Here is a 57,671-nt window from a genome sequence, read left to right on the forward strand (position 1 = left end):
TCCTGTCCAACGTGACCGGCACCTGGATCACCGCCGCGGAGGCCACCGACCCGTCCTACTGGGCCAGGCACGTGCGCGAACCGGTCCGCTTCGGCGACTGCGTCTCGACGCTGCTGGCCGACGGCGAGTGGATCATGATCGAGTGCGGGCCGGGCCGGCAGCTGTGCGGCCTGGCGGGCACCCAGCTGGCCGCCGGCGCGATCGCCCCGCTGCCGTCGCTGCCCGGCCCGCGCGACCGGGCCGGTGACGTCGCGGTCTTCTCGCAGGCCGTGGGCGCGCTGTGGGTGCACGGCATCGAGCTGAACGACTTCGGCGCCCCCGGCTTCCGCGTCTCGCTGCCGGGTTACCCGTGGGAGCGGCAGCGCGCCTGGATCGACCCCGACCCGCAGGGCGCCTTCGCCGGCGGCGTCGCCCACCCGCAGCAGGCCGACGGCCCCCTGCCGCCCGAGCGGTGGTACGGCGTGCCCGTCTGGCACCAGGCGCCGGCCCGTCCGGGGACGCCGTCGCCGGTCACGCGCTGCCTGGCCTTCGTGGACGAGGACTCGGCCGCGCTGGCCGACGCGCTGCGCGCTTCCGGGGCCGAGGTGCTGGAGGTGCGGCCGGGCGCCGCGTTCGGCGCCTTCGACGGGCACTTCACGGTGCGGCCGGCCGTACGGGAGGACTACGACGCGCTGCTGGAGGCGGTCGGCGAGATCCCCGAGCGGATCGTGCACGCCTGGGCGCTGACCGGCGGCGAGCAGACGTGGGCGGCGCAGGACCGCGGCTTCTTCGGCGTCCTGGGTCTCGTGCAGGCGCTGTCGGCGGCCCAGCCGCCGGGCGGGGTGCAGCTCGACCTGGTGACCGCGGGCACGATGGACGTCGTCGGCGGCGACCTGACCAGGCCGGAGCACGCCACGCTGGCGGCCTTCGCCCGGGTCGTCCCGCTGGAGACGCCGTGGCTGCGCGTCCGCCACATCGACGCGCCGGACGGGGACGCGAACCGGCCGGCGGCGGTGCGGGGCGTCGCCGCCGAGCTGGGCCGGACGGCCGAGCCCGGCGAGGCCGGGCTGCTGGCCCCGGTCGCCCTGCGCGGCGGGAAGCGGTGGCTGCTCGGGTACGAGCAGGTGGAGGTGACCAGCGAGCCGGGCGAGCCGCGCGACGGCCAGGTGTACGTGATCACCGGCGGTCTGGGCGGCATCGGCGTCTCGCTGGCCGAGGACCTGGCGGCGCGGGCCCGCGTCGGCATCGTCCTGCTGTCCAGGAGCGGGCTGCCCGACGGCCCGCCGCGGTCGGCCCGCGAGGCGCGCGCCGCCGAGGCGATCGGCCGGATGGAGGCCGCCGGGGCGCGGGTGCTGGCCCTGGCCGCCGACGTGACCGATCCGGCGGACATGCGCCGGGTCAGGGACGAGACGCTCGCCGCCTTCGGCCGGGTGGACGTGCTCGTGCACGCGGCCGGCCTGCCCGGCGGCGGCATGGCCCAGATCAAGGAGCGGGAGGCGGCCGAGGCCGTGCTCCGGCCCAAGCTGCTCGGCACGCTGGCGCTGCAGGAGGCGTTCGGCGACCTGGAGCTGGAGGCCGTGGTGCTCTGCTCGTCGATCACCGCGGTGGCCGGCGGGTTCGGGCAGATCGACTACTGCGCGGCCAACAACTTCCTCGACGCGCACGCCCGCGCCGGACGAGGCTGGAACGCCGCCCAGATCGTCAGCGTCAACTGGGGCAGATGGCTGGAAGTCGGCATGGCGGTGGAGACCGCGGCGCCCGCCGGATTCGTCGCGTTGCAGCGCGGCGACCGGATCAAGGCGCTCGACCACCCGGTCCTCGACGCGCGGCACGCCGGCGAGATCGGCGGGCTCGACTGGTGCAGCGGCACGCTCTCGCCCGGCACGCACTGGGTGCTGGACGAGCACCGCATCGCCGACGTGCCGGTGCTGCCCGGCACCGGCCACGTCGAGCTGGCCAGGACGGCCGCCGAGGCGGTGCTGCCCGACGGCGGGCTCGTCGAGCTGCGGGACGTGGTGTTCGTCGAACCGCTGTCGGTGGCCGACGGCGCGACCGCCGAGGTACGGGTGCTCTTCACCCCGGAGGCGGACGGCGCCGAGTTCCAGGTGCAGAGCATCATCGGCGGCTCGCACCGCACCCACGCCAGGGGCACGGCGGCCAAGGTGAGCCCGCCGCCCGCCGACCGCGTGGACCTGCGCGCCATCATGGACCGCTGCGTGTCCTCGGCGGACGAGCAGGGCGGCGTCCCGCTGTCTGGCCTGCTCACGCTGGGCGCGCACTGGCACCGGACGCTGACCGCCACGCATGTCGGCCGGCAGGAGGCGCTCGGCCTGTTCGAGGCCAACGACGCGCTGATGGCCGACCTCGACCGGTGGGGGCTGCACCCGGCCCTGCTCGACGCCGCCACCACCTTCAGCTGGGTCGCGGTCGAGGGCCACTACCTGCCGCTCGGCTACGGCCGCATCACCGTGTTCGGCAGCCTGCCCGAGGCGTTCTGGAGCCATCTGCGCATCACCAGCACCGACACCGACGAGGTGCTGGTCGTCGACGTCACGTTGATCGCGCCCGACGGCACGGTGCTGGTGCAGATCTCCGACTACGTCCTGCGCAGGATCGACACCGAGGCCGTGGTCTCCGGGGTCCGCTCCAGCGCCGGGTCCCAGGTCGCCGCCCCGGCCGCGGCCGCGTCGCCGGCCGGTGCCGACGACGCGGCCGGCATCAGGCCGGCCGAGGGGGCCCTCTCCCTGCGCAGGCTGCTCGCCGCCCCGCTCGGCCCCCAGGTCGTGGTGGCGGCCAGCACGGTGGCCGAGCTCGTCGCCGGCGTCGGCTCGCTGACCCAGGAGACCGTCGAGAGCGAGCTCGATCCGGCGGCGGTCGCCGACCGGCAGGACAAGGCGCCCGCCGAGGGCTACGTCGCGCCGCGCAACGACGCCGAGGCCACGATCGCCCGCCTGTGGGGCGAGGTGCTCGGCGGCGACCACATCGGCGTCGACGACGACTTCTTCGAGCTGGGCGGCAACTCGCTCATCGCGGTCCAGCTGATCGCCCTGATCCGCAAGGAGCTCGGGGTCCGGCTGCCGATGCGCAATCTCTTCGAGGAGCCGACCGTGGCCGGGGTCGCGGCCCTGATCGACGCCGCCACGGCCGCCGCCCCCGAGCCCGCCACCCAGACCATCCCCCGCCTCCCCCGGAGTTCCGCATGAGCGCAGAGACCAGCACAGAGACCAGCACGGACACCAAGGTCGTGCGCAACGACGAGGAGCAGTACTCCATCTGGCCGGCCGGCCGGGACAACCCCTCCGGCTGGTACGACGCCGGTTTCTCCGGCACCAAGGACGCCTGTCTGGCGCACATCGAGCAGGTGTGGACCGACATGCGGCCGAAGAGTCTGCGAGAGGCCATGGACAGTGAGTGATGCCTTCCCCGCATCCTCCGGCCAGGAGCGGATGTGGTTCCTTTCGCGCTTCGAGCCCGATCTGGCCGTCTACAACATCGGCATGGTCATGCCGATGGCGGCCAGGCAGCCGGTGGACCCCCGCCGGCTGGAGCGGGCGATCGATCTGGTCGTGCGGCGTCATGAGGCGCTGCGCACCACGTTCGACTTCCGGGACGGGCAGGTCGTGCAGATCGTCCACCCCGGCGCGCCGCCCACGGCGCTGACCGAGACGGACCTGAGCCACCTGCCGCGGGCCGCCGCCGAGGCGGAGCTGGCCCGCCTGGCCAGGGCGGACGCGGTGCTGCCGTTCGACATGGAACGGGCGCCGCTGTACCGCGGCCGGCACGTCAAGCTGGCCGAGGACGACCTGCGGCTGGCCGTCGTCTTCGACCACACGATCTTCGACGGCGTCTCCTCCATGGTCTTCATGGACGAGGTGGAGGAGTGCTACGACGCGCTCGGCGAGGACCGGCCGCCGAAGCTGCCCGAGCTGCCGATCCAGTTCGCCGACTTCGCCGTGTGGCAGCGCGGCAGGTTGTCCGGCGAGTTCCTGGAGACCGAGCTGGTGCACTGGCGCGAACGGCTGGCCGGGGTGCCCGCCGACCTCGCCCTGCCGGGCGACCGGCCGCGGCCGGCCCGCCGGAGCTACCGCGGCGGGATCCGGCTCGGCGCCTACTCCCCCGAACTGTCGGCGGCCGTGGAGCGGCTGGCCAAGGAGCTCAACACGACGTTGTTCACGGTGATGCTCACCGCGTACGCCGCCGTGCTGTCGCGCTGGTCGGGGATCGACGACATCGTGGTGGGCACGCCGGTCGCGGGCCGGCTGCTGCCCGAGACCGAGCCGGTCATCGGCATGTTCGTCAACGCGGTGCCGCTGCGCGTGGACCTGTCGGGCGCGCCCGGCTTCCGCGAGGCGGCCGGGCGCGTGCGGGCGACGGTGGCCGAGGCGCTGGACCATCAGGAGCTGCCGTTCGAGCGGCTGGTGGAGGATCTGCAGCCGGCCCGGGACCTGAGCGTGCCGCCGCTCTACCAGGTGATGTTCAACCTGGCGATCCGCACCAACGAAGGGCAGATCGCCAACGGCACCGCCAAGGTGGACCTCCAGCTCGACGTCAACATGCGCGACGGGGTGCTGCACACCCGGCTGGAGTACGCCACCGACCTGTTCGACCCGGAGACGATCGAACGCTTCGAGGCGAACCTGCGCACGCTGGTCGAGGCGGCCGCCGCCGACCCCGGCCGGGCGGTCCCCGAGCTCCCCGTGCTCGCCGCGGACGAGCGTGCGCGCGTGCTGGCCCTCGGGGACGGCGGGCCGCCGGCCGGGCCCGGCACCCTGCACACGTCGATCGAGGCCCGGGCCGCCGCGACCCCCGACGCCCCCGCGGTGGTCTTCGGCGACGTCACGCTCACCTACGCCGAGCTCAACGGCCGCGCCAACCGGCTGGCCCGGCGGCTGCGGCAGATCGGCGTGGAGCGCGGCCGGCCCGTCGCGGTCTGCGCGGAACGCTCGCCCGAGCTGGTCGTCGCGCTGCTCGCGGTGCTCAAGGCGGGCGGGGCGTACGTGCCGCTGGATCCGGAGTACCCGCGGGACCGGCTGGAGTTCATGCTGTCCGACTCCGGCGCGCAGGTGCTGCTCACCCAGCGCCACCTGCCGTCCTTCGGGCCGGTCGAGACGGTGCTGCTGGAGGACGACCACGACCTCGGCTCCGGCGACCTCGACCCGGTGACCGGGCCGGACGACGCCGCGTACCTGATCTACACCTCGGGCTCGACCGGCCGGCCGAAGGCCGTGGTCAACACCCATCGCGGCATCGTCAACCGGCTGGCCTGGATGCAGGAGACGTTCGGCCTGACGGCCGGCGACGTGGTGATGCAGAAGACGCCGACCAGCTTCGACGTGTCGGTGTGGGAGTTCTTCTGGCCGCTGCTGCAGGGCGCCTGCCTCGTGCCGGTGCGGCCGGGCGGCCACCGCGACCCCGCCCACCAGCGTGACCTGGTCAAGCGGCACGCGGTGACCACGATGCACTTCGTGCCGTCGATGCTCGCCCTCTTCCTGGAGGAGGCGAACATCGAGTCGTGCACGTCCCTGCGGCGCGTGGTGTGCAGCGGCGAGGAGCTGCCGCCCAGGACGGCGGCCCGCTTCTTCGAGCGTCTGCCCGGCGTGGAGCTGCACAACCTGTACGGCCCCACCGAGGCGGCCGTCGACGTCTCCTGGCACGCCTGCCGGCCGGGCGAGACGGTGATCCCCATCGGCCGCCCGATGCCCGGCTGCCGCCTGCACGTCCTCGACGAGCGTCTGGAGCCGATGCCCGTCGGCGTGCCCGGGCAGCTGCACATCGGCGGCGTCCAGGTGGCCCGCGGCTACGCGGGACGGCCGGGGCTGACGGCCGAGCGCTTCGTCCCCGACCCGTACGGCCCGCCGGGCGCGCGGCTGTACGCCACCGGCGACCTGGCCAGGCTGCGCGCGGACGGGGAGCTGGAGTTCCTCGGCCGCATCGACGACCAGGTCAAGGTGCACGGCTGGCGGGTCGAGCTGGGCGAGGTCGAGGCGGCGCTGGCCGCGGACCCGCGGGTGCGCGGGGTCGTCGTCGCCCTGCGCGACGACGCGCCGGGCGGCCGCGGGCTGGTGGCCTACGTGGACTGGACGGGCGAGCCGAGCCGGTTGTCGCACGAGCTGCGCACCGGGCCGGCCCGCACGTTGCCGGCGGCGCTGGTGCCGCAGGCGTTCGTGCAGGTCACCGAGTTCCCCCTGGGCCCGAGCGGGAAGCTCGACCGGGCCGCGCTGCCGCCGCCCACCGGGCCCGGCCGCAGCGATCTCGGCACCACCTACGTCGCGCCGGAGACGCCGCTGGAGGAGGAGCTGTGCGCGCTCTGGGGCGAGCTGCTCGGCCGTGAGCGGGTGGGCGTCGAGGACGACTTCTTCGCGCTCGGCGGGCACTCGCTGCTGGCCGTCCTGCTGATCACCCGGTATCGGGAGGCGTACGGGATCGAGATGGACCTGCGGGTCTGCTTCGAGCTCACCACGGTCGCCGAGCACGCGCTGGCCGTGCTGGAACTCCAGCTCGGCGACGTCGAGCTGGACGATCTCCTGGCGGAGGACGCGGACGGATGAGCGAGGTGAGAGGGCGGCTGGCCCGCCTCAGCCCGGAGCAGCGCGCGGCGCTGGAGCGCAGGCTCCAGCGGCAGCCGAAGGCCCGGCCCGCCGGGATCCCCCCGCGCAGCGATCCGGACGCGCCGGCGCCGCTCTCCTACGGGCAGGAGCGGCTCTGGTTCCTGCAGCGGCTCGACCCCGCCGACGCCTCCTACAACATGTACATGGTGCAGCGGCTGCGCGGCGAGCTGTCCATCCGTGACCTGGCCGGGGCGCTGGCCACCGTGGCGGCGCGGCACCCGATGCTGCGGGCCCGCTTCCCCGCGGTGGAGGGCCGCCCGGTCCAGGTCGTGGAGCCGGAGCTGAAGCTCGATCCGGTGCTGGTGGACCTCGCGGACCTGCCCGCGTCCGAACGCGAGGCCCGCGCCACGGCGATCGTGGCCGAGCTGACCAACACGCCGTTCGACCTGGCCACCGGGCCGCTGGTGCGGGTGCACCTGATCACGCTGTCGGCGACCGATCACGTGCTCTGCCTGGTCCTGCACCACCTGGTGGCCGACGGCTGGTCATTGAAGATCATCTTCTCCGAGCTGGCCGCCTGCTACGCCGGGAACGCGGCCGGGCTGGGCGTCCCGTCGATCGACTACCGCGACTTCGCGGCCTGGCAGCGCAGCCGCGAGCCGTCGCGGGAGTCGCTGGACTACTGGCGCGCCAAGCTCGACGGCGTGCAGCCGCTCGACCTGCCCACGGACCGGCCGCGGCCGGCCGTACGGGTGGCCGACGGCGACTACTGCGCGCGGCGCATCGGCCCCGAGCTGACGGCCCGGCTGGAGCAGCTGGCCAGGGACGAGCGCGGCACGCTGTTCATGGTCCTGCTGGCCGCCTACCAGCTCCTGCTGGGCGCCCACTGCGGCGCCGAGGACCTGACGGTCGGCTCGGTCATCGCCGGCCGCGACCGCCCGGAACTCCAGGACGTCGTCGGCTTCTTCCCCGAGACGCTCGTGCTGCGCGGCGACCTGTCCGGCGACCCGTCCTTCCGCACCCTGCTCGCGCGGACCAGGGCGACGGTGCTGGACGCGTTCGCGCACCAGGACATCCCCTTCGAACGCCTGCTCAACGACCTCGGCATCCGCCGCGACCTGAGCACGACGCCGCTGTTCCAGGCGATGTTCGTGATCCAGGACAAGGAGGCCGGCGCCCTGCCGCTGCCCGGCGTCGAGGCGGAGATGTTCGACCCGGGCGCGACCCAGGCGAAGTTCGACCTGATGCTGGACGTCACCCAGTTCGACGGCTCCCTCTGGGCGATGTTGTCCTACGCCCGCGACCTGTTCGAGGAGGAGACCGCGACGCGGTTGCTGCGGCGGTGGGAGCGGGTGCTGGAGGCGGTCGTGCGCGACCCGGGCACGCCGCTGTCCGCGCTGCGCGCGGCCATGCTGCTGCCCGAGGACCGGCCGCCGGTCCTCGACACCCCACAGCCCCTCGCGCGCGACGTGCTCGACCTCTTCCAGGAGCGCGTCCGGCTGGCGCCCGGCGCGACGGCGGTGAGCCACGGCGACCGCCGGGTCACCTACGCCGAGCTGGACGCCATGGCCGCCGCGCTGGCCGGACGCCTGGCCGCGGCCGGGGTCGGCCCGGACACGGTCGTGGGCCTGCGCGCCGGGCGCTCGGTGGAGCTGATCGCCGGGATGCTCGCCGTCGGCCGGGCGGGCGGCGCCTACCTGCCGCTCGACCCGGCGTACCCGCCGGAGCGGCTGCGGTGGATGGCGGCGGACGCGGGCGCGGCCCTGGTGCTGGACGAGGACGATCTCCGCGAGTCGCCGCAGGCGCCGCACGCCGAGGTCGCGGGGCCGGGCTCACTGGCCTACGTGATCTACACCTCGGGCTCGACCGGGCGTCCCAAGGGCGTGGAGGTGCCGCGCGAGGCGCTGGCGTCGCGGGTGGGCTGGATGCGCGGCCACTACGAGCTCGGGCCGGGCGACCGCGTCCTGCAGTTCGCCTCGCCGAGCTTCGACACGCACGCCGAGGAGATCTACCCGGCGCTGGCCGCCGGCGCGGAGCTCGTCCTGTGCCCGGACGAGCCGCTGCCGGACTTCCTGAAGACCCCGGAGGGCGCCGCGCTCACCGTGCTGGACCTGCCCACGTCGTACTGGCAGGAGCTGGTGGCCATGGGCGTCGAATGGCCGCCCGGCCTGCGGCTGGTCATCCTGGGCGCCGACCCGCTGCCGGGCCCCGCGCTGGCCGCCTGGTACGCGTCCGGCCCCCAGGGCGTGCGCCTGGTCAACAGCTACGGCCCCACCGAGGCCACGATCATCGCCGCCACCGCCGACATGGACCCCTCGGAGGCGCTGCGCCGCCCGGCCGTGGGCGTCGCCCTGCCCGGCACCACGCTCCAGGTGCTGGGCCCCGACGGGCTCCCGGTGCCGGCCGGTGTCGCGGGCGAGCTGCACATCGGCGGCAGCGGCCTGGCCCGCGGCTACCGGGGCGCGCCCGCCCGCACGGCCGAGCGTTTCGTCCCCGGCCCCGGCGGCTCGCGCCTCTACCGCACCGGCGACCGGGCCCGCTTCCGCCTGGACGGCGGCCTGGAGATCCTCGGCCGCCTGGACCGCCAGGTGAAGGTGCGCGGTTACCGCGTCGAGCCGGGCGAGGTGGAGTCGGCGCTGCTCGCCCACCCGTCGGTGCGGCAGGCCACGGTGGTGGTCCACGAGGACCGCCTGATCGCCTACGCCGTCCACGACGCCGGGGACGACGCGTTACGCGAGCACCTCGCCGCCGAGCTGCCCCCGCACATGGTGCCCAGCGCGATCGTCTCGCTCGACCGCATCCCGCTGACCCCCGGCGGCAAGGTCGACCGGGACGCGCTGCCCGCGCCGGGCCGGCCGCGCGGCGCCGGCTACGAGCCGCCGTCCGGCGCGGCCGAGGAGCTCGTCTGCCTGGTCTGGGCCGAGGTGCTGGGGCTGGAGCGGGTGGGCGCGCTGGACGACTTCTTCCAGCTCGGCGGCCACTCGCTGCTGGCCACCAGGACCACGGCCCGCATCGCCGCGGCCATCGAGCTGGACGTGCCGCTCAAGCTGGCCTTCACCCACCCGACGCCACGCCTGCTGGCCGCGGCCCTGGAACACCTGGCCGAGGAGGCCGACGAGCGTGGATGAACGGCAGGCGCGCGTGCAGGCCCGCTTCCGCAAGGCGATCGCGGGCCTGGGCGCCGCGGAGCAGATCCCGCGACGCGCCGAGGGCAGCGATCCGCCGCTGTCGTTCGCGCAGGAGCGGCTGTGGTTCATGGAGCAGTTCGCCCCCGGGACGAGCGCGTACGTGCTGCCCGTGTCGGCCAGGCTGCGCGGCCCGCTCGACGCCGAACGGCTGCGGCAGTCGCTGGACGCCGTGGTCGCCCGGCACGAGAGCCTGCGCATGACCTTCCCCGCCGGCCCCGACGGGCGGCCGGAGGTGCGGGTGGCGGACCGGGTGCGGGTGCCGCTGCGCGTCGTGGACGTGCCGGACGAGGCGGCGGCCAGGCAGGTGCTCAGCGCCGACGCCGCGCTCCCCTTCGAGCTGGCGGACGGCCCGCTGCTGCGCGCCACCCTGGTACGGCTCGCGCCCGACGACCACGCGCTGCTGGTGGCGGTCCATCACATCGTCGCCGACGGCTGGTCGGCCGATCTCATCCTCCGCGAGCTGCTGTCACCGCCGCAGAGCGGGCCGCGGCTGGGGTTCGGCGACTACGCGTCGTGGCAGCGGGAGCGGCTGAGCGGCGACCGGCTGGCCGGCGACCTGGCGTTCTGGCGCGCCGAGCTGGACGGGTTGCAGGTGCTCGACCTGCCCCTGGACCGGCCGCGCCCGCCCCGGCAGACCTTCCGGGGCGGCTGGCACGACGTCGGGATCGACGTGGCGGCGTTCGGCGAGTTGTGCCGGGCCGAGGGGGCGACGCTCTACATGGGGCTGCTCGCCGCCTTCCAGGTGCTGCTGGCCCGCTGGTCCGGCACGACCGGCTTCGCGGTGGGGTCGCCGGTGGCCGGACGGACCCGGCCGGAGTTCGAGGACATGGTCGGGCTGTTCGTCAACCTGCTCCCGCTTCGGGCGCGGCTGGCGGGCGACCCCGGCTTCGCCGAGCTGCTGCGCCGCACGCGGGACGGCGCGATCGAGGTCTACGGCCACCAGGAGCTGCCCTTCGAGAAGCTGGTCGCCGAGCTGGACCCCGAACGCGACGTCAGCCGCCCGCCGCTGGTCCAGGTGCTGTTCGCGCTGCAGAGCTACCGCGGCGACGGCGAGGGCTTCGAGCCGGACAGCACGACCACCCGGTTCGACCTGGAGCTCTACGCCACCGAGCGGGGCGAGCAGCTGGAGGGCCGCTTCGTCTACAACGCCGAGCTGTTCCGGCCGGAGACGATCGAGCGGCTGGCGCAGCGGTTCGCCGCGCTGTTGCGTGCGGTGGTGGCGTCCCCCGACGTGCCGGTGGGGCGTCTGGACATCCTGCCGGACGAGGAGCGGAAGCAGCTCGCGCGGTGGAACGCCACCGAGCGGGAGCATCCGGGCGGGACCCTGCACGAGCTGGTCTTCGCCCAGGCCGAGCGCACCCCCGACGCAACCGCGCTGGTCTTCGAGGGCGACCGGCTGACCTACCGCGAGCTCGCCGAACGGGCCCGCGCGCTCGCCGCCGGGCTCGACGCGCGCGTGGACCAGCCGGTCGGCGTCTGCATGGAACGCGGCCTGGACCTGCCCGTCGTACTCCTCGGCGTGATGGCGGCCGGTGGCGCCTACCTGCCGCTCGACCCGTCCCACCCGGCGGAGCGCACGCGTGGCATGCTGGCCGACGCGGGGGCCGATCTGGTGGTCACGGCGGCGGACGTACGGCCGGCTCCGGCGTCCGTGGTGCGGGTGCGTGAGGACAACCTGGCCTACGTCATCTTCACCTCCGGCTCCACCGGACGGCCCAAGGGCGTGGGCGTCTCCCACCGCGCGATCGTCAACCGGCTGCGCTGGATGCAGGACACCTTCCAGCTCACCCCACAAGACCGCGTCCTGCACAAGACACCCACCACCTTCGACGTCTCGGTCTGGGAACTGTTCTGGCCGCTCATCACCGGCGCCACCATGGTCATCGCCCGGCCCGGCGGCCACCGCGACACCGCCTACCTGCGCGACCTCATCAAGACCGAGAACATCACCACCGCCCACTTCGTCCCGTCCATGCTCCAAGCCTTCCTGGAGGAAGAGGACGTTCAGCTCCCGCCCCGGATCATCTGCTCCGGCGAAGCCCTCCCACCCGGCCACGACCTCCCAGGACTCCACAACCTCTACGGCCCCACCGAAGCAGCCGTCGACGTCTCCTGGCACCCCTGCCAACCAGGAGAAACCACCGTCCCCATCGGCAAACCCATCGACAACACCACCCTGCACGTCCTGGACGCACACCTCCAAGACGTCCCCATCGGCACACCCGGCGAGCTCTACATCGGCGGCACCCAACTCGCCCGCGGCTACCTCGGCAAACCCGCACTCACCGCCGAACGCTTCCTCCCCGCACCCGACGGACAACGCCTCTACAAAACCGGCGACCTCGCCCGCTGGCTACCCTCGGGCGAACTCGAATACCTCGGCCGCACCGACCACCAAGTCAAGATCCGCGGCATGCGCGTGGAGCTGGGCGAGATCGAGGCCGTGCTGCGGGAGCAACCCGGCGTGACTGCGGCGGCGGCCAAGCTGGTGAACGGACGCCTGGTCGGCTACGTCGTCGGCGACGTCCCCGACCTGTCCGACGCGCTGCCGGATTTCATGATCCCGACGGCGTGGGTGCGGCTGGACCGCCTGCCCGTCACCGCCAACGGCAAGCTCGACCGCGCCGCCCTCCCCGCGCCCGACCGCCCGGCCGACCTGCCGTGGGAGCCGCCGCGCGGCGCGGCGGAAACCGTCGTCGCGCAGGTCTGGCAGGAGGTGCTCGGCCTCGACCGGCCCGGCCGGCACGACACCTTCTTCGCCGTGGGCGGCGACTCCATCAGCAGTCTCAAGGTCGTGGCCCGGCTGCGCGCCGCCGGCTACGACGTGGAACTGCAGCAGCTGTTCACCCATCAGGCGGTCGCCGAACTGGCCGCCGTGCTGCGGCCGCGGCAGGCCGTACCGGAGACCACGGTGGGAGCCTTCGACCTGCTCAGCGTGGCGGACAGAGAGAGGCTCACGCGATGATCATCGACGCCTACCCGCTCAGCGCCCTCCAGGCCGGGATGTTGTACCACAGCGAGCTGGACGGCGTGACCTTCCACGACCACACCACGCTCACGCTGCGCGGCACGTTCGACGAGGCGGCCCTGGTCAGGGCGCTGGACGAGCTGTCGGCCCGGCACGAGGTGCTGCGGACGTCCTTCGACCTGACCGGGTTCAGCGAGCCCGTCCAGCTCGTGCACGACCGGGCGGAGATCCCGCTGACCGTCTCCGGCGGCGAGCCGGAGTACGGGCCGTTCGACTGGACGCGGGCTCCCCTGCTCCGCGTCCACGTGCGGCCCGAGGCCGACCGGTTCGCGCTGACCGTCTACTTCCACCACGCGATCCTCGACGGGTGGAGCGTCGCGAGGCTGGTCAGCGAGCTGCTGGAACGTTATGCGACCCCAGGGCTGCCGGTGGAGCCGCCGGCGGCGCGCTTCCGTGACCTGGTGGCGGCCGAGAAGGCGATGCTCGCCCGGCCGGAGGCGGCGGAGTTCTGGCGGGAGGCGATCGCCGAGGCGCCGGAGGGCCGGTTGCCGCGGATGCCCGGCTACCCCACCGGCGGGCCGCGCGAGGTCGCGGTGCTCGCCACGGCGCTCCCCGGCGAGCTGGCCAAGGCGCTGGCCGAGCAGGCGGCCACCGCCCGGGTGCCCCTGCGGTCGGTGGTGCTCGCGGCGCACGTGCGCGTCATGGCGCTGGTCACCGGCGATCCCGACGTCCTGACGGGGATGCTCACGCACAGCCGTCCGGAGAGCGAGGCCGGGGACGAGGTGCTCGGCCTGTTCCTCAACACCGTCCCGCTGCGGGTGCGGGCCGACGCGCCCGACCTGGTCCAGCGGGTCTTCCAGGCGGAGGTGGCGGCGCTGCCGTACCGGCACTTCCCGCTCTTCGAGATCCAGCGGGCCAGCGGTCGCGCGCGGCTGCTGGACACGCACGTGGACTTCCGCGACTTCCACGTGAACGGCGCCGCCGCCACGCCCATCGAGGGCCAGGACTTCTTCGAGCAGACCGACTTCGCCTTCAGCACGGCCTTCGTCCGGACGCCGGGCCAGGGGCTGACGCTGACCATCTCCTACGACACCACGCAGTTCCCCGCCGACCAGATCGCGGCGATCCGGGACCACTACCTCCGCGCCCTGTCCGGAGAGGCCGGCATCTCGCCGCAGGACGCGGCTCAGCTCGCGCGGTGGAACGCCACCGAGCGGCAGCATCCGGGCGGCACCCTGCACGAACTGGTCTTCGCCCAGGCCGAGCGCACCCCCGACGCGACGGCGCTGGTGTTCGAGGGCGACCGGCTGACCTACCGCGAGCTCGCCGAACGGGCCCGCGCGGTCGCCGCCGGGCTCGACGTGCGGGTGGACCAGCCGGTCGGCGTCTGCATGGAACGCGGCCTGGACCTGCCCGTCGTACTCCTCGGCGTGATGGCCGCGGGCGGCGCCTACCTGCCGCTCGACCCGGCCGATCCCGAGGAACGGCGGCGCGGCATGCTCGCCGACGCGGGAGCCGCGACCGTCCTCACCGGCGCGGGCTCCGGAGGCGGGTTCACGCCGCCGTCAGTGCGCGAGGACAACCTGGCCTACGTCATCTTCACGTCCGGCTCGACCGGACGGCCCAAGGGCGTGGGCGTCTCCCACCGCGCGATCGTCAACCGGCTGCGCTGGATGCAGGACACCTTCCAGCTCACCCCACAAGACCGCGTCCTGCACAAGACACCCACCACCTTCGACGTCTCGGTCTGGGAACTGTTCTGGCCGCTCATCACCGGCGCCACCATGGTCATCGCCCGGCCCGGCGGCCACCGCGACACCGCCTACCTGCGCGACCTCATCAAGACCGAGAACATCACCACCGCCCACTTCGTCCCGTCCATGCTCCAAGCCTTCCTGGAGGAAGAGGACGTTCAGCTCCCGCCCCGGATCATCTGCTCCGGCGAAGCCCTCCCACCCGGCCACGACCTCCCAGGACTCCACAACCTCTACGGCCCCACCGAAGCAGCCGTCGACGTCTCCTGGCACCCCTGCCAACCCGGAGAAACCACCGTCCCCATCGGCAAACCCATCGACAACACCACCCTGCACGTCCTCGACTCACACCTCCAGGACGTCCCCATCGGCACCCCAGGCGAGCTCTACATCGGCGGCACCCAACTCGCCCGCGGCTACCTCGGCAAACCCGCACTCACCGCCGAACGCTTCCTCCCCGCACCCAACGGACAACGCCTCTACAAAACCGGCGACCTCGCCCGCTGGCTACCCACGGGCGAACTCGAATACCTCGGCCGCACCGACCACCAAGTCAAGATCCGCGGCATGCGCGTCGAACCCGGGGAGATCGAGGCCGTCCTGCGCGCCCAGCCGGGGGTCCGCGACGCGGCCGTCACCGCGCACGGGCACAGCCTGGTCGGCTATGTGGTGGGCGACGTGCCCGACCTCCAGGACGTCCTGCCCGACCACCTGATCCCGCGCCGGTGGGTGAGCCTGGACGCCCTCCCCCTCACCCGCAGCGGCAAGCTCGACCGGGCCGCGCTGCCCGCGCCGGAGACGGCGAGCGGCCGGCCGTACGTGCCGCCTCGCGACGAGGTGGAGGCGCGCCTCGCCACGCTCTACGAAGAGGTGCTGCAGGTGCCCGCGGCCGGGATCCTGGACGACTTCTTCGAGCTCGGCGGCCACTCGCTGAGCGCCCTGCGGCTGGCCGCCCGCATCCGCCAGGAGCTGGGGCGTAGCCTGCCCGTGGGCACCGTGCTGACCGCGCCGACGATCAGCAAGCTGGCCAGGGTGCTCCGCCAGCCCGAGGACCTGGCGCCGCCGAGCCACGTCGTGCCGCTCAACCCGGACGGCGACCGCGTGCCGATCTTCTTCATCCACGCGCTCGGCGGCCAGGTCTTCCGCTACCACCCGCTGGCCCGCCGCCTCGGCCCCGACCAGCCGGTGTACGCCATCGCCGCGCGCGGGCTGGTGCCCGGCGAGGAGCCGCACGCCACGCTCGCCGAGATGGCCGACGCCTACGTGGCCGACCTGCTGGAGGTGCGGCCGGCGGGGCCGTACGTGCTGGGCGGGTTCTGCATCGGCGGGAACATCGCCCTGGAGGTGGCCAGGCGGCTGCGCGAGCGCGGCGAGCAGGTGCCGCTCGTCGTGCTCCTCTACGCCAACGCCGAGGAGCCCGTGGCCGAGGCGTCGCTGGAGGACGACACGGTCCTGCTGTTCCACGCGCTGGCCGGCGGCCCCGAGGAGACCCTCGGGCTGGACCCGGCCGAACTCGCCGCCCGGCCGCCGGAGGAGCAGCTCCTGACGGTCATGGGCGCCGCCTCCGCCGCCGACCGGCTGGCGCCCGACACCGCCGAGGTCGAGCAGGCGCGCCGCTACCTGGCCGTGTTCCGGGCCAACGCGCACGCGGTCGGCGGCTACCGGCACGAGCCCTACGACGGCGACGTCGCGCTCTTCGCGCCCAGGCGCGAGGACGGCAACTGGCCCTCCGTCGCCAAGGGGCGGCTCGCCCACGTCGCGATCCCCGAGGAACGCGTCCCCATCCTGTACGAACCCCTGGTCGCCGGAGCGGCCACCGAGATCAGAAGGTGGATGGATCATGGCATCCCCGACCAGTGAGCAGACGAGCCTCTGGAAGCACCCCGACTTCCTACGGCTGTGGGCGGGCCAGAGCCTGTCGCAGTTCGGCTCGGCGATCAGTCTCTTCGCGTTCCCCGTCATCGCGGTCACCGTCCTGAACGCCTCCGAGGCGGAGATGGGCGTCGTCGGCTTCCTGCTGCGGCTGCCGATGGTGTTCTTCCTGCTGTTCGGCGTGCTGGCCGACCGGGTGCGCAAGCGGCCCATCCTGATCTGGACGGACGTGGCGCGTTTCGTGCTGCTGATGCTGATCCCGGTCGCGTGGTTCGCCGACCTGCTCACGCTGACCTGGCTCTACGGCGTCATCTTCGCGCTCGGCCTGCTCAGCACGCTCTTCCAGACGGCCTACCGGAGTTACTTCCCGTTCCTGGTGCCGCGGGAGAACTTCATGGAGGGCAACTCCAAGCTGCAGCTGACCGAGTCGGCCGCCCAGACGTTCGGGCCCGGCCTGGCCGCGGCGCTGCTGAAGGTGCTCGCCGCGCCCGCGCTGCTGATCATCGACGCGGTGTCGTACCTGGCCTCCGCGATCGCGGTGTCCCTGATCAAGCGGCCGGAGGCCCGTCCGGAGCCGGACGACACCACCCCCGCGCAGGTGCACAAGGCGATCTGGCAGGGCATGGGCTGGGTGATGCGGCACCGGCTGATCCGGCCGCTGGCCGTCTCCTCGGCCGTGTACTCGCTGTTCATCCTGGGCTCGATGAACTCGATCTACGCCCTGTACGTGATCCGCGACCTGGGCGTGCCCGCGGGCTGGTTCGGCAGCATCCTGGCCGGCGGCGGCGTGGGCGCGATCATCGGGGCGCTGGTCGCCGTCAAGGTGATGCGGCGCCACGCGATCGGCAAGGTGCTGGTGTGGTCGATGGTGTACGGCAACCTGGCGCTCTTCCTCATCCCGCTGGCCGTCGGGCCGGTCTGGGTGTCGGTGGCGATGCTCGTCGTCGCGCAGCTGGTCAGCGGCGTCAGCTCGCAGATCTTCTTCGTCACCAACACCAGCCTGGTGCAGACGGTCACCCCGCCGCACCTCCAGGGCCGGGTGGTGGCCTCGATCTACTCGCTGGGCCTGATCCCCGCCCCGCTGGGCGCGCTCGGCGCCGGCCTGCTGGCCGGCGCCGTGGGCACGCGTACGACGCTGTGGGTGGTCATCGCCATCGGCGCTCTCGTGCCGATCGCGGCGATGGCCTGGTCGCCGCTGGCCAAGCTCATCGGGATGCCGGAGCCAGACTCGCAATGAGCCGCAGCTGACGGCTGCGCAGCCGCCGGGTGGGCGTGACCAGGCCGACGATCAGCGTGGTCGCGCCCGCCTCCTGGTAGGCCGCCATCCGCTCGCGCACCTTGCCCGCGGGGCCGCACATGGTCATCGCGTCCACCAGCGCGTCGGGCAGCATCGCCATGGCCTCGCCCTGCCGTCCGTCCAGGAATGCCTCCTGCATGCGGGCGGCCTCCTGCTCGAAGCCGAGCGTGGCGGCCAGGCGGTTGTAGAAGTTGGTCCGGCGCGAGCCCATGCCGCCGAGGTAGAGGGCGAGCATGGGCCGCATCATGTCGTAGGCCAGCTCCTGGTCCTCCTCGACGAGCGTGAGCACCATGGGCGCGACGTCCAGGTCGGCGCCGTTCAGGTGCTTGGCCATCCGGGCCAGGTGGTCGGGCGGGAAGTGGATGGCCAGCCAGCCGTCGGCGAGCTCGCCGGCCAGCGCGACCGTCTTCGGGCCCATCGCGGCCAGGTAGACCGGCAGCCGCTCCTGCACCGGCGCGACGGCCAGCGTCAGCTCCTTGCCCTCGCTGCCGGGCAGCGGCAGCGTCATCGTGGGGCCCTCGTGCCACACCGGCTCGCCGTCCAGCGCCTTGCGCACCACCTGGAGGTAGTCGCGGGCGCGGGCCAGCGGCCGTTCGAAGCGCTCGCCGTGCCAGCCCTCGACCACCTGCGGGCCGGACGGGCCCACGCCCAGCCGGGCGCGGCCGCCGGAGACCTGGTCGAGGGTGGCCGCCGTCATCGCGGCGACCACGGGCTTGCGTCCCGACATCTGCAGCACGCCGGTGCCGAGCGCGATGCGCTCGGTCTGCCCGGCGATCCAGGCCAGCAGGGTCGCCGGGTCGGTCCCGTAGGTCTCGGCCGCCCACACGGACGAATAGCCCAGGGCCTCCGCCTCGCGGACCAGCGCCAGGTGGTCGGCGGGGCCGAGGCCCGCGCCGCCCCAGTAGCTCATGCTGTAACCGAGGCGCATCCCATCTCCTCAACGATCGCGGCGGCCAGGGCGTCGGGGGTCTCCTCGGCCAGCCAGTGGGTGGAGTCGAGCTCCTTCAACGCGGGCCTGTGCACGCTCTGCCGCCGCCAGCCCAGGAGGCCGCCCCTGGTCAGCGAGGCGTCCCTGGCTCCGTACAGGACGGAGATCGGCACCGGCAGCGGCGGCTCCGGCCGGTGGTGGTAGCCGGCCAGCAGCCCGAAGTCGGCGCGCAGCGCCGGCTCCAGCACCGGCCAGAGCGCCTCCCGGTCGGCCAGCTCCGGCGGGACGCCGCCGAGCTCGATCAGCTGCTCCCAGAACAGCCACGACGGCAACGACGGCAGGCGGCGCAGCAGCAGGGTCACGTCCGGCGCGGCGAACGAGCCCACGACCAGCCGTTCCGGCCGCCCGCCCAGCTCGACCACGCGCCGGCAGACGAGGAAGGCCAGCAGCGCCCCGCTGCAGTAGCCGAACAGCGTGTACGGCTCCCGCCATCCGGCCAGGTCGCGCGCCAGGTCGTCGACCAGCCCGTCGAGGTCGGTCCGCGGCTCCTCGGCGAGCCTGGCCTGGCGTCCCGGCAGGTTGACCGACCACAGGCCCACCTCGGGCGGGAAGTGCCCGGCGAGCTCGCCGAGCGAGGCCGGACCGCCGCCCGCGTGCGGGAAGGCGACCAGCGCCCGCTCCCCCTCCTTGACCTGGACGTACCACGGCGTCATCGGGCTTCCCCCAGGTGCAGGGCCAGTTCGGCCGGCGTCGGATGGTCGAACACGGCCCGTACCGAGACGGCGCGGCCCGCCAGCTCCTCCAGCGGGCCGATCAGCCGGACGGCCAGCACGGAGTGGCCGCCGTTGAGGAAGAAGTTGTCGTGCGGCCCGAGCCCTGGCCGGTTCAGCGCCTCGCTCCACAGCGCCACCACCTGCTGGACCAGCCCGTCGCCCGCCTCCCGCGCCGGGGCGCGGCCCTCGTCGGGCACCTTCAGCTCGCGGTAGGCGATCTTGCCATTGGCCGTGGTGGGCAGCCTGCCGGTGACGATGTACCGGGTGGGGACGGCGTAGTCGGGCAGCCGCGTCCTGGCGAAGCGCCACAGCTCTTCCTCGGCGGTCTCGCCGGTGACCTCCAGGAAGGCGGCGAGCCGTCCGTCGGTCTGCGGGTCGCCGTCGAGGATCACCGCGGCCGTGCGCACCGCCGCGTGCTCGTGCAGCGCGGCCTCGACCTCGCCGAGCTCGATGCGGTGGCCGCGCAGCTTGATCTGCCGGTCGTCGCGGCCGAGCAGCTCCAACCCGCCGTCGTGGCGGATGCGCGCGCGGTCGCCGGTCCGGTAGAACCGGCCGTACCGGTCGTGGCGCCCGAAGCGCTGTGCCGTCAGCTCGGGCCGGTCGAGGTAGCCCGCGCTCACTCCCGCGCCGGCGACGCACAGCTCGCCCGGCACGCCCGGCGGCAGCTCGCGGCCCGCGGCGTCGGTGACGAAGATCTGGGTGTTGGCCAGCGGCTCCCCGGCGGGCACCGGGTCGAGCGGCGGCTCGCGCAGCTCGGCGGCGGTGGACCAGATGGTCGTCTCGGTCGGCCCGTAGACGTTGAACACCCGGCAGCCCAGCTCCAGCAGGTCCCTGGCCAGGACGGCGGGCATCGGCTCGCCGCCGCACAGCACCGTGCGCCCGGCCAGCTCGCGCCCGGCCTCCGGCGCGATCAGCCGCCACGCGGTGGGGGTGGCCTGCACGACCTGGACGTCGCTCCCGGCGATCAGCTCCAGGAACCTGCCCGGCTGCAGCTGGTCCTCGTCGGAGGCCACGACCACGGTGCCGCCGGAGGCCAGCGGCAGCAGCAGTTCCAGCCAGGAGATGTCGAAGGAGGTGGTGGTGGACCACAGGACGCTGGTGGGCGCGCCCAGCCGGTCGGCGAAGTCGAGCACGAGGTTCGTCAGGTTCCCGTGGGTGACCTGCACGCCCTTGGGCTGCCCGGTGGAGCCGGAGGTGTAGATGACATAGGCGATGTTCCCGGCTTCGGCGGGTCCGGGCTGCCCAGGCGTGCCGGGCATCGGCACGACCGGCGTCCCGCCCGCCCAGTGCGGATCGCCCGCCGCGACGACCAGCCGCGCCCCCGAGTCGGCCACCTGGAAGGCCAGGCGCGACTCCGGTTGCCGCACGTCCAGCGGCAGGAACGCGGCTCCCGCCTGCCACACGCCGAGGACCGCCGCCACCAGGTCCGCCGAGCGTCCCAGGGCCAGGGCGACGACGTCGCCGCCACCCACCCCTCGCTCGCGCAGCAGGTCGCGGACCGCGGCCGCGCGCCCCAGCAGCTCGTGGTAGGTGACCTCGTGGCCGCCCTCGCGCACCGCCACGGCCGGGCCCGGCACGATGCGCCCGGCCAGCGTGCCCGGCCAGGCACGGCCCGTGTCGTTGACCCGGTCGAGCAGCGCCCGGTCGGCCGGGGAGAACACGTCCGGCACGCCGCCGCGCGCCGCCTGCCGCACCACCGCGCACAGCCTGGCGGTGAACGCCGCGATCTCGTCCTCGTCGTGCACCTCGGTGCTGTGCACCATGCGGACGGTGAGCCGGTCCGGCTCCTGGATGACGTTGCACTGCATGTCCAGGCGGCTGCGGTCGATCAGGTTGTCGACGTATCCGGGCACCTCGCCCTGGATGTGCACCTTCTCGTCGCTCCAGGGCCGGTAGTTGAACATGTGCCGGAACAGCGGGACCCGCCAGTCGTCCGTGCCGTGCCCGCGGCGGGTCAGCACCGCCTCCACCGAGGCCCCGGCGTGCTCGACGCCCTCCGCGAACGCCTCCTCCACGCGCCTGGCGACCTGCTCGAAGTCGTCGTCCAGCTCGACGTGGACGCGCAGCGGCAGGGTGCTCACGGCGTAGCCGACGCGCCGGTGCTGCTCGCCCGTCTTGGTGCTGACCGGCATGCCGATCACCAGGTCCGGGCCGGCGCCGTGCCCGCGCAGCGTCAGCAGGAAGGCGGTGGCCAGCACGATGTTGCCGGTGGTGCGCAGCCTGGCGCGCAGCTCGTCCAGGGCCGCCACCGTCTCGGCGTCCACCTGCCAGGAGCAGGTGTGCCCGGCGAACGTCGGACGGCCCGGCGAGTGCCGGCTGCCCGGCAGCACCATGGCGGCGGGGTCGACGCCGTCGAGCCGGTCCAGCCAGTAGCCGATCGACTCCTCCGACGGCTCCCCCGGCTCCAGCATCGGCGCGGGCCCCGCCAGCTCCGGGGGCAGCGAGCCGTGCCCGGTCTGGCTGTCGTAGAAGCGGCCCAGCTCCTCCACCAGGAGCTGCATGGAGGTGCCGTCGATGATGATGTGGTGGCCGGCCAGGCACACCACGGTTCCCGCGCCGTCGGGCAGGGTGAAGTGTCCCACCCTGATGAGCAGGTCGCGGCCCAGGTCGAAGGGCTCGTCCAGGAAGGACCGCAGGTCCGCGACCAGCGTCTCCTCCGTCGTGGCCCGGGTCTCGACCTTCAGCTGGGCGTCCTGGGGGGCCACCAGGTGCCGGACGGGCGTCCCGTCCACCACGGGGAACCGCAGGCGCAGCGCCGGATGCCGCTTGACCAGCCGGTTCACCGCGATCTGCAGCGGCAGCCGGCGCAGCGGCGTCTCGAACCTGAGCGCCACCGCCAGGTTCGACACGCCGCTGTCCGGCGCGAGCTGTTCCAGCACCCAGAACGAGTACGGCACCGCCGACAGCGGGCGCGGCTCCTCCACGGAGGCGGGCAGCTCCGGCTGCGGCCTCGGGACGGGGACGCGTTGCAGCGGATGATCGGGGTCGAGCGCGGCCCAGTCCACCCGGCCGCCGCCCGTCCAGAACCTGGCCACGGCGGCCAGCAGCCCCGCCCGGTCGGGACCCGCCTCGACCTCGGCCCCGGCGTTCGCCCGCGTGAGGGCGGCGAGCGTGTCGTGCGGCGAGGGGTCGTCCGCGAGGGCCGCCGGGTCCGGGACGTCCGGCAGGACGCCCCAGGCGGCGAGGGTGGCCGCCAGCCCGTAGGCGGCGGTGAGGGCGGGTGACGCCTGGACGCCGCGGGCTTCGAGTACCTCTTCGCACACGTCCACGGCCTGGGTGAACACCGGCTCCACGCCGTACAGGCCGGCCGTCCCGGCGGAGAGGGTCAGGCGGACCGGCTCCCGCTCGTAGGCGTGCTCCCGGCCCAGCGCGAGGGCGGCCTCCGCGGCGCTCCGGCAGACCACCGCGCCGCGCACGGGGTGGTGGACGCGTCCCTGCTGGAGAGTGCCCGCCACGTCGGCGTAGCGGTCCTCCGGCAGCCCGGCGAAGAAGCCGGCCAGGCTGCGCCGTACCGACTCGGCCTCCTCGCGGGTGCGGCCGGACCACACCACGACCCGCGGACGGCCGTCGCCCGGCGCGTGCACCGGCGGGTAGCCCTCCTCGACCTCCAGGTCGTCGGGCCAGATCACCCGGTGCACCAGGTCGCCGTCGAGCAACGCCCGGTCGAGCAGCCGCAGGACCAGGGTGCCGCGCAGCGTTCCGGGCGGCAGCTCGCCGGCGTCGGTCACGGCGAGCTCGCACTCCCCCGCCAGCAGCGCCGCGCACGCCTTGCCCACCCCGCCGTACAGCCGGACGACCTGCGCTCCGGGATCGTGCCCGGCCTCCTCGGCCGCCCCGGCCTCCAGCGGGAAACGCCCCACCGCGATCACCGCGACGGGCTGTTCGTGCGAGGTCACCGACCTTCCTCGCGGATCCTGGCGCGCACGTCGCGGCGGCTGCCGCCCAGCGGACGGCGGCGGGCGCCGTCCTGCCTGGCCGGGGCGGGCGCCTGGCCCTTCGCGATCAGCTGCGAGAGCGCACGCAGGTTCGGGTGGGTGAACATCGCGGTGACCGGCAGCTTCAGGCCCAGCGCCTCAGTGATCTCCTCGTGCAGCTCGACCAGCGCGAGCGAGTCGAAACCGGCTTCGAAGAAGTTGAGATCGGGATCGAGGGCGCGGCCTAACCTGCGCTCCACGAGTGATGCAACCGCGTCGGCCTGGGTCATCCGGCGTCCTTCGTCTCGCCTGCGATCGGACGGGATCACCGTCCACCTCCCAGCATCCTTCCCGAGCGCCGTAATCCACCACAAGCCCGTATTTATCGGGATTTCGGTCACGCAAAAAGTCCGTGGAGCCGCCGCGCCGGTCCTGACATGGCGCTACGCGGCCGACGAGCACGCACCGAGCAGGAACGCTCGCCGACCGTACGCGCCGGAGCGGCGGCGGGCTTCGTCACCCTCCAGCAAGCTCGGCCTTGAGGCGGTCGGCGATGTCGGTCCTGAGGGCCTTCTTGTCGATCTTCCCGACCTTGGTCCAGGCCAGCTCCTCGACGACGACGAGCCGTTCGGGCAGCTTGAAGCGGGCGACCTCCGCGCTCTCCATCCGCGCCCGGATCTCCTCCAGCGTGACCGTCGCCCCGGCCCGCGGCACGACGTACACGCACACGCGCTCCCCGAGCACGGGGTCCGGCATGGCCACGGCGGCGACCTGGCTCACGGCGGGAAGCCGGTACACGAGGTTCTCGATCTCCTCGGCGGAGATCTTCTCCCCGCCCCGGTTGATCATGTCCTTGTCGCGGCCGGCCACCACGAGGTTGCCCTCGGGGGTGCGCAGGCAGATGTCACCCGTGCGGAACCAGCCGTCGCCCGTGAAGGAGCGGGCGTTGTGCTCCGCCGCCCGGTAGTACCCGCGAGGGGTGTACGGCCCGCGGGTGAGCAGCAGCCCCGGCCGGCCGTCCGGCACGTCCCGGTCCTGCTCGTCCACGATCCTGATCTCGTCGGCGGGGCACAGGGGACGGCCCTGCGTGCCGCACACCGTCTCCACGGGGTCGTCGAGGCGGGTGAAGTTCAGCAGGCCCTCCGCCATGCCGAACACCTGCTGCAACCTCGCCCCGAGCACCGGTTCGACCTGGCACGCCAGCTCGTCCGCGAGACGGGCGCCGCCGACCTGGACGACCCGCAGGGTGGCGAGCTGCCCGGCGCCGTGCTGGACGGCCCGCTCCAGCCAGCGGCCGGCGACCGCGGGCACCACTGCGGTGTGCGTGACGCCTTCCGCCTCGATCGTGGCGAAGGCCCGTGCCGGCTCGGGCGAGGGCAGCATGACCACCCGGCCCCCGGCGAGCAGGACGCCGAGGATCCCCGGGCAGGCGAGCGGGAAGTTGTGCCCGGCGGGCAGGCTGACCAGGTAGACCGAGTCCTTCGTGACCCCGGCGACCTCGGCGCTGGCCCGGGCGTTGTAGGCGTAGTCGTCGTGGGTGCGGGCGATGAGCTTGGGCAGGCCGGTCGTGCCCCCGGACAGCAGGAAGACGGCCACGTCCCGGGAGGAGGGAGCGGGCAGGTCGACGCCGGTCCGGCCGGTGGGCGGGCCGCACAGGGCCCGCAGGTCGACGCTTCCCGGCGCGATGTCGTCCCCGGCGACCAGCACCCGCCATCCGGCCCCGGTGGCGGCGCGCACGTCGGCCGCGAGGTCGTGGGCGAGCCGCTGGTGGTCGAAATCCCTGCTCCGGTCGGGGACGGCGATCGCCACCGCCTCGGCGTGCACGGCCAGATACGTCAGCTCGGCCCGGCGATGGGCGGGCAGCGCCATCACCGGCACGATGCCCGCGCGCAGGCACGCCAGCAGGAGGACGACGAACTCCCACGAGTTGCCCAGCTGCATGACGATCCGCTCGCCCGGCGCGATGCCGAGGTCGCGCAGGCGGACGGCGGCGGCGTCGGCGCGATCGGCCAGCTCGCCGTACGTGAGGCGCAGCCCCGGCCCGTCGACCAGGGCGGTGGCGTCCGGATGGCGGTCGGCGGCCTCCCGCAGCAGGGTGCCGATCGCGACCCCGGCCCAGTAGCCCTGTTCGGTGAAACGGGTGACGTCGGCGTCGGGCCAGGGCACGGTGTGCTCAGTGATCGGGGTGGGCATCGTCGGCCTTCCTGGTGAGGATGACGGCGTCAAGCGCGATCAGACCTCGCTGCGTGAGCCGGAGCGGATTGACCTCGATCTCGTCCAGGAGCGGGTTGGCGACGAGCAGGTCGCCGAGCCTGGAGACGATCGTGCCGAGGTCGTCGGGGTCGAGGACGGGGCCGCCGCGCCACCCGGCGAGCAGGGCCCGCCCGGCCAGTTCGGCCGCCATGCCGGCGGCTTCGCCGGGAGACAGCGGGGCGAGCCGGACGGCGACGTCGGCCAGGGCTTCGGCCACCGTGCCGCCCAGCCCGACGAGCACCACGGGCCCGAAGACGGGGTCGCGCCGCGCGCCGACGACCAGATCGATCCCGGCCGGCGCCATGGCCTCCACCAGGTAGCGGCGGGCGCCCGCCGCGTCCAGCGCGTCGAGCGCGGCGTCCAGGCCGGCGGAGGTGGACACGCCCAGGTGCACGCCGCCGATCTCCGTCTTGTGCAGGACGTCGGCGTCCAGCAGCTTGACGGCGACCGCCGTCCCGAGGGAGTCGAAGGCGGCGTGGGCGGCGGCCCGGTCCGCGCAGGCGTGGCGGGGCATGGTGGCCACGCCAAGCCGTCCGAGCAGGGCCTTGCCGATGTGCTCGTCGTACCGGGCGGCCGGGACGGCCGGCGCCTGCCAGGGGGCGGAGGCGGCCGGGCGGGCCGTCCGCGCGCGGGCGTCGGCCAGCAGCGCGGCGGTGGCGGCGGCGACGCCGCGGGCGTCGGCGGCCACCGGGACGCCCGACCCGCGCAGGGCCATGCGGTCCCGGACGACGTCGTCGCCCGTGCCCGCCAGCCCGAGGACGACGGGGACGCCCCCGGTCAGGCCCTCGGTGACGGCGGCGACGACGTCGACCGCGTCCGGTTCGTGCAGGACGTACCCCGCGATGACGTGGACGCCGGGGTCGGCGCCGGTGGCGGCGAGCACCGCGCCCAGCTCGGGCCCCGGACGGCCGGTGTCCACCGGGTTGCGCTGGAAGGTCAGCGGCGGCAGCAGCCGGGCCAGGGTCTCCCGGGTGCCGGAAGCGAGCTCGGGCACCCGGATCCCGCGTCCGCGCAGGTCGTCGAGGAGCAGCAGGCCCGGACCCGCCTGGGCGGTCACGACACCCACCCCCGGGTCGGCGCACGGGCGGGCCCGCGTCACCGCGAGCGCGCCGACGGCGTCGACGAGTTCGCGTTCGTCGTCCACCAGGACCGCCCCCGCCTGGGCCAGCGCGGCGCGCGTGGTGCGCCAGGAGGTCGCCAGCGCCCCCGTGTGCGAGGCGGCGAAGGCCCCGACGTCGTGCCGGCCGACGACCAGGGCGACGACCGGCCGGGTCGCGGTGAGGCGGCGCACGCTCTCGACCAGCCGGGGCCCGTCCGCCACCGACTCCAGGTGCAGCGCGACGGCGGTGGTGCGGGGGTCGCCGGCGAGGTGGTCGAGGACGTCGGGAGCGGTGACGCCCGCCGCGTTCCCGAGGCCGACGGCGAGGCTGACGCCGTGCCCCGCCTCGGTCAGCGCGAACGCCAGGGCGTGGTTGACGCCGCCGCTGGCGGCCACGACGGCGACGGCGCCCGGCCGCACCCGGTGGGCGCCGGGGACGAAGCTGGCGGTCAGCCGCGCGTGCGGGGCGAGGAAGCCGCTGGTGTTGGGGCCGAGGAGGCACAGGCCCGAGTCCCGGGCGACGGCGGCGAGCCGTCGCTGGTGCTCGATCCCGGCCCCGCCCGCCTCGGCGAACCCGCCGCCGCACACGACGGCGGCCCGCACGCCCGCCTCCGCCGCCTCGGCGAGCACGCCGGCGCAGGCCGCGGCGGGCACGCAGAGCAGCGCGAGATCGACGGGGCCCGCCGCGGCGGCGGCGCCGACGGACGGATGCATGGCGTCGTCGCGCGCGTTCACCAGTGCCAGGAACCCCCCGAAACCGGACAGCGACCGGGCCATGGCGGCCCCCAGTTTGCCCGGATCCCGGGACGCCCCGACCACCGCGACACCCCGCGGCCCGAACAACGGACCCAGATCGCCCGTGGGAGCACCCGGACCGGGTCCGAGGCCGGTCATGAGAGCGCTCCGACCAGGTCGGCGCGGCCGGAGAGCACCGTGGTCAGGGCCCGGTCGCGGTCGGGGTCCGGTTCGATCAGCAGTGCGGGCAGTCCCGCGCGCATCCGTGCCTCCTCGCACAGCCGGGTACGGGTCAGGGCCGTGCCGCCGTGCACGGCGACCAGGGTCGCCCCGGCCGCGGCGAGCCCGGACAGGTCGGGCAGCCCGTCCTCGGTGTCCGGCGCCTCCACCAGGGCGCCCCACGCGCCGGGCAACGGCGTCGCGGAGAGCGGCAGATCGTTCTTCCCCCGGACGGCGGCGGGCGCGCCGTCCGCGCCGGGCAGGACGTCGAGCAACCGGCCGGACGCCGACCACCCGGCGGCCTCGAAGCCCGTCTCCAGGGGCGCGGCGCCGTGCAGGTCCCGCCACCGGCGATGGGCCGACGCCACGAACCCCGGCGCGCGTCTGGCCAGGCGCGCGTCGGAGATGCTGCGGGACAGGAAGTGGTAGGCGAACTGCCACGGCTCCAGGGCGTCGTGGTAGCTGCCGAAGCTCTCCCACCAGGCGAGGCTGGGCCGCGCCGAGTCCTGGATGTGCCGGACCGGCGGCTGCGCGGCCCGCTCGTAGCTCGCCAGCGCGGCCGCCAGGTCGCCGGGGTGCCCGGCCAGCGCCCCCGCGAGCGCGACGGCGTCCTCCATGGCCATCTTGGTGCCCGAGCCGACGGAGAAGTGCGCGGTGTGCGCGGCGTCGCCGAGCAGCACGACGGGCCGCGGGGCCGTCGTGTGCCAGTGGCGGGTGCGGCGGGTGCGGAAACTGGCCCACCGGGAGTTGTTGGTGAGCAGCCGGCCGCCCTCGATGTGCTTGGCGAACAGCGTCTCCAGGTACGCCTTGGAGCGCAGGTCGCTCACCCCGGGCGGCCGGCTCTCGTCGAACGCGTCGAGACCGGCCCGCCGCCAGGACGCCTCGTCGGTCTCCACGATGAACGTCGACATGGCGCCGGAGATCGGATACCCGTGCACCGCGAAGACGCCGTCGGGGCCGCGTTCGTGGACGAAGGTGAGCCCGTCGAAGAGGTGGTCGGTGCCGAACCAGATGAACTTGGCCGCGGCGGTCTCCACCTGGGAGCCGAGGCCGGGGCCGAGTTCCTCGCGGATCCGCGAGGAGGCCCCGTCGGCGGCCACCACCAGGTCGTAGCCGGCCAGGTCGGCGAGCCTCACCTCGGTGGAGAACCGCAGGTCCGCGCCGACCGCGCGGGCCCGTTCCTGCAGGAGCAGCAGGAGCGTGCGCCGCACGACCGCGGCCATGCCGTTGCCGCCGCACCTGATCCGCTCGCCCTTCAGCCGGACCTCGATGTCGTCCCAGTGCCTGCCGTGCTCGGCCAGGGCCGCGCGCAGCACGGGGTCCGCCTCGTGGATCGCCTCCAGGGTCCGGTCGGAGAAGACCACCCCGAAGCCGAAGGTGTCGTCGGCGCGGTTGCGCTCGAAGACGGTCACCTCGGACGACGGGTCCGCCTGCCGGATCAGCGCGGCGAAGAACAACCCGCCGGGCCCGCCACCGGCCACCGCGATGCGCATGGCCCGCTACTCCTTGGTCGCCGGGCCGAGGATCCGGCCGAGCACGGCGCTCAGCGCCGCCTCCGGATCGTCCGCCATCGACGCGGACCGCCAGGCCACCATGTGGTCGGGACGGACCAGGAGCACCCCGTCCTCGCCGACCTCGGACAGGGCGCGGTAGTCGCCGTAGCTGTCCTCGTAGTCGCAGCCGCGGCCGATCGACCGCACCCGGACGGGCACGCCCAGCCGCTCGGAGACGCGCTCGGCCGCCTCCCGCCAGGCCGCGCCGCCGATGCCGGTGAGCAGGGTGAACCGGCCCCGCCCGCACAGGTCGAAGGTGGAGACGCGCTGCTGGTCCCTGGTCAGCCACACGTGCGGCAGGTGGCGTCCCGGACGGGTGGAGGCGAAGTAGTAGACCTCCTCGTCCCGGGGGGCGGGCTGCTCGGGCGTGCCGTCGGGCACGATCGCGCCGGAGGTGTAGTGCTGGTTGGTCTCGACGCCGTGCGTGTTGAAGCACATGATCGTGGCCTGCATCGCGGCGTCGAACGCCTGCCGCCGCTCGCCGCCCTCGGCCGTCGGCAGGAGCAGGCCGTCGAGGGCGTCGCGCAGTTCCTCCGCGCCGGAGGCGGGCGGCAGGCGCAGCGCCATGAAGATCGGCGGCATCAGCCCGTCGCTGCGCTTGGCGCGCTGGACGATCTGCCTGGCGACCGGCAGCCGCTCGTCCCGGTAGCTGTCGAGCAGCGCCGGGGCGGCCTCGCCGCGCACCACCATGGCGAGCTTCCAGCACAGGTTGTAGCTGTCCTGGATGGAGGTGTTGGAACCGAGGCCGTTCATGGGCGAGTGCCGGTGCACGGCGTCGCCGACGCAGATGACCCGGCCCGCCATGTTGTCGGTGGCGTAGACGTCGTTGACCGCCCAGGTGGAGATCGACTCGACCTTCACCGGCACCTGGTCGTCGCCGATCAGCTGGTGGGCGATGCGGACGCCGTCCTCCTCGGTGAGCGAGGGCTGACCGGCCTCGACGTCGTAGCCCCACACGCCGACCCACTTGGTCCACGGGCGCACCATGCGCAGCACGCCGATGCCGTTGCCGTCGTGGCCGACGCCCGGCTGGACGAACCAGTACATGTCGCCCGGACGGTGTTCGACGAAGCGGGTGAGGTCCGCCTCGAACACCACGTTGATCGAGCCGCCGAGCCCCATCTTGCCGACCAGCGGCAGGCCCGCCTGCGCGGCGACGGTCGAGTTGCCGCCGTCCGCGCCGATCAGGTACTTGCTGCGGATGCCGTACTCCTGGCCGGTCAGCCGGTCCTTGACCAGGGCGGTCACGCCGTCGTCGTCCTGCGTGAACGTCAGCAGCTCGGTGTTGAAGCGCACCGACGACCCGCGCGCGGCGGCCGCGTTGACCAGGATGGGCTCCAGCACGTGCTGCGGCAGGTCGCACACCGAGCAGGGGCTGGCGAGGTCGTGCTCGGCCTTGAAGTGCGGGTGGGTGTACCACGTGCGCAGGCGGCCGAGCTCCTGGCCGGCGAGGCTGGTGGCGTACACGTGCTCGCCCATCAGGTGCTGCGGGGTGGCGTTCCTGGTCACCTCGCCCTCCAGCCCGAGGTCGCGCAGCACCTCGACGCCGCGCTGGTTGGTGATGTGCGCGCGAGGCGTGTTCGAGACCCCGGCGTACTTGTTGAGCACCACGTTGGCGATGCCGTACGTCGACAGCAGCGCCGCGGCGGTGGCGCCCGCCGGGCCGGCGCCGACGATCAGCACGTCCGTCTCCACGACGGGGGTGAGGGTTTCCATGTCAATGGCTCCTAGAAGGGAGGGACGTCAGTGCCGGTGGCCCCAGAGGTCCGGGCCGGGGATCTCGGTGACCTGCCAGGTCGCGTCGTCGATGAGCACGCCACCGCTGCCGAACTCGGTGTGCACGCCCACCGGGGACTCGGCGTAGAAGGAGAACATCTGGTCGTTGCTGTGCCGGCCGAGCGTCATGGTGACCGGGACGTCGCGGTCGAGCACCAGGTCGTAGGTGCGCCCGACCTGGTCCATGTCGGGGACCTCCAGCATGAAGTGGTGCAGGAACGGCTGGTGGATGCCGAAGAACGGGCCGTCCACGAAGGCGATGCTGTGGTGGCGCGGGTTGGTGTGCAGGAACGTGGCCTGGAACGGCCTGCGCATCGTGTCGCTGATCTTGAAGCCCAGGACGTCGGTGTAGAACCGCTGCTGGGCCGCCACGTCCGGGCTGGCCAGCACCACGTGGCCGAGGCCGAGGTCGCCCGTGACGAACCGCTCGATGTCGCGCGCCGAGGTGAACTGCCCCTCGCCCGCCGAGGCCCCGTGGAACAGCTCGACCCGGTTGCCGGCGGGGTCGAGGAAGTGCGCCATGCCGGCCACGCGGCGGATCTCCAGCTCGCGCTGGGTCGCCTGGCGGGCCACGACGCCGTGGTCGCTCAGCTCGTCGAGCGCGGCGCTCAGCGCGCCGGCGTCGGCGACCTCCCAGCCGTAGTAGGCGCCGCCGTCCTGCTCGCCGGCCTCGACGGTGATGCGGTGGTGCACGTCGTCGATGCGGAAGTGGGTGGCGCCGTCCTCCCCCGCGACCCGCTGCATGCCGAGGATGTCCGTGGCGTAGGCGGTGAAGGCGTCCGGCTCGCGCGCGGACAGGCCGAGGTAGCCGAGCTGCTTGATGTCCATGCCTGATGTCTCCTGTCGTACGAGGTCAGAACGCGTCGGTGAGGAAGCCCCGCAGCAGCGCCGCGTACTCGGCGGCGCGCTCGATCTGCACCCAGTGGCCGCAGTGCGGGAAGATGTGCAGCTGCGCGTTGGGCAGGTGCTGCTGGAGGAAGACACTGGAGTCGGGGGTGACGAACCGGTCCTCGCGGCCGTGCACGACGAGGAACGGGTGCGGCATCCGGCGCAGCGCCGACGGTGGCACGGCCATCTCGGCGGGCGAGGAGGAGAAGAAGCGCTCGAAGGAACGCCGCACCTCGGGCCGCATGACCTCCTGGTAACGCGTCTCGGTGATCTCCGAGATCGACGTGCCGAGCGCGTCCTCGTCGTGGACGAACCACTTGGTGAGGTTCTCCAGGGCGCTGATCGTCGGGTCCTTGTAGAAGGACACCATCCGCATGACCTCGGGCGTCGGCTGCGAGTGCCCGCCCGCGCTGCCCATCAGGGAGATCCGGTCGAAGCGCTGCGGCGCCGTCATCACCAGGTGCATGGCCAGGGCGCCGCCCATCGAGTTGCCGACCAGGTGCGCCCGCTCGACGCCGCGGGCGTCCATCAGGGCGAGCACCTGCTCGACCCGCATGCGCATCCAGCCGGTCAGGCTGCCCGGCATGTCCTCGGGATGGTCGGTGCGGCCGTAGCCGACGAGGTCGGGAGCCAGCACGTGGTAGTCGTCGCTGAGGGCGGGCATGAAGCCGCTCCAGTTGGACACCGCGTTGGCGCCGGGGCCGCCGCCGTGCAGCAGGATCACGGTCTCGCGGTCGTCGTCGCCGCTTTCCAGAAAAAACGTGGAATAGCCGTTGGTCTCGACGGTGCGCTCGGTCACTGGAATGGGTTCCTTCCCGTGCTGTACGGGCATTGCCCGGCATGATCTGTTGATCGGGCGGACGGCTGTGATCGGCCCGCGGGGCGACGGCGGGGCTTGCCACCCGCACCCCTCGCATTGCTAACTTGTGCGCTGTCGCACCACCGTAGACGGACACCACGTTGATGCGCTTCGTACGATCTGTCGTTAGTTGTCGGCGCCGATCCGACGCTGTGTCGCAGGAGAGGAGCAACCCCGGTGAGCCTTGATGACGCCGTGCAAGATCTGGCCGATCGCCTGGGCGTGGCGCTCGTGGTGGTCGATCACGACCTGAGGATCGCGGCGTTCAGCGTCCACGACACCGACGCGCGGCTCGCCCGGCTGGCCCGGTTGCTCGCCGGCTCGACCGCCCCGCTGACGAAGCCACTGGTGGAGCAGCATCGCGTGCGCCAGGCCCGGCACGGCGTGCGGGTCCCCCAGGACGACGGCGAGCTGGTCGTGCTGCCGTTGCGTCATGAGCAGCAACTGCTCGGCTACGTCTATTACGTCGAGGACCGGGACACGCCGCGCGCCGACGACCTGGCGGTGCTGGAGTCCGCCGCGCCGGAAATGGGCGCGCTGCTGTCGCTGCGCATCTCCGACCGCCGGCACGGCACCGAGAATTCCCGGCAGCTGCTCGCGGAATTGCTCGGAGAATCGCCGGAGAAACGCGCTGAGGCGGCCGGAAAACTCGTCCGGGACAATCTCATCGACGATGTCGAGCATTATTCTGTGCTCGTTCTCCGGGCCCCCGACTCGGCGCCCAGATCCATTACCCGGCTGGCCGTCGAGGCGACTCTCGAATTCACCACGAGATCGACGACGGTGAAAATCGTCGGCGCCGTTCTGGGGGCCGAAGGAATTGTTCTCTTCCCGCGTCCGGTGAATCGCGACAGGCTCGAACGCGCGCTCGCCGGGCCGGGTCTGGAGGTGGTCGTGGCGGGCGTGGGCAGCGTGCGGCCGTCGCTGGCGCAGGCGGTCGACTCCTACCACGAGGCCCGGCTCGCCCAGCGTGCCTCGCGCCTCGATCCGCAGCGGTACGGCAAGCGCGTCTTCTGGGACGAGCTCGGCCTCGACCGCCTGTTCCTGCAGCTGCCGCTCGACCGGCTGACGCCGAGCCAGTTCCCCGACGGAGTGCGGCGCCTGCTGGACGCGCCGCACGGCGTCGAGCTCGCGGCGACGCTGGAGGGCTACCTCGACAGCGGCGGCGAGATCCAGAGCGCGGCGCGGCGGCTGCGCATCCACCGCAGCACGCTCTACTACCGGCTCGACCGCATCCGCGAGGTCATCGGCTGCGACATCACGGACGGGTCGATCCGCCTGGAGCTGCACGCCGGCCTCCGCATCGCCCGCCTGGCCGGCCTGTGGCCGCACGAGTGAGCCCGGCGGCGCGGAGGCGCCGGGCCCGCCGGGCAGGTGTTCCCGGCCCGGCTGCGCGAGCTGACCGCCGAGGCCCGGCACAGGTGAGCGGTCGGCCTCCCTTGTGAGGCTGACGTCGGGACAGCCTCAGCACAGGGACCGCTGTCGCGCGGGGCTGACCACGCGCTTGCACCGCCGGTCGGTGTCAGTCGTCGAGGGCCTGGTAGAGGGTGGTCCAGAAGTCGTTCATCAGGTGGGCCGGGTTCGGGACGGAGTAGCCGAGCTGGCAGAGCAGGATGCCGGTGAGCCCGTTGACCGGGTCGGCGTAGGCCGAGGTGCCGCTGCCGCCGTCCCAGCCGAACTGGCCGACGGGGGCGTAGTCACCGCGGTAGGTGCGCACCGCCATGCCCATGCCCCAGCCGCCCTGCTGCCCCTGGCCGAAGGAGATGTGCACGTTGTTCCTGGCCAGGGCGGTACGGGCGTCGTTCTGCTGCGGAGTTAGCCGGTTGGTGGTCATCAGCTCGACGGCGGGCCGGGACAGGACGCGGGTGCCCTGGTGGGTGCCGCCGTTGAGCAACATCCGGAAGTAGGCGTGGTAGTCGTCGGCCGTGGAGACGAGGCCGCCGCCGCCTCCCTGGAACGCCGGCGGCTTGCTCCACCGTCCGCCCTCGGGCTCGTCCCAGACGAGGAACTCGCCGGTGACCGGGTCGGGGGCGTACAGGGCGGGCAGCCGGTCGATCTGGTCGGCGGGCACATGGAAGCCGGTGTCGGTCATGCCGAGCGGTTCGAAGACGCGCTCGCGCAGGAACTCCTCGAACGGCCGGCCGGTGACCCGGGAGACGAGCACGCCGACCAGGTCGCTGCTGATCTGGTACTGCCACTGCTCGCCCGGCTGGTACATCAGCGGCAGCTCGCCCAGTCGGCGCATCCACTCGTCCGGCTCGGGCATCTCGACCGGCAGGTTCGGGGTGAGGCCGCGCTCGAAGATCGCGTTCATGATCGGCTTGCCCAGCGCGGTGAAGTCCATGCCGAGCCCGAAGGTGGAGGTCAGCACGTCCCGCACGGTGATCGGCCGGTGGGCCGGGACGGTGTCGTCCAGCGGCGCGCCGGGGCTGGTGAGCACGCGCCGGTCGGCCAGCTCGGGCAGCCACGGGTCGACCACGTCGTCCAGCCGCAGCCGGCACTCGTCCACCAGCACCATGGCCGCCGCGATCGAGACGGGCTTGGACGTGGAGGCCATCCGGAAGACGGTGTCGCGGCGCATGGGCGCGCCGCCGTCGTGCCGCATCGTGCCGATCGCCTCGACGTGCGTCTCCTCGCCGCGGCTCACCAGGGCGACCAGGCCCGGGATCCGCCCCGAGTCGACGTGCCGGGCCAGCACCTCGCGCAGCCTGCGCAGCCCCTGCTCGGAGAAGCCGTTCCCGCCGATTGCCATGATCGTGTCTCCTTGTCGCGGTGGTGGATCCGCCGGATCCGTCCGGTCCGGCGTCAATGGGTCAACCCTCGCGAAGAGCCCTGACACGGGGCCGTCACCGCACTGACGCCGCCGCTGACGCGACCGTTCCCGGCCGGCGGCGACGGCGTCCCCGGGCCGCGCCTAGCGGCCGAACTCCTGGTCGACCCGCGACCTGATCTCCATGGCCTCGGGAGAGTAGGCCGGGTAGAAGTCCTTACCGCATTCCAGGTCCTTGAGCGCCGCCTTGATCTCCTTGTCCAGGTACGGCCGGGCCTGCGCGGGCTTCAGGTTCGGGCGGAAGGTGATGGTCCTGCCCTTGGGCGCCTTGGGCAGCTCGCCCTTCCATGCCTTCCTGGCGACGTCCGACGCCTGCCGGACGATCTTCGAGCGGCTCAGCCCGTCCAGCGCGGTCGGCTCGGCCGGTTCGACGCTCAGGCACGCGGCGAACTGCCTGCCCAGCCGGACGAGCTCCTTGTCCTGGTCGAGCACGCTCAACGACTTCTGTGTCGCCGCTTCGAGCTGGTCGTAGTAGTCGTCCTGGGAGGTGACGGTCTTGCCCAGCACCTCCTTGACCGCCTGGGAGAAGCAGGAGTCGTCGGCGGCGCGCCACTTCTTCAACTGGCCGGCCGAGAGCGACATCAGCATCTTGTTGTTCGGGTTCTCGTGCCCGACGGGGTTGACGACCTTGTCCTTCGGATAGACGTTCGGGGACCAGACGCCGAAGCCGTACTTGGCCCGGTACGCCCGCAGCGCGTCCAGGTCGCCCGCGAGCCGCTCCCGCTCCCCGGGCTGCCACTCGTGCCGCGGCTCCGGCGCGGCCAGGTAGTCCAGCCCCCGCTCCGTCATGCAGGCGACGCGCTTGGCCTCCAGCTTCGTCTGCGTGTCGTACGCGGTGTCCCCGGACGGCGGCGAAGCGGGACTGCCGAACGAGCCGGCGAGCAGGGTGACCGCGATCGCCTTGACGATGAACATCAATATTCTCCTTTTGACTGCATGCCGGATCTATCGGAAGGCATGCGGAACAGAACCTCCGGCCGGAAGGCCGGAAGGCCGGATCAGACGGGAAGAGGTCTCAGCAGGGGATCTTCATGCGGGACGCCTTCGGCGACACCTCGGGCAGGCCGGAAGCGAGGTCGACGGCGAGCAGGGCGGTGCCCGTCGCGGTGCCCTTCTTCGCGGTGTACTCGGCTCCGGAGGACACCTTCACCTTGTGGTCCCTGGTGTTCACCGTGCGCTCGCCCAGGTAGCGGTAGGTCTCCCGATCGAAGATCAGCTCGGACCGGGTGCCGTCGCCCTCGTCCATGGCGGCGGCCAGGCCGGTGCGGCCGGCGGCGTCCACGGCGTCGCCGATGAGCATGATGCCGTCCAGCCCGGCCGCGACCTGGTACAGCGCGGCGCCCAGGCTGGGGCGCACCACGGACTCGCGGACCAGGGCCTGAAGTGCGCGCCAGACGCGCAGCGGCTGCTCGCCCGTGTCGGCCACGATCTTCGCGCGCACCTGGGCGGGGTCCGTCGGCCAGGTGGCCAGCCGAGCGTAGGGCGGCCGGCCGGGGCAGCCCGGCGACTCCGAGAGGACGTCCTCGACGCCGTGGTCCCAGAAACTCCGGGGCGCCGGTCCCGTGGCTGACAGGGCCTGTGTGCGGCTCAGCCAGGGCATGCCCACGTCGGCGGCCTCCCAGCGCTCCTCGTTGACCATCACCTTGGTGTACTGCGTCGCGCCCGACTTGTCCTTGGTGTGCAGGCTTTGCTGGGCCAGCGTCCTGGTGTGGACGTACTGGCCGGGGGCGGGCACCGGGTCGGGACGGTCCGCGGCGGCCCGCGCGGCCAGGGTGAGCAGCGCCTTGGCGTCGGCCGGAGGGGCGGCCAGCAGATGCCCGGGGGTGCGCGGGCCGGAGCCGCCCAGGCCCACCTGGCCGACGATGATGCCGCCGGTGAGCAGCACCGCCATGGCGCCGGCCAGGGCGACGCGCCGGATCGGCAGGGCGGTGCGCCACGTGCGCTCCGGCCGTGGCGCCCGTGCCTGGCGGAGGAGGCGGTCACGTCCCTTCGCCACCGCCTCCGGCGTCGGCTCGGGCTCCGCGAACACGGCCTCAACCAGCTGCAACTCGTCCATCACCACTCCCCGATCGGGTTGACGTCGCCGAGGGCCTTGCGCAGTTTCCTGCGCGCTCTGTTGATCCGGGATCCGACGGTCCCCACCGGGATGTCCAGGGCCGTGGCGATCTCCTCGTAGCCCAGCCGGCCGAACACGAGCAGGAACACCACGTCGCGATCGCCCTTCGCCAGGCCCCTCAGCCCCCGTACGAGCCGCGGGCGGCTGGCCAGCGCCGCAAGTCGCGAGGTCACCTGGTCCTCGGGCCCGTCGGCGGTGTCCTCGGCCGCCACCTTGCTGAGCGCGTTCAGGCGGCGGCCCTCCCTGCGGCGGTGCCGGGCCACGACGTTCGTGGCGATGCCGAACAACCACGACCGCACGGTGCCCAGCCGCGGGTCGAAGGCGTGCCTGCCGTGGAAGGCGAGCAGGAAGGCGTCCGCGACCAGATCCTCGGCCTGCTCGCCGCCGAGCCGGGCGGCCAGGTAGCGGTAGAGCTCGGTGAAGTACCGGTCGTACAGGAGGGCGAAGAGCTCGGGATCGTCCAACGACCGCTCGACCACGGTGACGTCTTCCATCACATCGTTGGCGTCAGGTGGTGCCGTCATGGCGTCCTTCCGAAGGCGACTGTCTCCCAGTGTTCGCCGCTCGGTGGATTTTCTTCACGCCGATTTCCGGCGCGGCCACACGCCCTCACTCCCCCGGCATGCCGATGCCGCCGGGGTGAGCCGGCGGCATCGGCGTAGGCCGCGGTGTGACGCTAGCGCTTGACGGAGACCAGCCGGTCCACGGCGAACGGGACGATCTGCGGCTGCGCCGCCTTCGTGCGCGCCGCGCTCTGACCGCAGAGCCCCAGCAGCAGGTAGTCGACGGTGGCGTAGTCGATCGGGCTGATCACGATGTTGCCGTTCTCGTCCAGGCTCTGGTACTTCGTGCGGTTGACGCCCATGGAGAGCTGGCGGGCGCCGTCCGGGCTGGTGTAGGAGTCGGTGGCCATGCCGAAGACGCCGCCGCTGTGCCCCCAGAACCGTCCGCACGGCAGGTCGGTGGCGTAGATGCCGAGGCCGTAGGCGCCCGACACGCCGGCCACGGGCACGGTCTTCTGCATCTCGGCCAGCTCCGCCGGGCCGATCAGCCCGCCGCGCAGCAGCACCCGGTAGAACTGGTTGAGGTCGTCCATCGTGGACACGACGGCGCCCGCCGTGGTGATCCACGACATGTTGTAGACGCTGTAGTCCTTGGGCGGGTCGATGAAGCCGAACATCGACTCGTACGCCTTGGAGTGCGGGCCGGGGATGGCCGGCGTGCGCGGGAAGGACGTGTGCCGCAGCCCCGCCTTGCGGATGACGTTGCGGGTGATGTACTGCTCGGCGTTCTCGCCCGTCACCTTCTCCAGGAGCAGGCCGGCGATCAGGTAGTTGGTGTTGGAGTAGATCCCCGGCGTGGCGCCCGGCTCGCCGGTGGGCGTGGCGGCCAGGCCCAGCTCGACCAGCTCCCGGCGGGAGAAGGTGCGGAAACGGTTGTCGTCGAGGCTCTCGAACGTCCCCTGGAGCAGCGAGGGGAAGGCCGGGCCCACGTGATCGGCGATGTGGCTCGTGTGGTTGAGCAACATGCGCACGGTGATCTTCTGGCCGCGCTCGCCCGGCACCACGTCGGGCAGGTAGCGGGCGATGGGGGCGTCCAGCTCGACGGCGCCGCGGGCCACCTGCTGGAGCAGGGCCACCGCGGTGAACGTCTTGGTGATGCTGCCGACCCGGTGCACCATGTCGGGGCGCACGGGGCGCTTCGTGGCGACGTCGGCCACGCCGGAGGCGCCCCGCCAGCTGCGCTCGCCGTCGCGGACGGTCGAGTAGATGCCGTACATGCCGGCCTCGTGCACGGCGTCCAGCGACTGCCGCAGCGCCTGCCGGTCGAGCCCGGCCTCCCGCGCGGGTGCGGCCTGCGCGGGGCTGGCCGCCAGCACCATCCCGGCGGTCAGGGCGACGGCCGAGGCGTTCTTTCCAAGCGTCCGGATGTTCATGGCGTCAGCATGATCCAAACGCGGTTCCGCGGTCAGTCGCGGCTGTCATCGGCTCAACATGACAGGAGTCATGAACCGTCCCGCCACCTGGCCGCCCACGTGTCGGCGGGCACGTCAGGACGCTCGGGAGGCCTGTTCGAGGCCGCGGATCAGCTCGGCGAGCGTTCCCTCGTCGGAGCCGAACGTGATGCGGACATGTGTGTCAGGGGCGTGCATGTCGGCGCCGCGTACGGTCGCGATGCCGTTCCGCAGGAGTGCGCGGTCGATGGCGGCCGGGGTCTCACCGAGGCGTGAGCAGTCGGCGAGCAGGAAGGCGCCGCCCGTGGGCCGTACGGGCGGGGGGAAGCCGCTCGCGGCGAGGCCGTCGCAGACGAGGTCGCGCTTGGCCTGGTACGTGGAGAGCGCCAGGTCGAGCCAGTCGCGCGGGCCGGTGAGGGCGGCGACCGCGGCCCGCTGCGGAACCACTCCGCAACACACCGCCTCCCACTCGAAGCGGCGGTTGAGCGCGTCGATGATCGGGGGCGGCGCCAGCACGTAGCCGAGCCGCCAGCTCGCCAGCGCGTAGTACTTGCTGAGGCTGGTGACGGTGACCAGGTGCGGCCAGCGGTCGGCGAACGCCTCCACCGGGTGGTAGCGGTGGCCGTCGTACGTGAAGTGCTGCCATGAGTCGTCGGAGATGACGAGGAGCCCGTGGCGGGCGGCGAGGTCGACCACGGCCGCGAGGGTGGCGGCGTCGGGGAGATGGCCCGTCGGATTGGTCGGATTGCACAGCAGCACGGCCCGGCTGCGGCTGGTGACGGCGGCCTCCAGGCCGCCCAGGTCGAGCGCCCAGCCGTCGCTCTCGCGGGACGGGACGCCGACGGGCGTCGCGCCGGCCTCGCGGATGGCGCCGTCGAAGAAGTAGGTGGGGGTCGGCACGATCACCTCGTCGCCCGGTGCGAGCACCGTGCGCAGCACGAGGGAGAGCCCCTGCATCGCTCCGTGGGTGATCAGCAGGCGGCGCTCGGGATCGACGCTCAGGCCGTGCTCGCGCTCCAGTTCGGCGGCGATCGCGGCGCGCAGTTCCGGCAGGCCGCGGGTGTCGCGCGGGTCGGGCAGGTCCATCGCGTCCGCCACCGCCCGCCGTACGTGCTCGGGCATGGGCAGGATCGGGGCGCCGACGAGCGGGAGCATCCGCACACCGTCGCGTGCGCCGCGCTCCGCGCGGGCTCGGGTGCTCATCGCCCCCAGCGCCGGGAAGTCGCTCGCGGCGGGAAGGGACCAGGAGTTTGGCTGCATGGAACGAAGCATCGCATACTGAGATATCAACAACAAGAATAAATATCTCTATCCGATGCACGACGGCCGGAGCTGCTGTATCAACGCCGCGCATTGGTATTCTGGCGCGATGTCCGACATCCATGGCGTGGTCAGCGGAACGCCGCACATCCCCGCGCTGCTGCTGGTCGGCACGGACGAGACCGGCCTCGACCGCACGAGCCAGGCCTACCGGGCGATCAGGCGCCAGATCATCGACCTGACGCTGCCGCCCGGCAGCAGTTTCACCGAGACGTCGCTCGCCGAGCAATGGCGTATCAGCAAGACGCCGGTGCGCGAGGCGCTGGCCCGGTTGCGGCGCGACGGGCTCGTGACCGCGCTGCCGCGCGCGGGCTACGTCGTCAGCCCGATCACGCTGCAGGACACCGACGCTCTGTGCGCCCTGCGGACCCTGCTGTCCGGCGAGGCGGCCGCCGCCGCGGCGCGCCTCGGAGTCACGGCGCCGGCGCTCGACCGGCTCGAAGCGCTGTCCAAGGTGCCCATCGCGCTCGCGGCGGGCGAAGTGGAACAGGAGGAGTCGCTCCAGGCCGGCATCGAGTTCGAGGGCATCATCGCCAACTTCAGCGGCAACCCTCGCCTCGGCAAGGCCATCGTCGACGTGCTCGACGAGCTGGAACGGGTTCTGCGCATGGCCGCGTTGATCGATCCCGGCATCGCCAGCCCGCCCGGCGAGCTGGGGGCCGTCTACGAGGGGCTGCGCGCGCGTGACGCGGACGCCGCCCGGGAGGCGATGCGCGCGCGGTGCGAGCGCGTGCGCCGCGACCTGCTGCAGGTGCTGGCGAAGAGCACGTCGGTGAGCCGGGCGCACATCGAGCTGCCCGGGTCGCGCCCGCGGGCGTAGCCCGCGCCGGGCGGGGGTGGGCCTCCGGGGTGCGGCGCGAGGCCGGTCGGAGGCCGGGCCGTCCGACCGGGCCTGCGGGGTGCGGCGCGAGGCCGGGCCGTGCGGTCAGACCGCCGTCGGGAAGGAGAGGTCGCCGCGGTGGCGCGGGCCGTCCTCCCGCTCCTCCGGCCACCGGCTGGTGACGGCCTTCGCGCGCGTGTAGAACGCGACGCCCTCCGGACCGTGCATGTGGTGCGCGCCGAACAGCGACTGCTTCCAGCCGCCGAAGGAGTGGAACGCCATGGGCACCGGGATCGGCACGTTGACGCCGATCATCCCGACCTGCACGGAGCGCTGGAAGAGGCGCGCCGCGTGGCCGCCCCTGGTGAAGATCGCCGTGCCGTTGGCCAGGTTGTTGCCGTTGATCAGGTCGATCGCCTCTTCGAGCGAGCCGACCCGCACGACGACGAGCACCGGGCCGAAGATCTCGTCGCGGTAGACGTCCATCTCGGGCGTGACGTGATCGAACAGCGTCGGCCCGACGAAGAAGCCGTCGCCCCCGAGGTCGAGCTTGCGCCCGTCGACGACGAGGTCGGCGCCCGCGGCGACGCCGGAGTCTATGTAGCCCCTGATCCGTTCGAGCGCCTCCGCCGACACGACCGGCCCCATCTCGGACCCGGCCTCCAGCCCCGGTCCGACCTTGATCGCCTGCGCCTTCTCGCGCATCAGCTCGACGAGCGGCTCGGCCACGTCGCCGACCGCGACGGCGACCGAGATCGCCATGCAGCGCTGGCCCGCCGAGCCGTACCCGGCCGCGACCAGGTGATCGGCGGCGTGGTCGAGGTCGGCGTCGGGCAGCACGACGGCGTGGTTCTTGGCGCCGCCGAGCGCCTGGACGCGCTTGCCCGCCGCGGTCGCGCGCTCGTACACGTACCGCGCGACCGGCGTCGAGCCGACGAACGACACGCCGTCGATGTCCGGATGGTCGAGGATCGCGTCGACCGCGACCTTGTCGCCGTGGACGACGTTGAAGACGCCGTCGGGCAGACCGGCTTCGGCGTAGAGATCGGCGATGAGGTTGGCCGCCGACGGGTCGCGTTCGGAGGGCTTGAGCACGAACGTGTTGCCGGTCGCGATCGCGATCGGATGCATCCACAGCGGGACCATGGCGGGAAAGTTGAACGGCGTGATCCCGGCGCAGACGCCGAGCGGCTGCCGGAACGAGAACAGGTCGACGTCGGTCGAGACCTGGTCGGAGTACTCGCCCTTGAGCAGGTGCGGGATCCCGCAGGCGAAGTCGATCACCTCCAGGCCGCGGACGAGCTCGCCCCTGGCGTCGTCGAGGACCTTGCCGTGCTCGGCGGAGACCAGCCGCGCGAGGTCGTCGAGATGCTTGTCGACCAGCTCGCGGAAGGCGAACATCAAGCGCGACCGCCGCATGACCGAGGTGTCGGCCCAGCCCGGCAGGGCGGCACGCGCCGCCCGTACCGCGGCGTCGACGTCGGCGGGCTCGGCCAGCAGCACGTCGGCCTGATGCGCGCCGGTCGCGGGGTTCCATACCGGGGCGGTGCGGCTTGACGCGCCGGCGGTCTCGCGGCCGTCGATCCGGTGCCGGATCATCCTGACTGTCCCTGTGCTCACAGAAAGCTCACCTTCTCGAGGGGTGCTGGTTGCGGGTGATCGGCGGCGGCGCGTCAGACGATCAGGTCGCCGCCGTTGATGTCGATGGCCGCCCCGGTGATGTACGCCGCGCGGTCCGAGGCGAGGAAGGCGACGAGCTCGGCGACCTCCCAGGGCTGCCCGACGCGGGGCACCGGGAACGACCGGGTGGCGCGTTCGAGTGCCTCTCCGGGCAGCAGCGCGCGGGCCATCGGGGTGTCGATGAGTCCCGGGCAGACGGCGTTCACCGTGATCCCGTCGGGTCCGTAGTCCTTCGCCAGGTGCCGGGTGAGCCCGAGGACGCCGTGTTTCGCCGTCGTGTAGTGGGCGCCGCCCGCGGTGCTGATGGTCTTGCCGGCGGTGGAGGAGAAGTTGACGATGCGGCCCCAGCTCCGGGCGCGCATCGCGGGAAGCGCCTGCTGGCAGCACAGGACCGTCCCGAGCACGTTGACCGCCAGCACCTGGTTCCACTCGGCCCGGGTGATCTCCTCGAACGGGGTCGGCGGTGCGACCCCCGCGGCGTTGACCAGGATGTCGAGCCGCGACCGGCCGGCCAGCAGCGCGGCGAACGCCCGCTCGACCTGGTCGCCGTCCGTGACGTCCACCGCGAGCGACCGGACGCGGTCCGCCGGCACGGCCAGCGTCGCCGCCAGCTCTTCCGGGCCGGGCGCGGCCAGGTCGAACACCGCGACGGTCGCACCGCGGCGGGCCAGCGCGTGTGCCGCGGCCAGGCCCATGCCGCGGGCCCCGCCGGTCACGATCGCGACCCGGCCCGCCAGCTCGCGGCCGTCGGCGCTGGTCGGCGCCCGCAGCCCCTCGGCGGTGCTCATGAGCCGGCCAGGACGGCACGCGCCCGGCCGAAGGCGGCTGCGGCCCGTTCGAGCTGGCCGGCGGTGTGCGCGGCCGAGACCTGCACCCTGATCCGCTCCTCGCCGGCCGGGACGACCGGGTGGGAGAGCGCGAAGGCGAGCACGCCCTCGCGGCGGAGCGCCGCCGCCACGTCGAGGGCCAGCGTGCCGCCGCGCAGCATCACGGGGATGATCGGATGCTCCCCCGGCGGCACCTCGTAGCCGAGGTCGCACAGCGCCCGGCGGAGCCAGGCGGTGTTGGCAGCCAGGCGTTCGCGCAGATCGGGACGCCGTCGTGCGATGCGGATCGCCGCCAGCGCCGCCCCGGCCAGCGCGGGGGCCATGGCGTTGGTGAAGATGTACGGCCGCGAGACCTGGCGCAGCGTCTCGACCAGCGCGCGGTCGCCCGCGACGAAGCCGCCGGCTGCGCCGCCCAGTGCCTTGCCGAGCGTCCCGGTCAGCACGTCGACGCGTCCCCTCAGTCCGAAGTGCTCGGGGGTGCCGCCGCCGGTCGCGCCCAGCACCCCCGTGGCGTGCGAGTCGTCGACCACGAGCACCGCGTCGTGGCGTTCGGCCAGTTCGCGGAGCCGGGGCAGCGCGGCGACGTCGCCGTCCATGCTGAAGACGCCGTCGGTGACGATGAGGCGGTGGCGCGCGCCGGCGAACTCGGTGAGGTGGCGTTCGAGCTCGTCGAGGTCGGCGTGGGCGAAGACGCGCCGCCGGGCCCGCGTGAGGCGGATGCCGTCGATCAGGCTGGCGTGGTTGAGCGCGTCGCTGAGGACGACGTCCTGCGGGCCGAGCAGGGCGTCGAAGAGGCCGAGGTTCGCGTCGAAGCAGGAGTTGTGGAGCACGGCGTCCTCGGCGCCGACCAGCTCGGCGATGCACGCCTCCAGCTCGCCGTGGACGGCCCGGGTGCCGCAGAGCACCCGGCCCGCGGCCACCCCGAGCCCGGTCTCGCGCAGCGCCCGCCGGGCCGCGTCGAGGACCTCCGGGTCGCCGGCGAGCCCGAGGTAGTCGTTGGAGGCGAAGTTCACCAGCCACTCGCCGTCCATGCCGAGCGCCGGCCCCTGGGGGCCCGAGACCACGAGGTCGCGGCGCAGCCCAGTGGTCGCCCGGCGTTCGTCGAGCTCGGCCCGGAGCCGGTGCAGCAGCGCGGCGTTCACGCCCTGCCTCCCTGCCGGTCGGCGGCGGTCATGAAGGGCTCCCGTCCAGCCGCTCCATCCGGCGGCCCGCGGTGAGCAGGACGACCAGCCCGGCGGCCATGATGATCGCGATGGCCAGCAGCGCGTACGTGAAGCTGCCGGTCGCGGAGGCGATCGTCCCGGTGAAGTAGGGACCGATGAATCCGCTGACGTTGCTGACGGAGTTGATCAGGGCGATGCCGGAGGCGGCGGCCGCCTCGGTCAGGCCGATCGCCGGGATCCGCCAGAACTGCGGCATCGCGGTGATGATCCCGGCGACGCTCAGGCAGACGGCGAGCACGAAAAGCGTGCCGCTGCTGGTGAAGGTCGCCAGCAGCAGCCCCGCCGCGCCGAGGGCCATCGGGACGGCCGTGGCCGTGACCGCCGTCCAGCGCGCGGCGAGGCGGGCCCAGGTCAGGAGGGCGACCGCGGCCACCACGTAGGGGATCGCGGACAGCAGCACGCTGCTGACGTCGGCGGAGTCACCGACGCTCTGCGTGATGGACCTGATCATCGTGGGCAGGAAGAACTGCAGCGGATAGAGCCCGAACGCGATCGCGAACCACGTCACGGCCATCGCCCACACCCGGCCGCTGGTCAGCGCCTGGCGCAGCCCGGTGAGCGCCCCGCGGGCGCGCTGTTCCGCGGCTTCTGCGGCCAGGACGTTCTCGATGGCGGCCTTCTCCTCGTCGTCGAGCCAGCGCGCGTCGGCCGGGCGGTTCGGCAGGAAGACGAAGATCAGGACGCTGACGACGACCGTCAGGATGCCCTCGACGAGGAACAGCGCCCGCCAGCCCGCGATGCCGAACAGGCTCTGGCCCCACTCCAGCAGCGCGGCGGCCAGCGGAGAGCCGATGATCGAGGACAGCGGGATCATCACGATGAAGGTCGACAGCGCCCAGGACCGCTGGCGGCGCGGGAACCAGAACGTCAGGTAGAGCAGGATCCCGGCGGCCAGACCGGCTTCGGCGAACCCGAGGAGGAGCCGCGCCACGAACAGTGTGGCCGGGGAGTTCACGGCCGCGGTCGCCGCCGTGACCAGCCCCCACGTGATCATGATGCGGGCGATCCACTTCCGCGCGCCGAACCGGCTCAGCATCATGTTGCTCGGCACTTCGAACAGGACGTAGCCGATGAAGAACAGTCCGGCGGCCAGGCCGATCTGGCCGCTGCCGAGGCCCAGGTCACGGGACATGGGCGCGGCGATGTAACCGACGTTGGCGCGGTCGATGTAACTCGCCACGTAGGCGAGGCCGACCAGCGGCATGATCCGGACGCCCACCTTGCGCCAGGTGCGCGGTGAGACGGTGCTGGGTGGGGTCGCGACGGGTGAACTCATGGGGGGTTCCAATCGGTGTGGGGGGTGTGCGGCGGCTTCAGCGCGCCCGGCCTCGCAGCCTGGCGGTGGCGTCCCGGTCGATCACGCCGTCCGCGGTGATCACGACGCCGTAGTCCCGTTCGGCTCCCTCGTGGGTCACCTTGCCGTCGAGGACGTCTTCGAGGACCAGTTCGGGGATGCGTTCGAGGGGGACGCCGTGCCCGCCGCCGCCGGCGGTCACGTGCCGGTGGCGGGTCCCCGCGGTCATCTCGAAGTGCGGTTTGGACTCCAGCACGCGTTCACCGGGACCGCCGGGGTCGAGCATGTTGAGCGAGGGGGTTCCCGGCGCGCCGCCGGCCAGTCCGTACGGCAGGAACTTGCGCCGGTCGGACCTGATCTGCACCTTGGCCTCGGCCGCCAGCAGCGTCATGTCGCGGAAGGTCGCCAGGCCGCCACGCCAGCGGCCCGCTCCGCCGCTGTCGGGGAGGTAGCCGTAACCGTCGATGCGGAGGTGACCGGAGCGTTCCAGCTCCTCGACCGGCGTGTTGGTCAGGTTCGCGCCCAGCGAGCTGATCCCGTCCACGCCGTCGCGGTCGGGACGCGCGCCCCACGCGCCCGCCAGCGGGTCCCACAACACCATGGACTCCCCGTCCGGCCCGACGAGGCCGATCGCGATCCCGTCGGGCCCGCCTTCCCCGGCGGCCGGCACCCGAGCGGGGAACACCGGGGCGAGCGCGCCGAGCACGGCGTCGATGATCCGGAAGCCGACGAGCCCGCGGGCGCCGCGCGCGGCAGGCCGCCGGCCGTTGAGGATGGAGGCTTCCGGGATGACGAAACTGAACGGCCGGTAGAAGCCGCTGTTGGCCGGGATGTCGGAGGCGAGGACGCCCTGCAGGGCGGCGTACGCGGCGGAGCGGGTGAAGGAGGCCGTCGCGTTGAGCGCGGAGTCCACCTGCGGCGAGGAGCCGGTGAAGTCGAGCTCGATCCCGGCCCCGGACAGCGTGACCTTGACGCGGATCGGGATCGGCCCGGACCCCAGACCGTCGTCGTCGATGTGGTCGAGGAACTCGTAGGCGCCCGGGACGGCCTCGGCGAGCGCGGCGCGCAGCAGGGTCTCGGAGTAGTCGAGCAGCTCGTCGACGAGGGCGGCGAGCCCGTGGACGCCGTGCCGCGCCGCTAGGGCGCGCAGCCCCTCGGCTCCGGTGTGGCAGGCCGCGAGCTGGGATTCGAGGTCGCCGCGCAGCAGCTCGGGCTCGCGCACGTTGCGCAGGATCAGCCGCAGGAACGTCTCGTTGACCGTGCCGGCCTCGACCAGGCACGACGGCGGGATCTGCACCCCTTCGGCGAAGATGCTGGTCGACTGCACGGCCATCGAACCGGCGGCCCACCCGCCGACGTCGGTGTGGTTGACGACCGTGACCGCGAAGCCCAGGAGGTCCTCCGCGGCGAACACCGGGGCGACCGCGAAGATGTCGGGCAGGTGCATGCCGCCCAGGGACGGGTCGTTGAGCAGGTAGACGTCTCCCGGACGGATCCGGTCGCCGAACTCGTCGAGGATCGCCTCCATCGCGTCCGGAATGGATCCGAGGTGCACCGGCAGGGTGTTGGCCTGGGCGATCACCCGGCCCTGCGCGTCGCACAGGGCGGCGGAGAAGTCCATGCTGGAGGCCACGAGCTGCGAGTGAGCCGTGCGCAGGATCGTGATCGCCATCTCGTCGGCGATCCCGGTGACGGCGTTGCGGAAGACCTCGAAGGTCACGGCGTCGCGGATCATGAGGCGCTCCAGGTGATGACGATGTTGTTGAGCCGGTCTCGGTGCACCCGGGCGCCGGGCGGGACGAGGGTGGTGGCGTCCATGTCCTCGATGACCATCGGCCCCTCGACCGGTTCCGGGCCGAGATCCGACCGGCCCACGACGGGCGTGGGCACGGTCCGGTCGAACCGGCATTCGCGGACGGCGGGCTCGCCGCCGGGGGCGAGGGGCAGGCTCAGCACGTCCGCGATGGACACCTGGGTGGGGAGCCGGCCGCGCACCCGGAGGTTGACCAGCTCCACCAGCTCGTCCGTGCCGGCCCGGCCGTAGGTGCGCCGGTGCTCGGCGTGGAAACGGGACCGCGTCTCGGCGAGCAGGTCCTCGGTGAGGTCGCCGTCGGGCACCCGGATCCGCAGTTCGAACCGCTGGCCGCGGTAGCGCATGTCCAGGAGCCGGTCCACGACGGCGCCGGCGCCCAGCTGGTCGCGTACATGGGCGGACAGCCGCGCGAACTCCGCGGCGAGCGCGCCCACGTCGGCGAAGCCGGCCCGGTACGGGGTGAGCTCCTGGCGTTCGGTGTCGGCCACGAGCAGGCCCAGGCTGCTGAACAGTCCCGGGTGCACGGGCACGAGCACGGTCGAGATCCCGAGTTCGCGGGCCAGCGCGGCGGCGTAGAGAGGGCCCGCGCCGCCGAAGGCGACCATGGTGGCCTCCCGCGGGTCACGCCCTCGTTCGCTGGTGACCGCCTTGACCGCGGTCGTCATGCTCGACACCGCCACCTGGTACGCGCCGCGCGCGGCGCCCGCCACGTCGTCGCCGAGCTGCTCGGCCACCGGTGACAACGCCTTCACGGCCAGCTCCGGATGGATCGCCACCCGGCCGCCGGCCAGCGCGTCGGGGCTGAGGTAGCCGAGCGTCACGTTGGCGTCGGTCAGGGTCGGCAGCTCGCCGCCCTGGCCGTAGCAGGCAGGACCGGGACGCGAGCCGGCGCTGACGGGCCCCACGTGCAGGGCGCCCGCCGCGTCGACGGAGATGATGCTGCCGCCGCCGGATCCGACCTCGGCGATGTCGATCGAGGGCGCCCGCACCGGATACCCGGCGCCGGAGCTGAGACCGCGGGCGCCGTTCATGCCGCCGCCGACCTCGTAGTCGGCCGAGACGAACGGTTCACCGTGCTCGATCAGGGACGCCTTGGCCGTGGTCCCGCCCATGTCGAACGCGACCACCGTGGACAGGCCGATCAGCTGGGCGAGCTTCTGCACGGCGGTGACACCGGCCGCCGGGCCGGACTCGATGATCTGCACCGGCCGCCGCGCGACGGAGGCCGCGTCGAGCAGTCCGCCGCTGGACTGCATGACCAGCAGGGGCGCGCGCACCTTCGCCGAGCGCAGCCCCGCCTCCAGCCGGGTGAGGTAACCGTGCACGGTGGGGCCGACGTAGGCGTTGACGGTGGCGGTGCTCATGCGCTCGAACTCGTGCGGCTGCGGGGAGACGTCGACCGACGCCGTGACGTACACGCCGGGCAGTTCGGCTTGCAGCAGTGCGGCGACCCGCCGTTCCTCGTCAGGGCGGACATAGGAGTTGATCAGGCACACGGCCACCGCTTCGATGCCGTCCGCCCGCAGGCGTCCGGCCAGCGCGCGGATCTCGTCCTCGCTCGCCGGTGGGCCGAGCCGGCCGTCGGCCGTGATCCGCTGGTCGAGTTCGTGCCGGTCGCGTCGCCGGGCGAGGGGTTCGGGCTTGGACCATGACAGGTCGTAGAGCACCGGCCGGCGCAGCCGCCCGATCTCCAGCACGTCGCGGAAGCCGCGGGTGGTGACCACCGCGGTGCGGACGCCGTTCATCGACAGGATGGCGTTGGTGGCGACGGTCGTGCCGTGCAGCATCGCGACCACGGCCTCGGGCCGGGCACCGGCCAGGGAGAGCACGCCGGTGGTCGCCGCCACCACGCCGGCGCCGTAGTCGGGCGGGGTGGACAACACCTTCATGGGGACGACCTGGCCGTCCGGCCCCAGCGCGATGACGTCGGTGAAGGTGCCGCCGATGTCGGCGCCGACTCGCCAGCCGGCCGGTCGAGGATCGTGACGGGGGGGCACTGGATCTCCTTCGTTCAACGGAGCGACTGGGATCACAGTACGAGCGGGTTGAGATATCAGCAATGCCTAGTTGTCATTTTTATGCGAGTCAGGTGATATGACTTGCTTAGGTCGTCAGCGTGCTTCCGGCTGGTCCGGCAAGCGCACGACGGCGGCGCCGGCCTGGAACTCGCCGAACCCCCAGCCCGCGACCAGCGAGCAGCCGACCGCCTCCAGGACGTCGGTCCACGGCCAGGGGCCGTTGCCGCGGTAGAAGCCACCCTCGCTGCGCGCGTCGTCCTCGGCGAGACAGAGCATGCGGAGATGGTCGCGGAGCGCGGGATGCGCGACCGCGCCCAGGCGCTCTTCCCAGGGCTCGACGGCGGAGCGGGCGTACCGCAGGTCGGAGACGGAAACCAGGTGGCCGGGGCCACGTTCGGTGAACGTGGCGGCCCGCATCGCGTCGGTGAGGGTGCCGTCGGTGGCGACGCGCAGCAGCACGGTCAGCCAGCCGTTCAGTCTCTCGCACTCCCCGCCGGTCAGATCGACGCCGTGGCGGCCCAGGAGTGGTCCCAATTGTGCGCCGGGCACCAGGACCTCACCGGCTTCGTCGGCCGCGGACGCGGCCCGCAGGTCGGCGACGAAGGCGTCGCCGAACGGCCGCGGGCCCTTGTGCCCGTCCTCGCCCCACGGCCCTGTTCCCGCCAGCAGATCGGGGTCGAACCAGAACAGCGACCCGCCCAGGTCGAACCGCCAGGTCCAGGGGGAGAAGGGGTGTTCACCGTCCGGATCCTGGAGGGTACTCGCCGCCCGGCCGGACAGCGCGTCGGCGGTGGCCCAGGCGTTCGGGAACAGGAACTCGTCGAAGGTGTCCGAGCCGTAGTACACGCCGTACCCGGCGGCAGGGTGCACGGCCGGCTCTCCGCCGAGCAGGATCTCGAACGCACCGGCCAGCGCGGCATCCCACTCGCTGAAGTCAGCCGCCGGGTTCGTCTCGGATGTCACGATGAGCACCCCTTCATGTCGCGTCACGCGGATTGTCGCAAGCTACCGGACACCCACCACCCTTGACCTACCTCTGCGCCCGTGACCGGCGGCTGAGCTGCCCGCGGTGCACCACGAGCGCGGCCAGCGCCAGCAGGGAGAGTAGGGCGAGCTGCCACCAGTTGTCCGGGTTGCCGCCGAGGTCCAGGTCGGCCGCGTGGTTCACCACGTGCAGGGTGTTGGCGACGAGGAACCCGACCAGCACGACCGACAGCACGTCGCGCCACACCAGCGCGCTCAGCATCATCAGCCCGATGCCGATCTGGAAGACCCCGGCGTCGTGCAGGAAGTGCACGTGATTGGGGAAGCGGGCGAAGACCGCGAAACCGGCCGGGTCGAGGCGCATCCACACGCCGAAGCCCAGCATCGTCAGCGCGCCGACCGCCACGGCCACCTGGACGAAGATCCTGGCCGGCCTGCTGTAACCGTTCGTCATCTCATGTCCTCCAGTCCGTCGGGAACGCTCGGGTGCACCGGGGTCCAGCCCAGGTCGCGGGTGGCCTTGGCGTGCGAGACCCGCATCGTGGTGTCCATCAGCAGGCAGCCCAGGTACGGCACGGCCAGCCTGACCAGCCATCTCGGAATCACGACGGGACGCGGCGTGCCGTGCGCGCGGGCGACCGCGGTCAGGAAGTCGCGCCAGCTCATGGGCCGGTCGTCCACGATGTTGTACGCCTGCCCCGCGCCGCCGCGTTCCATGGCCGCGACCGCGGCCGCCGCGGCGTCGTCCACGTGGACGAAGGAGGTGGTGCCCGTGCTGCCGCGCGGCAACACCGGTGCCCGCTTGCGCATCAGGTCGGCGAACAGGTCGCTGAAGGCGTTCCTGCCGTAGAACATGCCGTAACGCAGGGCGACGCCCTCGATGCCTGCGGCGGCGAACACCTGGCTCTCGGTCGCCACGCTGGAGTCGGTCACCAGGTCGGCGACGGTGCCGACGTGCACGCCGAACTCGTCGTCCTCGGTCAGCACGCGGTCGCCGTGGTCGCGGTAGCCGTACCCGGTGATCAGCGACTGGGTGACGAACCGGCGCGCGCCGACGGCCCGCGCGGCGTCGAGCAGGTGCGCGGTCCCCCGGTCGCGCAGGGCGAGGGTGGGGTCGTCGGGGCGCAGCCTGCGCGAGGCGCCACGCAGCGCCGTGGCCTGGTGCATGACGACGTCGGCGGCGTGCCCGTCGAGCGCGCGCAGCAGCGCGTCCCGGTCGAGCACGTCGGCGACGACGGCGTCCGCGCCGCGTCCGGCGACGAGCCGCCGTTTGGCGGGATCGCGGACGACGGCGACCACGTCGTGCCCCGACGCGGCCAGCGCCGACAGCAGCGGAAGCCCGATCGCGCCGGTCGCCCCGGCCAGCAGTACCTTCATCGCCCCTGCTCCTTCGCCCGTCGCCTGTGGGGGTGTGTCACGGAGATCTCCTCAGCTGGATGGACAGCACTGCGAGGACGGGACAGCCGGTCCCGATGTGACAGACCGGGACGGGAAGGCGCGCGGGCGGTCGTCGATCTCTAGTGACCGCCCGGCTGTTCGCCGAGGCCGGAGGCGCAGTAGATGATCGTCGTGATGAGGTCGCGCAGGGGCGTCAGGAGCTCCGGATAGGCGTCGGCGTTGAGGTCGTACAGGCGCAGGGTGCCCTTGCGCCGCACCGTCAGCAGATCCGCGTCGCGCAGGATCTTGAGGTGGTGGGAGGTGGCGGGCTGGGACAGCTCCAGGTGCGCGGCGATGTCGCCGACGCTGCGGGGCTCCGCGGACTCCAGGAGATGGACGACGATCTCCTGCCTGCGCTCGTCCCCCAGGGCGGTGAACAGCGGCCGGGTCCGCGCGAACAGCGCGAGGACGTCCCGGGCCTCGATCGAGCCGCTCATGCGGGCAACGAGTCGCGCACGGCGGACAGGCGGCCGACCGGCAGCGCCCTGGCGGCCCCTTCGGCGATCCAGCCGTCCAGCATCAGGCGTGTCTGCGCGCCCACCTTCGTGAAGTGCGTCTCCAGGTAGCGGCGCAGGTCGAAGGGGAGCAGCCGGGGCAGCACCCGCAACGCCAGTCCCACGGCCCAGGACGGAACGAGGACGGGAGCGCGCAGCCCGTGCTGGGCGCAGACCACCGCGACGGCCTCCCGGACGGCCGCGGCGGCGCCCCGCAACCGCGGGCCCGACGCGGGCAGCCGCCAGCCGGAGGACTCCAGCGCGGCGATGTAGGGGATCATCCGGGCGGCGGTGAGCTCCCCCGCGCCGGCCCGGGTCACCCGCCTGGCCCGCACGCCGCCGGCCCGCAGCGCGGCGACGACCCGCGGGGCGCGTGCTCCGGTGACGCCCGTCGCCGTGCCGGGCGGCACCCAGTACGCCACGCCCGGCGCGGGAACCTCGCGCTCCAGCGGAGCCTGGTAGGCCAGCACCGTCGGGGCCACCTGGACGATCTGCTCCCGCGGCCAGACGCCGGCGAGGGTGCGCAGATCGCCCGGATCCTGGCCGATGGTGACCACCGTCGCCTCACCGGTCACCGCGCGCAGCGCGCCCGTCCAGTCGCCGCGCAGCGCCGGGGAGTCCACGCAGAGCCACACCATGTCCCACCGTTCGCGGGGCGGCTCGCTGCGCACCTCGTACGGCGTGACGCGCTCGGCGACCGGCGCCCGCCCCCGCCTGAGCCGGTACAGCGAAGCCCCTTCCCAGCCCTCCCGGCCCGGCCGCACGAGATAGCTGACCCGGGCCCCGCCCGCGGCCAGCCACGCCCCGAAGACCTGCCCCAGCGCGCCGGCACCGACAATCAGCACCTTCTCCATCACTGCTCCATACATCTAAATATTTGGATATACGGAACATTACCACCAGAGAAATCTCCAGCGCCCGCGACGCCTTTTCCGCCCCGGCGACACCTTGACAGCGGGCTCCGGGCTGCCGATGATCGAGGCGCTATACCGATTTATCTCCAGGCCCTACGCAGCCTCGCGAGAACGAGTGGACTGGACTTAACCGATATAGCAAATCATCCCCCCATGCCCTGAGGAGTCGATCGTGAGTTCACCGCTCATGCGGAGAAGGACCCTGCTGGCAGCGCTGGCCGCGACCGCCGCGGGTGCCGCGTTACCCACCGCGGCACACGCCGAGAGCCGCGCGGCCGGCAAGACCGGCCCGCTCTCGGTGGTCTACATCGAGGTCAACAGCGAGAGCATGACGAACGTCGCGAAGTACACGCTGGCCCGAGGCGGTGCGCAGGTGTTCGACATCGCGGTCATCTTCGCCGCCAACATCAACTACGACGGCACGAAGGCCTACCTCCACTGCAACGAGAACGTGCAGCGGGTGCTCGACAACGTGGCGACCGAGGTCCGCCCGCTGCAGCAGAGGGGCATCAAGGTCCTGCTGTCCATCCTCGGCAACCACCAGGGCGCCGGCTTCGCGAACTTCCCGTCCCAGCAGGCCGCCGACGCGTTCGCCCAGGAACTGGCCGACGTGGTGACGACGTACGGGCTCGACGGCATCGACTTCGACGACGAGTACGTCGAGTACGGCAGGAACGGCACCGGCCAGCCGAACGACTTCTCCTTCGTCTACCTGGTCCAGGCCCTGCGCCAGAAGCTGCCGAACAAGCTCATCACGCTGTACGACATCGGCCCGGCCGCCGACCGCCTGTCCTACAACGGCGTCAGCATCAACAACACCTTCGACTACGCCTGGAACCCCTGGTACGGCACCTGGTCCGTGCCGAACGGCCCGACCTCCAGGTCCCGCCTGTCGCCGGCCGCCGTGTCGTTCACCGGCACCAGCTCCTCCACCGCCGCCTCCCTGGCCCGCCGTACGGTCACCGAGGGGTACGGCGTGTTCCTCACCTACAACCTCACCTCGGCGAACACCGCCTCCTACATCTCGGCGTTCACCAACAAGCTGTACGGGAGCTCCGCCGTCTACACCCCCTGACGACGACTCCGCCGTGAACGCAGGTGAGGGGCGCCCGGACGGGCGCCCCTCACCGGGAACGTGCGGTCAGCGGCCGAGCCGCAGGGTGACCAGCTCGAACGGCCGCAACGTCACCGGGATCGACCGGCCGGGCCGCTCGGGCTCGGCCAGCGGGCGCTCCAGCAGGTCGGTCACCGTCACCGAGGTGACGGGGAAGCCGGCCGTGAGCGTGGCCGCCGCCCGGCCGCCGCGCGACTCGTGGAAGCGCACCACGACGTCGCCGCTGCCGTCGTCGGCGAGCTTGACCGCGGTGATCACGACCGCGTCGTCGTCCACCGTGACCAGCGGCGCCACCTCGGCGGCGCCGGACAGGACCCGCTCGGGCAGGTTGAGGAACCAGCCCTCGCGCACCGCGTCGCCGATCGTCGCGCCGGGCAGCAGCGCGTGCCGGAAGGTGTGCCTGCCCTGGTCGGTCTCGGGGTCGGGGAAGCGGGGGGCGCGCAGCAGCGACACCCGCAGGGTCGTGGTGGTGCCGCCGTCCTCGCGCACGGTCCGGGTCACGTCGTGGCCGTAGGTGGAGTCGTTGACCACGGCCACGCCCCAGCCGGGCTCCTCCAGGTGCACGAACTTGTGGTTGCACGCCTCGAACTTGGCCGCCTCCCAGCTCGTGTTGGTGTGGGTGGCGCGGTAGGCGTGGCCGTACTGGCTCTCGGCGGCGTAGCGCTCGGCGCGCACGTCGAGGGGGAAGGCCAGTTTGAGGAACTTCTCCGTCTCGTGCCAGTCGACCTCGGTGGCGATGTCGACCCGCCGCCCGTCCAGCGAGATCACCTGCGTGACGGACGAGCCGCCGAACGAGCGGGTGACCCGGACCGAGCCGGGCCGCTCGCCGTCCGTCACCTCGTCGGCCGCGGTGAGGTCGGCGACCGTGTTGCGGTAGAACTCGTCCACGTCCCAGGCGTCCCACATGTTGGGGAAGTCCTGGTGCAGCTGGAGCAGGTTGGCGGCCTGGCCGGGGGGCAGGGTCTCGCGCCGGGCCCGCTGGTCGTAGGCGGAGACGATCAGGCCGCGCCCGTCCACCTCGACCCTGAGCAGGCCGTTGTCCAGCACGAAGCCGCCGTCCTCGCGGGGTTCCACGGCCGTCGGGGTCCCCGGTGCGGCCGGGGCCGCGCCGCCGGCCGGGACGCCGTCGCGGGCGTGCGGGGCCGCGTTGAAGACCAGCTCGTGGGGGCCGTCTACGGCCAGGGCCCGCTGGGCGTCGTCGATCAGGCCGGTCAGCTCGTCGGCCAGCGCCGCGTAGGTGGCCCTGGCCTCGCGGTGCACCCAGGCGATCGACGAGCCGGGCAGGATGTCGTGGAACTGGTGCAGCAGCACCGTCTTCCAGATGCGGTCCAGCTGCTCGTACGGGTAGGGCGCGCCGGCCCGCACGGCGGCCGTGGCGGCCCACAGCTCGGCCTCGCGCAGCAGCGACTCGCTGCGCCGGTTACCCTGCTTGGTCTTGGCCTGGCTGGTCAGCGTGGCCCGGTGCAGCTCGAGGTAGAGCTCGCCGACCCAGACCGGCGGGTCGGGGTACTCGGCCTCGGCCTTGGCGAAGAAGCCGGCGGGGGTCTCCCAGGTGACGGTGGCCGAGCCCTCCAGGTCGCGCAGCCGGGCGGCCTTGGCCACCATCTCGCGGGTGGTGCCGCCGCCGCCGTCGCCCCAGCCGGTGGGGGCCAGCGAGTGCCGGGCGACGCCCTTGTCCTTGAAGTTGCGGGCCGCGTGCGCGATCTCCCGGCCGTTCATCGAGCAGTTGTAGGTGTCGACCGGCGGGAAGTGCGTGAACACCCGCGTCCCGTCGATGCCCTCCCACAGGAACGTGTGGTGCGGGAACGTGTTCGTCCGGCTCCACGAGATCTTCTGCGTGAGCAGCCGTTTCGAGCCCGCCGCCTTGATGATCTGCGGCAGCCCGGCCGCGAACCCGAACGTGTCCGGCAGCCACACCTCCTCGTTGTCGACGCCGAACTCGTCGATGAAGAAGCGTTTGCCGTGCACGAACTGACGGGCCATGGCCTCGGAGCCGGGCATGTTCGTGTCGGACTCCACCCACATGCCGCCCGTCGGGACGAACCGCCCGGCCGCCACGGCCTTGGTCACCTTGGCCCACACCTCGGGCCGGTGCTCCTTGATCCACGCCCACTGCTGGGCCTGCGACATCGCGAACACGAACTCCGGCTCGTCGGCCAGCAGCGCCGTCATGTTGGAGGCGGTACGGGCGACCTTGCGGACGGTCTCGCGCAGCGGCCACAGCCAGGCC

General features: G+C 73.1%; 38 protein-coding genes (2 of these 38 only partly in view). 10 read left to right on the forward strand and 28 right to left on the reverse strand.

The window, feature by feature from the left end:
* The 7 genes in view from AB0J46_RS35185 to AB0J46_RS35215 are tightly spaced (each overlapping or abutting the next) and all read left to right on the forward strand, a layout consistent with a single transcriptional unit that may run on beyond the window.
* On the forward strand, nt 1–3,182 hold the 3' portion of the coding sequence (locus tag AB0J46_RS35185; protein WP_364338405.1) for an SDR family NAD(P)-dependent oxidoreductase. Its footprint begins 2,227 nt before the window's first position; 3,182 of the gene's 5,409 nt are visible here — the last part of the coding sequence; the start codon falls outside the window, past its left edge; it ends in the stop codon at nt 3,180–3,182.
* On the forward strand, nt 3,179–3,394 hold the full coding sequence (locus AB0J46_RS35190; RefSeq protein WP_364338406.1) for an MbtH family NRPS accessory protein: 216 nt from the start codon (nt 3,179–3,181) through the stop codon (nt 3,392–3,394). Before AB0J46_RS35185 ends, AB0J46_RS35190 begins: the two co-directional genes overlap by 4 nt.
* Nucleotides 3,387–6,527 carry an amino acid adenylation domain-containing protein gene (locus tag AB0J46_RS35195; RefSeq protein WP_364338407.1) on the forward strand — a complete coding sequence of 1,047 codons (3,141 nt, stop codon included), beginning with the start codon at nt 3,387–3,389 and terminating at the stop codon, nt 6,525–6,527. Before AB0J46_RS35190 ends, AB0J46_RS35195 begins: the two co-directional genes overlap by 8 nt.
* Nucleotides 6,524–9,655, forward strand: coding sequence for an amino acid adenylation domain-containing protein (locus AB0J46_RS35200; protein WP_364338409.1), 3,132 nt, complete (start codon nt 6,524–6,526; stop codon nt 9,653–9,655). Before AB0J46_RS35195 ends, AB0J46_RS35200 begins: the two co-directional genes overlap by 4 nt.
* Nucleotides 9,648–12,680 carry an amino acid adenylation domain-containing protein gene (locus AB0J46_RS35205; RefSeq protein WP_364338410.1) on the forward strand — a complete coding sequence of 1,011 codons (3,033 nt, stop codon included), beginning with the start codon at nt 9,648–9,650 and terminating at the stop codon, nt 12,678–12,680. Before AB0J46_RS35200 ends, AB0J46_RS35205 begins: the two co-directional genes overlap by 8 nt.
* Nucleotides 12,677–16,297 (forward strand): amino acid adenylation domain-containing protein, encoded by a 3,621-nt coding sequence (locus tag AB0J46_RS35210; protein ID WP_364338411.1) that lies wholly within the window; start codon nt 12,677–12,679, stop codon nt 16,295–16,297. Before AB0J46_RS35205 ends, AB0J46_RS35210 begins: the two co-directional genes overlap by 4 nt.
* Complete coding sequence (locus AB0J46_RS35215; RefSeq protein WP_364338412.1) at nt 16,278–17,546, forward strand: MFS transporter; 1,269 nt, start codon at nt 16,278–16,280, stop codon at nt 17,544–17,546. The genes AB0J46_RS35210 and AB0J46_RS35215 overlap by 20 nt, the downstream gene beginning before the upstream one ends.
* On the opposite strand, the gene AB0J46_RS35220 is transcribed toward AB0J46_RS35215, so the two are convergent.
* The 10 genes from AB0J46_RS35220 to AB0J46_RS35265 form a co-directional block, all read right to left on the reverse strand.
* Nucleotides 17,515–18,534, reverse strand: coding sequence for an LLM class F420-dependent oxidoreductase (locus AB0J46_RS35220; RefSeq protein WP_364338413.1), 1,020 nt, complete (start codon nt 18,532–18,534; stop codon nt 17,515–17,517). The genes AB0J46_RS35215 and AB0J46_RS35220 overlap by 32 nt on opposite strands.
* Entirely contained in the window at nt 18,513–19,247 is a 735-nt protein-coding gene (locus AB0J46_RS35225) for an alpha/beta fold hydrolase (protein ID WP_364338414.1), read from the reverse strand. The genes AB0J46_RS35220 and AB0J46_RS35225 overlap by 22 nt, the downstream gene beginning before the upstream one ends.
* Nucleotides 19,244–23,203 (reverse strand): amino acid adenylation domain-containing protein, encoded by a 3,960-nt coding sequence (locus tag AB0J46_RS35230; protein ID WP_364338415.1) that lies wholly within the window; start codon nt 23,201–23,203, stop codon nt 19,244–19,246. The genes AB0J46_RS35225 and AB0J46_RS35230 overlap by 4 nt, the downstream gene beginning before the upstream one ends.
* Nucleotides 23,200–23,511, reverse strand: a complete 312-nt coding sequence (locus tag AB0J46_RS35235) for an acyl carrier protein (RefSeq protein WP_364338416.1) — start codon at nt 23,509–23,511, stop codon at nt 23,200–23,202. The genes AB0J46_RS35230 and AB0J46_RS35235 overlap by 4 nt, the downstream gene beginning before the upstream one ends.
* Before the next feature lie 226 nt (nt 23,512–23,737).
* The gene (locus AB0J46_RS35240; protein ID WP_364338417.1) at nt 23,738–25,414 is read right to left on the reverse strand and encodes an AMP-binding protein; all 1,677 of its coding nucleotides are present in this window, start codon (nt 25,412–25,414) and stop codon (nt 23,738–23,740) included.
* A complete protein-coding gene (locus AB0J46_RS35245; protein WP_364338419.1) occupies nt 25,395–27,392 on the reverse strand; it encodes an acetate--CoA ligase family protein in 1,998 nt (665 codons plus the stop codon). The genes AB0J46_RS35240 and AB0J46_RS35245 overlap by 20 nt, the downstream gene beginning before the upstream one ends.
* A gap of 71 nt (nt 27,393–27,463) precedes the next feature.
* Nucleotides 27,464–29,020: an FAD-dependent monooxygenase gene (locus AB0J46_RS35250; RefSeq protein ID WP_364338420.1), complete on the reverse strand. Its 1,557-nt coding sequence runs from the start codon at nt 29,018–29,020 to the stop codon at nt 27,464–27,466.
* Between the two features lie 6 nt (nt 29,021–29,026).
* Nucleotides 29,027–30,796: an FAD-dependent monooxygenase gene (locus AB0J46_RS35255; RefSeq protein ID WP_364338421.1), complete on the reverse strand. Its 1,770-nt coding sequence runs from the start codon at nt 30,794–30,796 to the stop codon at nt 29,027–29,029.
* A 27-nt stretch (nt 30,797–30,823) separates the two neighbouring features.
* Nucleotides 30,824–31,684, reverse strand: a complete 861-nt coding sequence (locus tag AB0J46_RS35260) for a VOC family protein (protein WP_352354591.1) — start codon at nt 31,682–31,684, stop codon at nt 30,824–30,826.
* Between the two features lie 25 nt (nt 31,685–31,709).
* Nucleotides 31,710–32,543: an alpha/beta hydrolase gene (locus AB0J46_RS35265; RefSeq protein ID WP_364338423.1), complete on the reverse strand. Its 834-nt coding sequence runs from the start codon at nt 32,541–32,543 to the stop codon at nt 31,710–31,712.
* A gap of 237 nt (nt 32,544–32,780) precedes the next feature.
* Here AB0J46_RS35265 and AB0J46_RS35270 point away from each other — a divergent pair, with 237 nt between their 5' ends.
* Nucleotides 32,781–33,941, forward strand: a complete 1,161-nt coding sequence (locus tag AB0J46_RS35270) for a helix-turn-helix domain-containing protein (protein ID WP_364338425.1) — start codon at nt 32,781–32,783, stop codon at nt 33,939–33,941.
* Nucleotides 33,942–34,125: 184 nt separating this feature from the next.
* On the opposite strand, the gene AB0J46_RS35275 is transcribed toward AB0J46_RS35270, so the two are convergent.
* The 6 genes from AB0J46_RS35275 to AB0J46_RS35300 all read right to left on the reverse strand — a co-directional run bounded on the left by AB0J46_RS35275 (nt 34,126) and on the right by AB0J46_RS35300 (nt 40,763).
* Complete coding sequence (locus AB0J46_RS35275) at nt 34,126–35,355, reverse strand: serine hydrolase domain-containing protein (protein WP_364338426.1); 1,230 nt, start codon at nt 35,353–35,355, stop codon at nt 34,126–34,128.
* A gap of 162 nt (nt 35,356–35,517) precedes the next feature.
* Complete coding sequence (locus AB0J46_RS35280; protein WP_364338427.1) at nt 35,518–36,348, reverse strand: hypothetical protein; 831 nt, start codon at nt 36,346–36,348, stop codon at nt 35,518–35,520.
* Between the two features lie 100 nt (nt 36,349–36,448).
* Nucleotides 36,449–37,489 (reverse strand): CU044_5270 family protein, encoded by a 1,041-nt coding sequence (locus tag AB0J46_RS35285; protein ID WP_364338428.1) that lies wholly within the window; start codon nt 37,487–37,489, stop codon nt 36,449–36,451.
* Nucleotides 37,489–38,073, reverse strand: a complete 585-nt coding sequence (locus AB0J46_RS35290) for an RNA polymerase sigma factor (RefSeq protein WP_364338429.1) — start codon at nt 38,071–38,073, stop codon at nt 37,489–37,491. Before AB0J46_RS35290 ends, AB0J46_RS35285 begins: the two co-directional genes overlap by 1 nt.
* Before the next feature lie 152 nt (nt 38,074–38,225).
* The gene (locus AB0J46_RS35295) at nt 38,226–39,485 is read right to left on the reverse strand and encodes a serine hydrolase domain-containing protein (protein ID WP_364338430.1); all 1,260 of its coding nucleotides are present in this window, start codon (nt 39,483–39,485) and stop codon (nt 38,226–38,228) included.
* 114 nt (nt 39,486–39,599) lie between these two features.
* Nucleotides 39,600–40,763, reverse strand: a complete 1,164-nt coding sequence (locus tag AB0J46_RS35300) for a pyridoxal phosphate-dependent aminotransferase (protein ID WP_364338431.1) — start codon at nt 40,761–40,763, stop codon at nt 39,600–39,602.
* Nucleotides 40,764–40,872: 109 nt separating this feature from the next.
* Here AB0J46_RS35300 and AB0J46_RS35305 point away from each other — a divergent pair, with 109 nt between their 5' ends.
* Nucleotides 40,873–41,643, forward strand: a complete 771-nt coding sequence (locus tag AB0J46_RS35305; RefSeq protein ID WP_364338432.1) for a GntR family transcriptional regulator — start codon at nt 40,873–40,875, stop codon at nt 41,641–41,643.
* A gap of 105 nt (nt 41,644–41,748) precedes the next feature.
* Here AB0J46_RS35305 and AB0J46_RS35310 read toward each other — a convergent pair whose 3' ends face one another.
* From AB0J46_RS35310 to AB0J46_RS35360, 11 genes are all read right to left on the reverse strand, one after another.
* Nucleotides 41,749–43,242, reverse strand: a complete 1,494-nt coding sequence (locus AB0J46_RS35310; protein ID WP_364338539.1) for a CoA-acylating methylmalonate-semialdehyde dehydrogenase — start codon at nt 43,240–43,242, stop codon at nt 41,749–41,751.
* Between the two features lie 74 nt (nt 43,243–43,316).
* Nucleotides 43,317–44,111: an SDR family NAD(P)-dependent oxidoreductase gene (locus AB0J46_RS35315; RefSeq protein WP_364338433.1), complete on the reverse strand. Its 795-nt coding sequence runs from the start codon at nt 44,109–44,111 to the stop codon at nt 43,317–43,319.
* Nucleotides 44,108–45,292, reverse strand: coding sequence for a glycine C-acetyltransferase (locus AB0J46_RS35320; protein WP_364338434.1), 1,185 nt, complete (start codon nt 45,290–45,292; stop codon nt 44,108–44,110). The genes AB0J46_RS35315 and AB0J46_RS35320 overlap by 4 nt, the downstream gene beginning before the upstream one ends.
* Before the next feature lie 28 nt (nt 45,293–45,320).
* Nucleotides 45,321–46,649 carry an MFS transporter gene (locus AB0J46_RS35325; protein ID WP_364338435.1) on the reverse strand — a complete coding sequence of 443 codons (1,329 nt, stop codon included), beginning with the start codon at nt 46,647–46,649 and terminating at the stop codon, nt 45,321–45,323.
* A 37-nt stretch (nt 46,650–46,686) separates the two neighbouring features.
* The gene (locus AB0J46_RS35330; protein ID WP_364338436.1) at nt 46,687–48,402 is read right to left on the reverse strand and encodes a hydantoinase B/oxoprolinase family protein; all 1,716 of its coding nucleotides are present in this window, start codon (nt 48,400–48,402) and stop codon (nt 46,687–46,689) included.
* Nucleotides 48,399–50,477, reverse strand: a complete 2,079-nt coding sequence (locus AB0J46_RS35335; protein WP_364338437.1) for a hydantoinase/oxoprolinase family protein — start codon at nt 50,475–50,477, stop codon at nt 48,399–48,401. The genes AB0J46_RS35330 and AB0J46_RS35335 overlap by 4 nt, the downstream gene beginning before the upstream one ends.
* 114 nt (nt 50,478–50,591) lie before the next feature.
* Nucleotides 50,592–51,461: a hypothetical protein gene (locus tag AB0J46_RS35340; protein ID WP_364338438.1), complete on the reverse strand. Its 870-nt coding sequence runs from the start codon at nt 51,459–51,461 to the stop codon at nt 50,592–50,594.
* 67 nt (nt 51,462–51,528) lie between these two features.
* Entirely contained in the window at nt 51,529–51,936 is a 408-nt protein-coding gene (locus AB0J46_RS35345) for a hypothetical protein (RefSeq protein WP_364338439.1), read from the reverse strand.
* Nucleotides 51,933–52,859, reverse strand: a complete 927-nt coding sequence (locus AB0J46_RS35350; protein ID WP_364338440.1) for an NAD(P)-dependent oxidoreductase — start codon at nt 52,857–52,859, stop codon at nt 51,933–51,935. Before AB0J46_RS35350 ends, AB0J46_RS35345 begins: the two co-directional genes overlap by 4 nt.
* A 140-nt stretch (nt 52,860–52,999) precedes the next feature.
* Nucleotides 53,000–53,356, reverse strand: a complete 357-nt coding sequence (locus AB0J46_RS35355; RefSeq protein WP_364338441.1) for a metalloregulator ArsR/SmtB family transcription factor — start codon at nt 53,354–53,356, stop codon at nt 53,000–53,002.
* Entirely contained in the window at nt 53,353–54,267 is a 915-nt protein-coding gene (locus AB0J46_RS35360) for a 2-dehydropantoate 2-reductase N-terminal domain-containing protein (protein ID WP_364338443.1), read from the reverse strand. The genes AB0J46_RS35355 and AB0J46_RS35360 overlap by 4 nt, the downstream gene beginning before the upstream one ends.
* A gap of 232 nt (nt 54,268–54,499) precedes the next feature.
* Here AB0J46_RS35360 and AB0J46_RS35365 point away from each other — a divergent pair, with 232 nt between their 5' ends.
* Nucleotides 54,500–55,402, forward strand: a complete 903-nt coding sequence (locus AB0J46_RS35365; RefSeq protein WP_364338444.1) for an endo-beta-N-acetylglucosaminidase H — start codon at nt 54,500–54,502, stop codon at nt 55,400–55,402.
* A gap of 66 nt (nt 55,403–55,468) precedes the next feature.
* Here AB0J46_RS35365 and AB0J46_RS35370 read toward each other — a convergent pair whose 3' ends face one another.
* Nucleotides 55,469–57,671: the 3' portion of a glycoside hydrolase family 38 C-terminal domain-containing protein gene (locus tag AB0J46_RS35370; RefSeq protein WP_364338445.1), read on the reverse strand. It continues 794 nt past the right edge of the window; 2,203 of the gene's 2,997 nt are visible here — the last part of the coding sequence; the start codon falls outside the window, past its right edge; its stop codon occupies nt 55,469–55,471.

It is taken from the genome of Nonomuraea sp. NPDC049758 (assembly GCF_040674635.1).
In the GTDB taxonomy this organism is placed as follows: domain Bacteria; phylum Actinomycetota; class Actinomycetes; order Streptosporangiales; family Streptosporangiaceae; genus Nonomuraea.

Bases quoted from the DNA above. Each gene is read 5' to 3' on its own strand.
- AB0J46_RS35240 (WP_364338417.1), bottom strand. From the start codon at position 25,414: ATGCCCACCCCGATCACTGAGCACACCGTGCCCTGGCCCGACGCCGAC.
- AB0J46_RS35200 (WP_364338409.1), top strand. From the start codon at position 6,524: ATGAGCGAGGTGAGAGGGCGGCTGGCCCGCCTCAGCCCGGAGCAGCGC.
- AB0J46_RS35250 (WP_364338420.1), bottom strand. From the start codon at position 29,020: ATGCGCATCGCGGTGGCCGGTGGCGGGCCCGGCGGGTTGTTCTTCGCC.
- AB0J46_RS35190 (WP_364338406.1), top strand. From the start codon at position 3,179: ATGAGCGCAGAGACCAGCACAGAGACCAGCACGGACACCAAGGTCGTG.
- AB0J46_RS35215 (WP_364338412.1), top strand. From the start codon at position 16,278: ATGGCATCCCCGACCAGTGAGCAGACGAGCCTCTGGAAGCACCCCGAC.
- AB0J46_RS35345 (WP_364338439.1), bottom strand. From the start codon at position 51,936: ATGACGAACGGTTACAGCAGGCCGGCCAGGATCTTCGTCCAGGTGGCC.
- AB0J46_RS35210 (WP_364338411.1), top strand. From the start codon at position 12,677: ATGATCATCGACGCCTACCCGCTCAGCGCCCTCCAGGCCGGGATGTTG.
- AB0J46_RS35325 (WP_364338435.1), bottom strand. From the start codon at position 46,649: ATGAGTTCACCCGTCGCGACCCCACCCAGCACCGTCTCACCGCGCACC.
- AB0J46_RS35310 (WP_364338539.1), bottom strand. From the start codon at position 43,242: ATGATCCGGCACCGGATCGACGGCCGCGAGACCGCCGGCGCGTCAAGC.
- AB0J46_RS35225 (WP_364338414.1), bottom strand. From the start codon at position 19,247: ATGACGCCGTGGTACGTCCAGGTCAAGGAGGGGGAGCGGGCGCTGGTC.
- AB0J46_RS35300 (WP_364338431.1), bottom strand. From the start codon at position 40,763: ATGCAGCCAAACTCCTGGTCCCTTCCCGCCGCGAGCGACTTCCCGGCG.
- AB0J46_RS35290 (WP_364338429.1), bottom strand. From the start codon at position 38,073: ATGACGGCACCACCTGACGCCAACGATGTGATGGAAGACGTCACCGTG.
- AB0J46_RS35275 (WP_364338426.1), bottom strand. From the start codon at position 35,355: ATGGCAATCGGCGGGAACGGCTTCTCCGAGCAGGGGCTGCGCAGGCTG.
- AB0J46_RS35295 (WP_364338430.1), bottom strand. From the start codon at position 39,485: ATGAACATCCGGACGCTTGGAAAGAACGCCTCGGCCGTCGCCCTGACC.
- AB0J46_RS35355 (WP_364338441.1), bottom strand. From the start codon at position 53,356: ATGAGCGGCTCGATCGAGGCCCGGGACGTCCTCGCGCTGTTCGCGCGG.
- AB0J46_RS35255 (WP_364338421.1), bottom strand. From the start codon at position 30,796: ATGGAAACCCTCACCCCCGTCGTGGAGACGGACGTGCTGATCGTCGGC.
- AB0J46_RS35305 (WP_364338432.1), top strand. From the start codon at position 40,873: ATGTCCGACATCCATGGCGTGGTCAGCGGAACGCCGCACATCCCCGCG.
- AB0J46_RS35260 (WP_352354591.1), bottom strand. From the start codon at position 31,684: ATGGACATCAAGCAGCTCGGCTACCTCGGCCTGTCCGCGCGCGAGCCG.
- AB0J46_RS35235 (WP_364338416.1), bottom strand. From the start codon at position 23,511: ATGACCCAGGCCGACGCGGTTGCATCACTCGTGGAGCGCAGGTTAGGC.
- AB0J46_RS35360 (WP_364338443.1), bottom strand. From the start codon at position 54,267: ATGGAGAAGGTGCTGATTGTCGGTGCCGGCGCGCTGGGGCAGGTCTTC.
- AB0J46_RS35315 (WP_364338433.1), bottom strand. From the start codon at position 44,111: ATGAGCACCGCCGAGGGGCTGCGGGCGCCGACCAGCGCCGACGGCCGC.
- AB0J46_RS35280 (WP_364338427.1), bottom strand. From the start codon at position 36,348: ATGTTCATCGTCAAGGCGATCGCGGTCACCCTGCTCGCCGGCTCGTTC.
- AB0J46_RS35330 (WP_364338436.1), bottom strand. From the start codon at position 48,402: ATGATCCGCGACGCCGTGACCTTCGAGGTCTTCCGCAACGCCGTCACC.
- AB0J46_RS35285 (WP_364338428.1), bottom strand. From the start codon at position 37,489: ATGGACGAGTTGCAGCTGGTTGAGGCCGTGTTCGCGGAGCCCGAGCCG.
- AB0J46_RS35350 (WP_364338440.1), bottom strand. From the start codon at position 52,859: ATGAAGGTACTGCTGGCCGGGGCGACCGGCGCGATCGGGCTTCCGCTG.
- AB0J46_RS35220 (WP_364338413.1), bottom strand. From the start codon at position 18,534: ATGCGCCTCGGTTACAGCATGAGCTACTGGGGCGGCGCGGGCCTCGGC.